This window comes from Paenibacillus sp. GCM10027627 (assembly GCF_042675505.1).
Taxonomy (GTDB): Bacteria; Bacillota; Bacilli; order Paenibacillales; family Paenibacillaceae; genus Pristimantibacillus.
Genome location: NZ_JBHTHB010000001.1, coordinates 1432356 through 1488121, shown reverse-complemented (window position 1 = coordinate 1488121; position 55766 = coordinate 1432356). Strand labels below are relative to the sequence as shown.

The following is a 55766-nucleotide window of genomic DNA, read 5'->3' as shown; positions in this document are numbered from 1 at the left end:
GACAATATTGGCCATTCTTTACCTCATTCCATGATTTTAAGAATTTTCCATGAATACTGCATTGGAATTCGTGTTTGCTAGTGGCTGTAACAAATATATCTGATACTACTTTTACGGATGGGCAGCGAGTAGATAAATACAACTTTATGTTTTCTACTGTGAAGGGATTATTTCGGAAGAATTTTGCTGGAGATGAGTTTCTTCTATTAATGACTCTCATATTTTCAATGGTCAGTGAATAAAGATATCCTTCCAAGTCCCTGTATTTGTTTTCAATATCATTCATTTTCAGTAGACCTAATTTAGTATGTAAATCATGCAATAGAATACACCTCCTTGTTCCTATCCAAATATTTTATTTTTCTCTTCTGCAAAATCTCTTAAATCGTAATGAGAGATTGTGGTAGCGATATTTTCGTGATGGGCTATATACTTTGAGACTATTTCAATCGGAACTTTCTTTACTTCCAAGAGATAAGTTATACATGAGGCTTTAAATAGATGAGGATTAATACGTCTACCTAAAATATCAGAAAGGACATTTGAACAAAAATCATCTGCCCAAGAAGGGGACATTGGTTGAACTGAGCCATTATATTTAATTGTAAAGATATGATCATTTTCATATCCTCTTTTTTCAGTCCAAATTCTCATATAATGAAGTGCATCCTGATTCACCATGTAAGCCTCTTGTTTTCCTTGTTCAGATCGTCCTTTTAGACGAATTATATGGCTCATGATATAATTTTGATCTTCAGGAATCGGATAGCTGAGTATTTCGGTTCGAAGTTGAGGTATCTCAGATCGACGTGCCCCAATATTGAAAGCTGTTGCCACCCACGCCATACCCAAATAGTTTTCGTCCTCTTCAAGTGTTTGCATCGTTAAGTCATATTCATCTTTTGTGATTTTTACTTTGTTGTAGACCTTGTTCTTTGGAATTGCTGGAAGGCCTCTTGTGAAATTCCTGAACATTTTAAATGTTTCATCGTCATCTGCAACGACATTTTCTATGTAATTATTTAGGCTTGATACAGCAGCCTTTTTCAATGCTAGAGCACTGGAGGACATGCCTCGATTAGACAAATAACTAATATATCTAAGGAAATCTCGCTTAGAAATCTTCTCAAGTGGTTTGTCATTTAATGCAATATGTACCCACCAGAAGAATTGACCTAGAGCTGAACGATATTGAGAGATAGATTGTTTGGATAGGGAACCAGAGCTAATCTCCAAGTACTCGTTCATTAATAACAAATGCTCAGATCGAATCTCCTTTAACATCTTATCAGTTACCTCTGGAAGCTTCAGTGCCCTGTCGCGTAACATATTCATATTTATTGATTTACTAATTTTCTTCACTTCCCACTATTCCTATTTATTTTACATCAAGCCCTCGTCTACTAAGCCCATTTCTCATTACTTCATTTAGAACACCAGTCTGCTGAAGCTCTTGTCTTGTATTTTCTGTAAAAGGACGTGGAACACCATTATAAAGGAAGTCATAAGTGTATCCCTGCCCACTTTCAACAATTTCAGCGACTTCACGATCACCATCAAAACGAATATTCTCAACATAGAGGGTGTTGTCATCAACCAGACCCACTTCAATACTGTCTTCATCAATCAAACCACCATTATATCCCTTACGTTCATACAGCACAGGATCATAAACATCATAAACGTCAGATTGAATATGCTGTTGCATTTTTTCAACTGTCTTCTTAGCAACTTCTTGTTTTAATACAGATTGTGCTTGTTGATCTAAGTAAGTAAACATGCTCTTTAAATCACTAAACTCTCTCTTCGCCAACTTCCTCACTCATTCCATCATTAAACATTGTTTTGAGTATCAATTCTTTATTTTCAAGATTCGAATTCAAAACATGCTCTTTTAACTTATTTTTCATTTCTGTACTCTCTTTAGATATCTGTTGAATTGCTTCAAATTTCTTCATCAGTCTATCCATAATTTTTGTGACTTCATTTTTATCAAATGACTCAGCTACCTTCTCAGCAATTTCACTGTTAAGAATTTGCTCAAAAATATCCAACTTCTCTTCAAATGATTCTGGGATGGACTTAACAAGTGTAGAAAAAAATAGAACAATAAACAACATCATATAATCTAGAGTTTGTTTTTCATTCATTTGCCCAATAGTAGCTTGATAATCATTTATGAATTTGGAAAAATTATCAAACATGATTTCAATACGGTTAGGGCTAAAATGTTTATATGTTTCTGTAAAACCAATTCCATCAATTGTTACTCGTTGAAGTTGCTCATATTTCTTGTTTTCATTGATGATATGTTGTAACCCTAGTTTGGTTTGATTGATTCTCTTTTGTCTTCCCAAAACACATCTCTCCCTAAATATTAATAAGCCAACTTTTCACAGAGTTAATGCAACCACTCTGAAAAATTGGCTTTCCTAAAACCTTTGTAAAATAAGACTTTTGAAAATTCAAATACCTAATAAAACTTTGATTTTATTAGAAATTAAAAAAAGAGGAACAAGAATTAATATTCTGTTCCTCTAGTTGTATTTTTATTAAGAAAGTAGTGTACCATCGTACAGTGTAATAGTGTACATATCATTGCTATTGCTTGGTTTCAATATTTCAATTGGCATAGTGTGTACCGATGGATCTCCGTCAGCAGCCATAGTCAGCGACCAGTTGTCCTCCATTTTCGCAGTTGGAATATTAATTTGAGCAAGATAATCTTTCTTATCGTATGGAGATTTAACAATCGCATCTAATACAAGGCCAAAAGAGCCAGCAAATTTATCAGAAGAAACTGTGATCGTCTTTGCTGTCTCATCAGTTTTAGTGTTATAGTAAACAATTACTTTCGAGCCAGCAGTGAGATCGCCAGCGAAGAAGGAAAGTACTTTTGCAGTTCTACTATACTGACCTGTTGCTAATGTAGTGGAAGTAAAGGTAAATTCTGTACCATGAGAACCATCAGGATTCTCTTTAAATACAGCAATAATTGCTCCAGTTCCATTTGAAGGTGTGAAGTTCAAAGTAGCTGAATTAGTGGAAACCGCTAGAACCTCACGTTGTTGGACTGTCTTTTCTCCAGTCCAAAGGGAATTACCTGTCATCATAGCTAGTGCAGAATTGTCGAATACAGCATTTTCAAGATTGACACGAGCCTCACGATTAGATGAGAAGCCAACAATTTTAGGATTGCCAGTACCACCCCGAGCATAAACAGTTTCAGCAGTATTTTCTAGACCGCTCGTTTTGAGATCTTGTAGCCAGAAATATGGTTTTCTTGTAACAACATCTACAAATGTTGCTTTTGGTACATCGCGAACTACCCATTGATTAGGTGCAGACATTCTATTAAACATCTCCTTTAATTCTTATCTATTATTTTTGTCCAATGAATTTTGTTGAAATTTATTTTTTTACTATCCACATTGCCAGAATAAATTCCAACAAGTGTATAGTGATAGTTTTCAATTACATCAAGTCGATGGAAACTATCATAAAGCTGATACAGTGAAAGTTGCCCAACATTAAAGTGATTGATGCTATTTGACTTACATGCTAATCCTGAAATGATGCTGTGAAGGTTAATTGTTGGTTTTGGTTTAGGTTTATTTTTTCTTCTTGCCAGCATTTCTTCAATAACTTTTCTTGTTTGTTCATCAGCAGGATTGTAATTTTCTTCTTCTTCATCTTGATGTTTCACTTGATTGGCAAGTCGAATCATTGCTTGAATGTATTCAATATTTTTACTTGTGATATATCGACCTTCAGTTATGTCTCCAAAATAAAAAAAGGCTTCATCTTCAGTGTGACCGAATTGAGCCTTCTCTTTAAACATTAACTCTATTGCTTTTAGAAACTTCTGCTCATAAGTGGGATCATGTACGCAAAGAGATAATATAATAGTGAATGTACTCACATCATCATCCTGAACCTTCTTTACTAAATTAGCCTTATCAACAAGAACACAAGAAAGTAATTCATTGTACTTTGAGTATCCTAATTCAATGATGTCCTTAACAAGAGGACTGTACAAATCACCAGTAGCGATAATCTCAATTGGTAGACCAGTCAGTAGTTTTAACTCAATATCATCCAATTCAATACTCATTTCATTCACCTAATTAAAGTCTACAGATCGATACATTAAATAAGCACCCATGTATTGATTGTTTATGATAAGTTCATCAAATTCGAAGAATTCTAATCCTCCTACACCAATACCTCTTTGACTATTGAAAAGCTCTTCAATTTTGTTGGTGATGTAGTCTATTCTTGTTACACCATAATCAGTTTTAAATAATTCCTTGTTCGTGAACACTTCCAAACGTAAGTGACCAACTTTGCAGGCAGGATTTTTTGTTGATTTCTTAAACTTTCTGCATGAAATTGTCAGGTATGTTGCTCTTTTTGTGCCAATTTCGGGAATGAATACATGAGGGAATATATTCTTATAAACAAGACTACTTGCATCGTCTAAGTCAGGTTGATCGAGAAAGTTTTCATGCTCGTAATTCAGAGCTTTGACTATTTCTTTCGATTCAAGCAGTCTTGAAATTACAGTGTTTTTATATTCGCTTATCTCGCTCAATTTACTCAAAGTATCACCTCACTTAGCGATGAAAGCATTCTTTTATTATGTTTCACTTTAATATAGGCCTTTAATTTTAATTTCTTTCACAACGAAAACTGTTGAATCATCAGCTAATGAAACTTTCAGTAAAACAGTCTTTCCAATAACTAATCCAGCATTAATAGTACACTGAGTTCCTGTTTGACTGGCTATTGTTCCATGCTCTGTTGCAGAAACACCGTCAACATCATACAATTGCCAAACTACAGTTTTATTTGTTACAGCAACACCATCAGCATAAACCACAACCGAATAGGTTTGATTCATGCCTTTCTTAATATTGTCTGAACCCACAATAGCTAAGGAATAGCCAATAGGTTCAGGTTCAACAGGGGGAGTGGATGGGGGGATGTAATCAGCAATTTCAAGCTCTAGATTATCTTTTGAGGGATCAATTTCAGATTCTTCTACAGTGATTAAAATCAAACCTTTAACTGAAATCATATCAAGCGCAGTAGTTTTCCAAGCTCTTGAATCAAAAATGAATCGCTTGCCTTTGATTATCTTTTTTGATTTTTCATCTGCTTTTATTAGAAGTGTTCTTCGTTCATTTCCAAGAACCATGATTCGTCCATCTTCAGTACCAAAGTTGGTAGCAGGGTCTGATTTAAAAGTGAAAGGATATGAGACAACTAGCTTATTTGAATCTTGCCAATTAAGGTTGCCATTACATCTACGAATAGTCCCACGATAATAAATATCAGACATATTATCTGTGAGAATATTGATCCAATTGTCATCTTGCCAATTGATTATGTCACCATTTTGAAGTCGATAGTCAAGGCTGATAGCTAATTTTTGGTCACGAACATTGCTGTCATCAATTAAATGTACACCATAATTATTAACAGAATCATTAATTAATACTTTGAAATAGGATGGGGACAAAGTGAATGAATCTTTAATTGTTTCCTTTTGGAAATTTAGAGTTGATTCTTGTTCATTTTCTCCATATCGTTCAAGTCGGAGTTTGTAATCGTCAAGATAACTCATTTAATCACCACTACTCAAACCACTAAAATCTGCTATGTTATAATATGTTCCCATTTTTCTATAGGAGTACTTCTTTTTGAGTGTGCTAATTTTCACTCTAAGTTTCGCTTGGTTTTCAGATAATGAGTCTAAATGATTTGCTTGAGAGGTGAATTGAAAATCCTTATTTGAAAAGCGTTGCTTAAACAAATTCAAGTTATAAATTTGACTATCCATCCATCTATCTATCATGAGATATGCTAAAATCTCTATCTCATCTACATTTAAAGTAGTATTAAAGATTTTTGAGACATCGTCTTTATCTCTAATATCGACTTTTGGATACTCAAATTCGATGATTGCAGAATTTAAAAGGTTTAGCAAATCATCTTCAAGCACATCTTGATTTAAATGCACATAGCTATAATCCGTAATTTTACTTAAATAAGAACTAAAGACTTTGGAGTAGGGGGTGCTCATAATCACACACTCTCCTTATCTAGTTTTTTTAGCAGTGCTTTTATCTTCTTTCTCTTTGGCTGCTTCTTTTTCTTCTTCTTTCTTTTCTTTGATGGCTGAATAAACATCGATACCAGTGTGTTCTTGAATTAGTTCCATTTTATCTGTGTCATTAATTTTTTGTTCAATAGCAACACTTGCAATCTTATCCTTAATACCTTCATTAGTGTTTTCTAGAATGGTCTGCAACTTATCTGCATCTTCTTCTTTTAATAGTTTTTGAACATCAGTTCCATCAAGCAAATGCTCGGGATCAGTAGGTAAGTTGAGTTCTTCTCGTATTGAGATATCTTTAATCAGCAGACATTCTAAAAGAAGCTTCTCACCACCGCGACTATTAATCAATTCTTTTAATTCACCCACTGTTACTTTCTTAACAGAGTTTGCTTTATCCCATTTTCTTTTACCTTTTCCTTCAGTTCTAAACGAGACTACACCACTTGTATTATTGTATACATCAACCAATGTAGCATCATTAATTTTTTTATTCATATTAAATTAATCTCTCCCTTTAGTGTTTTGGTAGGTTGGGGCAGTTTAGACTACCCCAATTTTTTTAAAGCGAAGTATTGCGATAAATGCTGTAGTAATTTGTGGAAAGTACTACAACACCAATTTTCTTATAGCTTTGGAATTCAATGGAAGAGTCGCTATTCTCAACTTCTTTAACAACCGACTGACCTTCAAGTGCAACTTTAACAATTTTCTCATCAGCAGTTCCACCTGTTGGAATAACAAAAGCATACTCTGGATCGAATACTTTAGTTTCATTAGAATCATCTTCAAAAGACTGTGGTAAAACAATTACATTTGCACCAGCAAAGCGACCTACATACCCTTGGTTACGGTAGTCTGCCTTATCAGCATCACCAATGAAATTAGGGGAAGCCATGATAGTCGCTGCGAATTCAGGTGTGGCAATAATATTGGCGTTACCACCATAGGCTTTGACAGTTGTAATTAGGCTTACCATTTCGTCAGCATCAAAACTTGCACCAGTGAATTTGTTTGCTGCTGGAAGGCTGGAGTAAGTGGAAATCAAAGCCACTCGAATTTCTTTGTAGATGGCAAGTTCAATACCATCAATAATCAGATCAATTAGTTCAGCCCATTCCATTTGTCCACTCAAGAAGTGCTCAAACTCAATATAAGCAGCGCCACCAATTGCATGTGTTTGAACATCAATAAAGTCTTGGTCAAGACGAACACGCTCATAAACTCCACCAAGACCTACTTTAGTAATGAAACGCTTAACATTCTTACGTCCCAATTTCTTGCGGAATCGAGGTTTGTCGCCTTGACCATATGTTTTAACTTCAGCAAATTGACCGATTGCTGCTTCGATTTTCTTAGGTGCTACTTCATCAACTACTTCTTGGATCAGTTCAAATAGTTCATATTTATTTTTGCGATAGGTGTTGAAGTCAGGAGCAAGTTCTCTTACTTTCTCACGTAGAGCGCCTTCCATATCAGTCAAAGAAAAGTTTAGAGCAGGGATTACTTCTTTTTTATAGACAGCAAGTGCCATTTGTTTTAGTGTTTGTTCCATAATATAAATATTCCTCCGATATTATAATTTAGTTTATTAAGCCTTAGCAACTACCCACTTAATTCCATTCTCACCATTTGGCAATACAACTGCTTCAACTGCTTTCAACTCTACTACTGCGGTAGGAGTGGTTGCTGCTTTAACATCGATGTAACCATTAGTGCCAGCAACTCCAAATACTGTTGTAGCATTGATTGCAGCTTTAATGGCAGCAAAATCTGCATAGACTGTATCATCATATTGGAAGGTATTGGTTTCAAAAACGTCCCCAACACTTAGAGTGTAAACACGAGGGTTAAAATCGCCAATTTTTACAGAAAAGTGTTTACGGCCTTTTTCGTTTTCATATATTTTTTCTACAGAACTATGCAAGCCCACCAATTGTGTAACCGCTGTGGCTTTTTTGATTTTCTTTGCAACATGGTCAATCACAAGAAGCATCCCATTTTCTGCTGGTGTGGTAACAAAGTCGGTACCATCCAATACATATTGTGTAAAATGTTGACCTGTCTTTACTGCTGCAACTTTATTGAGTTCACTAACGCCATATACAGACGTATTTTTCTTAATAGCCATTAATAATAGCCTCCTATAATTTATTGTTTTTGTTTTGATTTATATTGTTCTACAAATTCAGCCCACGCAGGAACATTGGAATTTGTAGACTTAATATTGTCATTCAATGCGAACATAAGATTCGACTCTTTGGTATCAGTGTTAGCGGAGAATTGAAGACCCTTTTTACCAACAAGAGCAAACAATTGTAATTCAAGTTCTTCAACAGTGAACTTATCAATTTGTTCTTTATATGGTTGAACATCTTCGTCATTAAGTTGAGTGAACTTTTCAATTACAGACAATTTTTCGTTTTTTTCTTTTTCAAGTTTGAAAGCTCTCAACGTTTCAACTTCTTGCTGCAATTGCTCAATGTTAGTCTCACTGAACTTTGTAAGTTTAGTCTGAATGGTTTCATTCACTTCTTTAAGAGTAGTGAATTCGGTTTGTAAATTACCAAGTTCAGTTTTACATGTTTCAATTTTTTCATTGAAATCGGTTTTTACTTTTTCAGTTTCAAATTCACTTCTCTCAAGGGACACGAATGAAGTTAATACTTCTTGTTCTCCTTCCATGTCTTGAGGAACGAATTTAATACGCTTTTTAGTTGTAAAATCAATTGTGATAAAATCGCCATTTACAGCGTAGTTGAGTCCAACTGGAGTGTACGAATTTTGTACATCTTCAGCGTAGACACGATTACTATCATGATCGATATAGTAAAAAGATCGAACAGAATCTCCCCATCTATCTGTGAATTTTTCACTAGAAAGCGTTTTGCGAATTTCTTGTTCCGTTTGTTGAGCAGTTAGTGTGAAGTTGCTAGGAGCATCTTCGCGCTCGTTATCTTCTTCGTTCTGTTTAAACTCAGATAATTCTTGTAGTTTTGTTTCTAACTCTTCAATAGAATAATTTTCAATATTTGCTTTTAATTCAGCAATATCTACTTCATTCAAAGTAGAGTACTTTGTGAACAATTCCAATTTCTCGTCCACATTGTCGCCTCCTTTATTTTCTACAACATCTTTTTCAGATAAAGCAGATGAATTATTTTCTTGATATTTAGCAAAATGAGCATTGAACTCAGTTAGCAATTCTGTAAACATGGTTGTTTGCGAAGTGTTTTTTGTGTATTGCTCAAGCAAACTTCCGACCATAGCAGGTGGAACATCCCTGCCTATTAAACATAGAGCTTCAAAAGCGAATTTTGAGAATTGAAATACCTTGTTCGAGTCAAATGACCCCTCTATAGATGGTGGATGCAACTCCATGGAATGATTAACAGTTCCATCTCTTTCGACGATTTCAATGCATTCTGGAAATTTTCTCCATAGAAGAACCTCAACTGTTAAGTAATCCCTTTCGACACCATTTGAATCTAGTTTAGTCTCGAATTGAGCGTTATTTGACTCAGGAACTAGACCATAAGGTCTTCCTATATATTCAATACGAACCCCGTTATCATCGATCACTAGTCGTTGCTCATGCCCTCGAAAGTCCAATTCATTCACATTATTGGCTTGAATAAACCCCACAATTGGAATATTAGCAAGGCTATGAACGGATGCTTCAATGACCGATTTTTCGAATGCAGATCTGTTAGGATTCAAGCCAGTATGCATTACCCATAATTTACCTTTAAGAAAGCGTGTATCCTCTATTTCATTATTCACTTCAAAGTGAACAGGGATACTAGAATTTACTTTTAACTCCAATCACGTCTCACCTCCTTTCAGGAGTAATAGATTTAAGTTGATCTATTTTGATTTGCATTAGTTTCTTTAGTAACTCTACCTTTGTCACTTAGGCTAGTTTCATCCACTTCTGGCCTGCCGCCAGAACCAGATAGTGTGTGTGAAGTTTGTAAAGGTTTCAAAAGTGTTTCTAATTTTAAATACTGATTCTCGAAGTTCGCTAGATTGATAAACGTGGATTGACGTATGCCCATAGCAGTAAGTGGAAGAAGCTTGGAATATCCTAATGTGGCTGCATCTTTGAACATGTCATACATTTCTTTACGATTGAAGATGCTTAACTTGGGGAATAGAATTTCAAAAGAATATGATTTATTCTTCACAACTGTTTTAAGTTTGTTGTCGCGCCATCTTTTAAATTGATCCAACAGAGGAAATAATAATGCTTCATCTGTTTTTATTGATTGAGAAAGCCCAATGCTACCGCCATCAGATCCACTACTGAATAATATTTTTGATGTGCCAATAGTGTCATATACATTTTTAGTGGCTCTTTCAATATTATCCTTCAGTGTAGATCCACGTTCTTGTAAATTGACAGATTGTACATCCAGAGGGGTGGTGATGACATCGATACCATCTTGAGAAATCATTTTCTTGGCATTACGGTGGAGTGCTTGACCTTCTTCAAGCTGTAATAGAGGCAGGCCTGAATCTTTATCAATGGGGAGTTTCTGTACGATTAATTTATACAAATTCAATTTACTTTGAGACTTGTCCATTTCTTTGTATTCTTTCAGATCAATAAGGTCAATGAATGAATCAGAGAGAAGGGGTCTAGCAACATCTTGAAATTTGTGACAACGTGCATATTTTGAGTCAAGTTGAACCCATTCCTTTGTTTCTCCTGATTTATACTTAAGGTACATTTCAAGAAACTCAGGAGGGAACATCTTAAACAACTCGATTTTTAAATCAGTATCTTTGTAAATATCGAAAAACCTTAAATTAAATTCAATTCCGTATACTCCATTAATCTTAAACTTAGACCTACAATAATGAGGTGGAAGCTGTTGTATCGAGATAATGTTGTCTAATTGACGTTCATAACCATAGAAAACTCCGTCAAGAAGCGTAATAAATGTAATGAAGCGTTCAGTCTCTTCAATGTACGAATTATCTGTGTAGTCAAGTACAGTTTGATAATCTCGCTCAAATTTATCTGAGTTAAACAATTCTGGTTTCTTCACTTTTGGAACAACAAGATAATCAAAAGTGAGCATAGTTGTGAAGTGTTGAATTAAACGCCTGTACTGTCCTGACGTAAAGAAGAAGTAGTTAGAGATTTCTCTAAGTTTTTCTTCGTTGTTGATTTCAAGTTGTTTGTTTATTTGTTCTTTCGTATATTTTATTTGAATATTGTTTGACTTATAAGAAAGAGCATACATGCCTTCAGACAATTTCTCATATTGGATCATTTCACGTTCATATGCTGGAAACGATATTTTTTCTTCTACTGGCTGGTTTATTTTTTCCACCTCCTATTGTAGATTGATTAGTTGTGGAACATATACTGCGATATATTAGGTCGATCTTTTTTCTTATTAACTATCGATCCACGACGAACCTGCTGTAGATACCATCCAAGCATAGCAAGACAGTACGCACGGTCATCATTCATTTTCCCAACCTTGTCCGTTGCGAGATCATAACGATAGTTATCATTAGTTCCTTTGTGTCGGTAGATATTAACAAGTTCCTCTTTTGCCAAATCTATATTTTTGAGTGCCATCTCCTCTTCGAAATCTAGTTTGACTTGCGCATAGGAGATTTCTTTTTCTTTCTGATTCTCTCCGTCGGCATTCTCAAATTCAATTTCTTTGCCAGTTTCTTTTGGCAACATCAGATGACCTTTATCATCGTATTCAGCAGTAAAGGAGATGAGATCGAGATTCATCATTTCAAGAAGAGCATCATACATTTCACGTTTGTATTTTTGTGGACTCATTAACTTCAACTTGTCGAGTGCGTTAGGAAAACGAGAAACATATTCTTTATTTTCTTCTTTATCGATAAGTCCTTTGTGGGTAATTCCCTCATCATCTACCCAATCTTCCATTAAGTAATCAGAATAAGTAGTGCCATGACCACCAGCACCAGAATCTATCATTAAACATTCAATGTTCTCATAGTCAGGACTTTTGTTACCATTGTAATCAAGAATCATCTTTTTCAGAGCTTTCATCTGCTCAGGAGTCCTCATGGGAGTTTTCTTTTTCTTGGCTATATCTACAAAACTCACACCATTTACAATCTCCATCCGAAATCCAACACGTTCATCATCAATAATTTCAGCAGCCAAACAAACCGAATTGTCGTAATGGTGAGCTGGATCATACGCTAGAATAAATCTACGTTTTCCTTGCGTGTCATTCTTGATGATAGGTAGGCGAACTTTTGAATTTCTGACAACAGTTGCTCTCTTAAATACTTGATTATCTCCACCATCAACAGAGAATTTATTATAGAATTCTCGCAATGCCTTCTCTTTGTTTTTTCTCATTTCTGCTTCAATTTCATTTCTCTCAATCAAAGAAACAGGGTAGAGTTTACCATTAAAGAAAGGTTTGATCATGATTTCACAGTTAATGTCGCAGACGAAGTAATCCTTATCACCAAGCATCATACGTTTAGAATAGTCCTTGTAAAGAGTATAGAAATAACTATCCGTGCTGGAAGCAGAAGAGATAAATAAACGTTGGTTTGGAACTTGTTTGGGGAAGGTATCTACATCCACATCTCCACCCATCCTGAATGTTGAGTTTTGAAGTAGGAAGGGGGTAGTGGCAACAACATATTCTTCATCTGTCCATCCTGATTCATCATAAACATTAAGGCTACTACGTTTACCCCTGTTGTTATTAATGTCACCACTCAAAGAAGTTACTGAGCTGCCATTATATAATTTATAGTTGAACCCTGACTGAGCATGGGTAAAGCCATCTGTATTCGCAGCAGATTTTACAAGCTCACCAATAAAGAAATCAGTTAGACCTGTAAAACTGTTGATTTCCTTTTTGGCAATTTTCTCTATCTTCATGAAAGTGTCCTGCGACTGTGCAGAGACGTTTGAAAGGATATAGGAGTTATGACCACTAAACAGAACGCCTTTGGTCATGATGAATGGAGCACTTAGGGTACTTTTTCCTCCGTTTCTTGTTATACACCAGAGATTATAAGGTCTAAGCCAAGTGTTCATAAATGCATATTTTTGTGCATCCAAAAACTCAATTCCAAAGAATCTCTCACAAAATTTAATTGGAGACTTGCTAACGCCCCCATTGAATAATTTCTGCTAACTTCAAATATCCTTCGATTTTTCGCTGAGATATTTGCAAATCGGTTTGTTTTATATAGATATCCATTGGGGGTCATCACCTCCAAGATTAGAGTAATTCAGTTATTGGAATTGAACTCTCTAACACTTTAATTTTTATTTTCAACTGCCTATTATCTTCTTCAAATATTTGTGATTTCTCTTCGAGTTTCTTAATCATATTTCTTTGTTCACTTAACATTTCTGCATAATCATTTTCATCAAAAACAAGCTGATCAAGAATACTTCTATGGCTAATGTCTGCGATTTGTTTCATGGCATCGCAGGTTTCAAGATCAAATAGATTCACAGTAGCTGCTTCAAGACCGATTTCATTGAGTTTCTTAACAATACCATTTAGAGTATTTCCACCTTTACTCTTGTTGTTATTATGGTTAACCGAGATACCATTGTCTTTAGCTAAAGCCAGAACAGTTTTGAGTACTTTTTCTTTAGTAGCGATAAGTGAACTTATACTACCTGTATTAATAGTCATTGATCTAGTATCTGAAAGCATCAAAGCCAATGCAGAATTCAGTTTATCTAACTGATTAAAAGCCTTCACAATTTCTATAACAACCGGTAGTTTAAAGCTATCCTCAAGTGTAGACTCATCAAGAAAATCAACTAAGCTATTATAGAGACCACGTTTATCGTTCTCATTTTCAAATAAAAAAGGATCGTAGCCAATCATTCGAATTACATCTACACGATTCTTTTCATCTTCAGAAGTATTTTCAACTATTCTGAGATCATTTGTAGAGCCAGTCTGAATAGCAACTGAACTGGTCTGTTTCGATTCATAATCACTTTCTAGCCATGTCAAATCTTTAGTTATTGCATTTAGTTGAATGGACTTTAGGTACAAACCGAAAGGTTCTTGCCCTTTCTTTTCACCTTCAATAATTGCACTGTCCCAGTAAGAAGTTAGAAATGGCCTGTTGAGATGTAAAAGCATCACCTTGACGGATTGCAGGTCGCTTGATTCGACATTTGCAGAAATACAAACTTTACACAATGAAACTCGCCCATCGACATGAAACTTGCTATTTGATTTATAGAAAAACTTTTCTAAGTTACGTTCCTCTTGACAATAAGTACATTTCTTTTTTTGTTGCTGCGGAGATATTTCTTCTGTTTCAACTTTTTTTGAGAACCTTTTTCTTTGAGTCATGTTTATCGACTCCCTTATTTGAATGCTTAATTTCTCCCTTAATATAGTTAGAAGGCAAGACAGCAACGATTGAGGGAGAATTACGTGCTGATTACGACCCTTTAACAGGTGTCAACTTGCCTATCTTTGCACGAATAAAAATGTGCAAACAAAAAGAACTGAGGTGATCAGTCTCAGTTCCAATGGTTCGAACACTTTTTGTTACAGTTCCCATACGGGATCAAATTTAACACCAAATAAAATTGGATTTTCATACCCTAGATAATATGATCAATTACTCCCCATTCAAGTGCTTGGGATGCTGTAAGCCACCACTCGCGATCTTTCATTAACTCATATTTTTCATCAGTTATCTTTGTATTGCGAATGATAAACTGTTTAATTTGCTCATCTTTTTCTTCTTGATATTTCACATGATCTTTTACTTTGTTGGTGGAACCGAATAATACAGTAGAACCATCATGGAATAGAACATTGGAAAATTCATAAGCACATCTTCGCTTGTGCTTTGCTCCTGCTACAAGTATAAGTGCTCCCATTGAAGCAGCATTTCCAATCACAGTAATTTTAATAGGTGTTTCAGATTTTTCAATTACTGAACAAATTGCAAGACCTACATCTACTGCGCCACCGGGACTATTTAGGATTATTTCAATTTCTTGCCTAGATTCAACAGGAATGCTTTGATCTTCTTTGTTCCATTTAATGATTTGAAGAGCTACACGTTCCACTAGATAATCATCTACTTCAGCATTAAGAATGAGTTGCCGATTTTTTAAAGATTCAAAGTAAGTGTATTCCTCAAAATCAATCATGGTATAAGGGGCTTTGCTGCATTTGTCTTTACAGTTTTCGCACATATTAAATTCCTCCAATATTTTAGTTTTAATTTGGAGGCATTGGCTTATCTAATTGGATAGGCTTGCCGTAGATTGTGAATTTAAACTAATACGCACTATTTTTTCAATATTGTTATAGTCCCAATAGGGAATTCGTACAAGTGTTATATTATTCAATCTACAATACTCATTTTTTATATGATCATTCTTTTTTGTTGTCTTAAATGATTCATCTCCACCAAACAATTCTATGGGTTCATAATGCTGCTTACCATCGAACTCAAAAATGATAATTAGATTTCCTCTGTTATCAAAAACAGCCTCATCAAACGGAAGTGGATAAATATTACGACACCCATCAATCCGAAATTGTGAGATATGAGAAACATTAAGTTCATCTAAAATGGCTTTGAGTTTTTCTTCTCCTCTTGATTTCTTGCACTCAGGACACCGATTTCCTTTACTAATAAACTTACTAGGGGCGACATAATATTCGTTGCCACATGTATTATGTCTGATTCTTATTTTTGTATTGCTGTTTACATATTCATTATCCATAATCGCGTACTCATTTTTAACTAATTCATATATTCTTTCTTTTAATGTTTCAATAGTGTAAGGTAGACTTTTTGCGCACTTTTGGCACCTATGTCCAGAATTAATAAAATGGTGGGGTTTGATAAAATATGTATGATTGCATATGTTGTGTTTTATTTTGAACTTTTTATTTTCATAACTCAACACAACATACTCAACTCCCACGATTTCAAAAATTTTATCTTGGAATAATTGTGGTGTCCAAAACAGTTTATTGCTATTACTGTCTTTTTGATTTCTCTTGCACTTAGGGCAATATAAACCATTCCTGAGTAGATATTTAGCTTTCTTAGTAAATTCGTGTCCGCAAATGTTGTGTTTTAATAATAAGTCAGTCTCGACATTTTTATAATCTTCACTTAATACACTATATTCAACACCTGATAATTCGAAGAATTTTTCTCTTATTGTTTCTATTGTATAAGCGAGATTGTTAGCACACTTAGGACATCTGCTTTGATGGTTTAAAAAATTATGCGGCAACACTTTCCACTCATAATTACACTTATTATGCCGAATAGAAATTTTAACTCCAGTTCCTTGATATTCTTCTAGGAATAAGTATTCATAGCCAACTAAATCGAAGACTTCTCTTTGGAATTGTTCATTTGTCTTTCTATTTTTACTTCTGTTCACTGAAAAATCCTCCTTAAATAATTAAAGACCATCCCTGTCTCACGACATTAATGATCTAAATAAGGAGATTGAGGATAGTGCATCACTGCATGACCTAACCTCATATTATTTTCTCAACTCTTGCAATATCTCGCAATTCTTCTGAATCTGCTTTTCTAAAATAAGCTCACCAGTTCGTATAGTTACATCCTCAAAAAACATGGACATACACTGATAAAAATCATTAGCTGTCTTACAAGTCTTCAGAATGTCTATGTAATCATCAATAATTTCTTCTTTGCTTTTAAGTTGACTTCCAAGAATTATAACATTGGCAGGAGAGGAGACTGGAAGGCGAAGGTTAGACATAATAAATACTTTCTAAATCAGTCTCAGTATATTCAAACAACATAAAACGTTTATGTGCGCCAACATATCCTTGATCTTTATGCCATTTATCAGTCTTATTTCTTGTCGCTAGTGTTCTAACCATCATACCGAAATAGTCTCTACCATCTTCTACATGCAGGTGGCCGATGTGGATTTCACGATTCTTTGCTCTAGCCCATTCCATTGGAAACTCAATAGGGAAGATGTTGTGAAGGTTTTTTCTGGCTTTATCTCCATGTGTAGTACCAATAAAGTTATCACCGAATACATGTGCCTTACGTTCAATGAATGAATCATCAATTTCAGCAGCAGGGTAGAGGCCTTTAAGAAGTTGTACAAATGCCCAGCTCATGGATTCGTCATGATTACCTTTTGAATACATTATTTTTACTTTATTAGAGTACTTAAACGCCGTATTGATTAGAGGTTGATAGAAGCTTAAGCAATCATTCCATGCTTTTTCCATGTCTACTGTTTCAATAGGTGTTCCACTGGATGTTCTACCTCTAAAATCATCATTGTGGAGCATGTCCTGTCCTACAATAAACAAAACTTGTTCCCACTGTCGATGTCTAATTTTGTTTGCTATTCGTTCTTGGGTTGGTTTGTAATAATCATAGTCAGAAACACCAAAATGAGGGTCAAAGAGGGGGATTTCAAGTAGTCGTTTATCTTCAATAAAATTTAGATTAGTTGTCAATTCAATTGGTTTTAAATTCTTCAATGATTCGATAAATCGATCAAAATTAAAGTGATTCTTGAGTGGGCGAACAGTAATTTTGCTTGCGCGTAATTCGAGAACACCTGCATCATTACTGAACGCATTCCAAATATTGCTCCTAGAAGAAATCAGATCCCATGTCGAAACATCATAACCATGAGCCTTTAGAAGATAAGCAGGATTTTTACTCTGCTCCAAAGACATTTCAATAAGTTTGTCACTAATTTGAGATCCGTCTTTATTTATTTCTATAGTCTCTTTGTAGTTTTTCTTATCATCAGTAGTAGAGATCTGTTTTGAGAGCTTGCTTTCTGATTTCAGTCGTGCTTTTACCCAACAACGAAATGATTCACCATTATCAAACAAGCCATCACTATATTTGTCAGCAAGCTCTTGCCAACTTGCATCAATTTCCTTGTTTTTCTTCTGAATTCCTATTTCAAGAAGTTTTTGATGATTCATCAATTCACTCCTTGTCATCTACTGAAACTACATATTTTTCTTTCAATGAAACATGGATTTTATCACCATCAACAGATACTGAGATAGAATCTGCATTTGGATATAAATTAAACAAATCTTCTTTGATCTTATTTAGTTCTTTCTGTTTATTGTCACTCACATAAATCTCTCCCTATTAGATTTTTGGTGTTACGGTAACAAAAAAGACAGGAGTGGTGTCCTGTCAATGAGTGGATATAGAAATTGAAGTATAAAAATGATTATAGGAAATCGGCTCTAGCTGCCATTTTTGAACGATGAACATAATTGAGTTGAACTTCTCCATAGAAATCTTGACCACGAAATACTTCAGAAACTCTTCTCATACCATTGTTATATCCAGCATAAGCTTCCATATCAACTTGTCCAGAATAATCACCATCAAGAATGATTTTGCAATCATCACCAACACGAGAAATACCAAGTTTCATTAATTCAACATCAAGGTTTTGACATTCAATAAACCAAATCAATGCCTTCATACCAGTGGTATCAAATCCACGAATATCAGAGAATGGGAGAAGAGCAAGCTTATTAGCTTCAATCTGCTTATAAACTTCAGATTCATCTCCAAACTTACTTGTAAGCATCGTGCCTGTTTGTGATTCCATCAACTTCTCTAAGCGAGTGCCTGGGTAGTATCCTAACTTGGCACTATTCTTTGAGGCAACAGGATTAGTGAAGATAATGAGTTTATCGTATTTGTTATTTTCAATCTCATTCCAAGCATAGTTTAATGTAATAATACTTTTACCACTACCAGCTTTACCTTTAATCATCGTCATCTGATTCGTTTGTAGACTGTCTAGAGCACAAACTTGGAATTCATCGAAAGCTTTAAAATTGCCAAACATGATTGTTTTAATGTCTTCAGGTTTACAACGTTGGAGTGAATTGCCGTTCCATTTGGCAATTTCAATAATCTCTTCAGATGCATCTTTAAGAATTACATATTGATTGATTTGAAATCCATGCTTATGTATATTGAAATGAAATGAGTCAATTTCATTTTCTTCAATTATAAATTCCCTGTAGCCAGTATAGTCATCATTTTGATTTCCAAGAGTATCAATCACATTGATATTTTCTGCTTTGGCTTTGATTTCTACAATGTAATCCCCTGTAACCAAAGATGCATTGTGTGTTTTAGCACATTCAATAATAACATCATCATTTTTCCCATACTTGCTATTATCAACAAGTTTATGATTTCGACTAAATACGGGATCGATATATAGATTAGACAGCTTCTTGATTTTGCGGACTGCTTCTCTTGCTCTGTAAGACTTTTCAGTAAATCCTGATTTAAGATTATCCAATTCATCAATTACGATTATAGGTATAATTATCTCATCATCATTATTTAGCAAATGTGAAAATGATAGTAATGCATTTGTATCAAAGACTATCTTCATGAGCAACATACCTTTCTCTAATAAGGTAGAGTGGGGAAGAAGTAGCTCTTCTTCAGAGCGCACTTCTTCATAGACGTTGTTTTGCTATTCGATATATTAAGAAATACTTACAAGTTTTTTTAGTTGTTTACTGGCTTTGAATGCAGGTACTTTTGTTTCAGCAATATCAATCTCTTCACCTGATTGCGGATTTCTACCTTTCCGTGCAGCACGTTCACGAACTTCAAAATTACCAAAACCTACAAGTTTAACATTTTCTCCAGATGCAAGTGTTTGTGCGATAACTTCAAAAACTGTTTCCACTACCTTCTCAGAATCTTTCTTAGAAATACCAGATTGTTCAGAAACTGTATTCACCAAATCATTCTTATTCATTTAATTTAATCTCCCTTATTTTTAAATTTTATATTGATAATGGGCGTTACCCTTACCATATGGCGCTAAAGATGATTTTAAAAAAAGACAGTCATACCAATGATTTGAGGGTGATTTTAAAAAGTAAATTATCAATAAATTAACGAAAAAGCGGTTAAAAACGTATGTTTTTGACTATTGTATAGTATACCCATAAGTCTTGCACCAAGCTTGACTTGCCTATTTTTTTGTGAAGATGTAGAAGAAATCTTAGATAGAAGTGAATACATTGTTTCGCTATTAATTTTTAATTTTTTGATAAAATAACTACAATACTTAATTGCATCATCAATTCGTCTTTCTTTTTCGTTTGTTGACAATGCATTATTTGCATATGTACTGTTAATTTTATTCACCATGGCTTCCACATAAAGAAGAATCTTTTGTTCCTGTTCATATGCACTACCTTTAGATCCAAAGGGCATCAGCAAGTCTTTTAAAGGAACATCTTTTCGATGATCTGCTGATTTAATATTCTCCATTTCTAAATATAAGAGATCCATTGGGCAATTATATTTCCCAGTTAAAATTTTCTCGTTTTGGCTAACATATCTCCAAAATAAAGGTTTGTTTTTCTTAAGGAGCTTGGTTTTACTAATAAAATCAATCTCTTTATTAATATTAATATCAAACATTTTTTTGGCAAGATCGATACATATTCCAGATAGAACTGTAACGACATCAATTTTCTTCATGAGATCATCTAAGTCTTCTATTGCATGACCAGAATGTATTAGATCCCAATATCGGGACATACATAACTGACCAATATTCACGGTTCGTCCAATGTATTTTTGGCTATTTGAAAGTTCACTATCAATGATTGCCATATCTTCATTGCATACTATGTAATCTCTTTTACTATTTTTAACTTGATTTATGCATACATCATATCTACCAAAAACTTTCTTTGTGATTGACAGAAGATGATTATCATCAGTTAATAGTACAGTGTCTGAATCATAATCTGCACCAGATAGAATATCTTGAAGAGGAAAGTCAATAGCATTAACACAAACTATATTTTCAGAGAGATTGAAATAAGTATTGATAATTTTTGAATTTATGTTCTTCACCAAAAGTACATTATTGGGACTAGTATGTGGGTTCCTAAAACCTGTTAATTCTGTCTCATTGAATAGAGATGTATGTACCTCATTTCCAATTAGAGATAATGATATAGGATTATCTCTATCTAGCTTTCCAATTGCATGGTATAAAAACTCAATTGGATTACCTAGCATTACGCAATAATCTCCTCTTAGACGAACCTTGCCATTTTTAATATGTGTAACATGACTGCTAATAATGTCCTTTCTAAACTTTCGAAAAACTTTTGTGTGAACAATTCTTGGACAAACATTATACAACTCAGCAAACATCTCATTGCAGTTAATATCGTTTGCATTTGTCTTAATATATTCAATAAAAAAGTTGTTGTCATTTTTAAGTTTAATAATAAACTTCTTTTCTAGTTTAGTGAAATTCTCTATGTCTTTTTTATTCATTGGTAAAGAGTTAAGCATTTGATAACTGGTTTGTTGCAATGAGTTTCCATTATCATCTACACCAAGTTTAGATCTTTTTTCACTTTTACATACTCCAAATTTACAACCATCTTGCTGAATTAATTTTTTCCAATACCTCCACATTTTTAGATCAGACCCTAGAATAGTGCTGAACTTTAAAGCTTTTAAACTGCTTGGAGTTGTAATTAAGTGAACATCCTTAGCATAAATGAATTCATTTTTGAACATGGTTGGAATCTTCCATTCGTCAAAGTCAATTCCTTGTGGACAATGATCCTTTAAGAATTTCTGAATATTACAATTGAAGGCAGCACTTTTAAACATATGATTTCTAAGGAGCATCATCGATTTATCTCCAGTAAAATAACTTGTGTCAAGAAGTGCTTCTCCATCAAATAAGTTATTCTTTATTTGCGCATTTTCTTTAAAACTATTTAAATAACCATTTTCATCAGTTTTAATTACGTTTGCTCTTCTTGTGAAAGTACTATGTACATCATCAACCATTAATATATTTTTTGGATCAATTGTAATAATGCTTTCAATTGAAGAGCCAACCAAACTTTCATAAGCAAGTAGGGAAGGGAAGTCAATTCCATCTTCTTTTGGTCTATTGTTAAAATCAATGTTCATTCTGCTCCATTTTATCATTGGCTTATGGAATTTCTTTTTGATGAAGAGGCATTGACCAATTCTAGACTTGGCACTAGAACGCTTGTAGACAACATAATGTGATCCATTTAAATAAAATCCATCAGCATACAACTGTTTACGTAATTGCTCAGTGGTGACTTCATTCCATTTCGCTTCATTTGATTCAAATTTTATTAAATCTATAAGATCATTTAATTTTTGAGCATATGTACTTTTATTGTCATCTAATTTTAAAATCTTCTCAGTTAATTTAGTGATTATGTCTATTCCTGAATTGACTTTTTGCTTAAACTTAACATTAATAATATCATCAGAAAGCATTTTATTATTTGTTTTTTTTGTTTTTGTTTTGAGTCCAATTGAAACTAGTTTATTTAACTCTAAACTTGAAGGGATCATGCCTATGTATTTAATATCAATTTCTCTACCTCTAAACATATGATTATATATGTCGCAACCTTCAATTGAAGGTATATATACAGGTTTACTCAATTCATTCAATATTCAAGCCCCTCCAAATTTTAAATGATAGTCGTATGGAACCCACTCTCTATCATCATCAATTCTAAATCTCAGACCTCTTGCTACCGAGGCTTCACTTTCGTAATCATCATTACACTCATCACAACCATATTCATTTTCGCAATTACACTCCCATTTTTCATCGCAAACAAAAAGGTGGTCACAAGTATTTGGATTATGTTTCATTATGAATAGTTCTCCATTACTATAATTTTCTTTTAATTTCCCCACGCAGCATTTTCAATTCCCATTCATCTTCATATTTATAATTCCTTTTAAAAACACTCTCATATGTATCCCATCCATCATCAACTCGTTTAAAAATTGTTTGAGTTTCCTCACAAAACATCTCATATCTTGGATCATAAAGTCCATCATAATATGCATCTTGCACTGTTAATCTTGAAAACTTCCCCATTCATTAATCACCTTTTTCATATTTTTATTTTATCACCCTCTCATAATGATTCGGTAAAGAGGAATCAAAACTCAAAATCAATTCCTATTTACGGTTCTAACTTAGCATGGTTACTTAGCAATTGTCAACAAAATAAAATATTAAAAACAACAAAATATTGACAAAGCATACCAACTATCATATGATGAATAAAAATAGTTGGGAAAGGATGATTACTTTGTCTACAGCAGCCAACATTCAGCGAATCGGTGTAGAATCTGCATTTATTGATATTGAATCATTTTTGAATCAATATGAAAGTAAAAACACAAGAACAGAATATAGACGTGATCTTTTGGAATACTTTCAATACATGCATGGAAAAGATTTATCAGATTTAGATAAAGATGATATTATTAAAACTAAGAACGGCGCTATTATTAATAAGACTCATGCAATAGAGTTTAGAAATTTCCTAATCAAAAAAGCAAAAGCAAAGAAGTCAGAGAATTATGAAGGTACAATTAACAGGAAAATGAGTACAGTCAAAGGGTTGCATAAGTTTTTTCAGAGTATTGGCTATGATGTGAATTACTTGAATTTTGATCTGAAACGACTTAAGTATGTTCCAAATAGTTTTGATCAACTTAGTAAAGATCAAGTTGTCCAATTAGCTGAACATGTTCTTCAATATACTTATGGAAATGAACTCAATGCTTTTATTTACCTATCCACACAAACAAGTTTTCGTGTTGAAGTACTTGTTAATTCAGAAAAAAAGAATATAAAAAAGTCTGAAAAGGATTCTCTTTACCTTATTACATTGATTGATAAGATGAAAGATAAAAGAACCATGGGATTCGAAAAATGGGTATATGATAAAATCGAGCAATGTATAACAGATGAAAAGCTATTTCCTAACTTAACAGTAGACAATGTTCATAATGCAATTACCAGAGCAGCTAAAGAGTTGGGATTTGAGGGAAGGGTCACAACGCATTCACTTAGAGGTACAGCATTAAACTATGAAATTGAAGTTACTGGCGATATTATTCAGGCAATGGAACAGTCAGGTCACAAGGATATTAAGACATTTAAAAATCATTATGTGAAAACTAAGAAGGATTTTAGGAACATGGCAGGGATTCGCATGTTTAGAGATATAAATGAGGAAGTATTTGATTTGGTTAATAAAGAGGAGTTATTGCAAATTCTCAAGGAGTGTAACAAATCAGCCTATGAACAATTAGCCTTGAGAATACAAGACATGATTGGGATATAAAATATTAAAATATATAAAAAATAAAAATTGACAGATTAACTGAAATGATGATACATTTGAAGCGTCCAATATGGACGTTTTTATTTTAATCTTATTAACTAATTGAATGGAGGATTGTAATTGTTATCTGGTAAGCAGTTAAAAATCTTGAGGATTAAAAAAGACATTGAAGCTCAAGAAATAGCCAAAAAATTAAATTTAAGTAAATCATACATATCAATAATGGAGCGAGAAAAACAGACAATACCCCAATCTGTTTACACAAGGTGGATCTTAATTCTAGAAGGAGAGGTTGAATGATATATAGAAAACATAAAGAATATGTTGGTGAGAAGTTTGGAAAGTTAGAAATTCTTGAATACCAATTTAAAGATAAAAAAGGGTATTTTTTGGTTAAGTGTGAATGCAGTGAAAATGAAAAATGGGTTAGGTCAGATGGAATATTAAGTAGTGGTCAAAAAAGTTGTGGATGTGAAAAGGGTTCTAGAACACATGGGATGACAAATACGAGATTGTTTACGATCTGGAACGGAATGAAAACGCGATGCAATGATAAAGATGATGCAGATTATGGAGGTCGTGGAATTACAGTTTTTGAACAATGGAAAAATGATTTCATGACTTTTTACGAATGGGCCACTAATAATGGATATTCTGATTATTTGACATTAGATCGTGTTGATGTAAACGGCAACTACGAACCTGACAACTGTAGATGGACAACAAGAATCGCACAATCCAACAATACGAGAAGCAATTATAATATAACAATCAATGGCGAAACAAAAACTGTCTCAGAGTGGTCAAGAATAAGTGGTATTTCTAGGCCTCAGATTAAAAATCGCTTTAAGAGTGGTGTTCCAGAAGATGAAATTCTAAAGCCAACAAATAAAGCAGTAAATCAGTCAGGAGTTAAAGGTGTTAAATGGGATAAATATAAACAACGATGGAAAGCAGAACACAGAGTAAAGGGGAACAAGGTCATACATATTGGATACTTCAAAGAGGTGGATGATGCGATTTCTGCTAAAGCTAAGTATCACCAATCATGACAAGTAGTTAAGTTTTGACGATGACTGTTCAGATTACCTTGACAAAATGCCTCATTTCGACCATGGCTCAAATTCAGTGATATCAAGGGTTTGAGCCACATTGTCTTGACAAAATCCTAAAAAGTAATTAAAACAGCTCAAATTCCTTGACAAAAAGGTTGATTTTGACGATGACAAACTCAAAAAACTTTGACAAACACCCTCAAAACGACCATATATAGAAAAACACGATTTTCTTGACAAAATTCCAAATTTGACGATGAAGTGAGTAGAATTCTGTGACAAAAGTGGCCAAAACGACTATATAATTAATATATTAATAATCTTATAATTAATTAATTAATATCTCCTGATCAAATCAAGATTTGCTCAGTGGATTTGACCCTTTGGGTTGGTTGATTAGTGAGATTTAGAGAAATTTGAGATATGTTCATTTCTTTTGTTGATAATTAGAATTAGTTTTAGAGGAAGGAGGTATCTATATAGAGTTTTCATTAAAACAGATTCATGTTAAATCGAAGTGGTTTGCTTATGGAAACAATAAGTTTAAACGTATAGGTAGTGAAGGGTTCTTTTGTTATCTGAATCTTTTTCGTTTTAGGATTCATAATCAAGAATCAGAGTATACATTTATTTGTTCTCTTGGACTGTTGAGAAAAGAGATGGGGTACTCATCACAGAAGATTGTGGAGTTGCTGAAGTTGCTTGTTAAGGAGAAGGTTATTAAGATTAATATCTCTAGGTGGGATAGATTATTTGATAAGGATAGGAAATTACAGGATGACAAATTGTTGATTATAGAGGCTACTGATAAGCCTTCTACATATAAAGATATTGCAGTGAATGGAAAAGAAATTGATGTTCCTTGTAATCCGAAAGAAGAAAACTATTACATAAGTTTAGACATGCCACTCATTCAGCATTACATTAATTTAGGTTTGAATGAACGGTTTCTGGGATTACATTGTCTGATTAGCAAATTGTCAAATGGTACTGAGGGTAAGAGCTGGATGTCTATTAACAATATGGCTGATGTATTGGGTTTTGGAGATAAGACAGTTAATGCAATGATTCATGAGATGAATAGAAAATGTCTGTTGTATAGTCGATATATGGTTAGCTCTCAAAAGAAAATAAGTAAGAATGGGAAGAGTGAAAATGGAAAGATGTTTGAACATCATTTGTTGGTGAATTTGAGTTATAAGGATGAATGGTTGGCTGCTTATAAAAGTGGAATTGATAAGAATATAAGAAATTGGGATGAGAATAGAAAGATTGCAGTTACCTAGTGGATGGGTAGCTGCTTTTTTGTGGGTTTATTGTTTGATGTTAATGTAGCCCCCTTGGAAAATAGTTGGTGTTACTTTTTAGTTATCGTGAGGTGAAATAATGAGTATCGTGAGAGGATGTTTAATTGAGTAGATGCGTAGGAGAAAAGTAGTAATATCAAGGCATAGGAGGTTTGGGGGATTGATTTAGTGGAGTGATTAGTGAGGTGCAATCGTGAAAAGTGAGTAATGGCAAGGGATTAAGAGTTATTGGATGAGAGAAATGGAGAGAATAGGGTGAAATTTGTGTAGAGAGTGGGTGGAAGAAATGTAGTAATGGTAAAGGATTTACGATAGCTTGACGATAGAGAATACGATAGAGATTAGGTTGATTTTTGGTGATGGGTGGATAAAAGGGATTAATCAGAGTTGAATAGACGGAATGAGAAAGTTCAAAAAATAGGTTGAGTGTGGAAGTTGAACAGATAGGCGTCCTTTACTATATTTTTGTAAGTGAATTGATGTAAACTATCCCCCCACCCTTGCTATTACTAGCTTTTTAGTCAACCAACTAATACCGAATAGTCGGGGAAAGAGGCTTAATTTGTGGATTGGCTATAATGCTGGTAACAATAGAGGGTGAGCAGCTGAAAAAGTTGAATGATTAGCTAGACCACTAAAAATAATACTATCAATATAATAATATTAAATATCGCCATTGTAACATGCTCCAAATTTTATAAGTATTGTCCACTCCCAAAATACAACTGTCCATGTCAAATGGACTACATTCAACAAAAGTAAATCATTCACTTTACTTTTTCATTCCATTCATGTTATAATGAATTATAAACTAAATTAATGAAAAGAGGTATTCACAGTGAGACATTTCACTATTTCCGCTAAAGGTCATAAAGGTTACAGATTTGCTGAAATGGGCTATATGTACCAACTTGACGTTGATATGTTCGGCAAAACTGAAGACTTTTACATTTACGCTGATAACCGCCAAGCAGCTATAAAAACAGGTGAAACAATTGTGTCAACTATTGCATTTGAATCCATAACTAAAGACGTTCAAAATGAAGTCAATAAGCAAAACGGTTTACAACAATTGAAAGTAGCATACAAAATGCTTGAAACTCATGAAGACAAGGAAAAGGTATTAAATTATATCCAACGTTTAAAATCTCATTTCAACATTGTCGATGAGGTAAAAGAAGAAGCACAGCAAATAGAAGAAGTTGTCATAATTGTTAAAGAGGAACACACAACTGAAGAAACTAATAATGTAAAAAATGAAACTCCATCACAAGAACAAAAACAACAAATTAATACATATACAGCCTTTAACCGCACATTCTCAACCTATAATGAAGCTTACACATACTGCATTCAATCGGACTTTGATCCATCCTATATCACAACTGAGGAACCTCGCAAGACTTCTCAGAACACCTTAAGACTCGACTTACAACTATTTTCATCAGACACAATAGAAGAGCCTACAAAGCCGTTCAAACAGCCATATGCAAGTTATAAGAATGGCGTGTCAAAATTTGGAATAGGGAAACATCTTGAATTGATCTATACACTCGAAACAACTGGCAAAGATCCGAACTATGATGAAATAAATTATTCTAACATTAAAAAGTACGAATTTGATAACCTAGAAAGCCTGCTTAAACGTTTCAACCTATTTCAACAACATGGATACCAAAACCTACAAATATGGATGGAAATCCGTTACAAAGACGAAACCATTATAGAAAACGGCACACATGGACAATTAGAGTTTATGGTTAATGATTCAAGGTTACAAAATGCAAACCAAACAACTAAAGAAAATGAGCGATTGAAAAATGAACTATCAATGTATAAAGCGTTTATTGAACATTATAAAGCACTATCAACATTTGAAAAGTTTATCAAAGAGCGTCAACAAGGTATTGACAAAAAAATAAAAAATTAAAAAATATAACTTTTAAATTATTCACAAAAGTAAAGCATATACTTGACATTTGCACTCCACTCATGATACACTAAATATATCAAATAAACCAAATTAACATTAAGGTGGTTTTTAAAATGGAAAACCAAACTTTTAAACGCAATGAAGTAGAAGCAATGAAAACCCAATACGACAAGGTTCTGGCTTGGGAAGTTGAGTTTGCGCAACAAATTGAAGAACTAAAGAAGCTCGACAACTCAATCATTGTTTATCATGGCACACACAATTCCAATGTTCAATTTAATAATGATCGAACTGTCACCAACTATAATACAATCGGAACTTGGTTCACATCCACACCAGAAGCTGCTAAAATATATGGGTCTCATGTTATGACTAAACAAATCACAATTAATAACCCTTTGCATGCTCACACTGACGACTTCGACAACTTTTTCCTCTGTTTTCCACTAGCTTTGAAGTATATTGGTAAAACAAATCCAAATAAAACAGAAATGACAAAACTACTTCTTGATTCTGGTTACATGACAGAATGGAAACAGATGATTGCTAATGCTGGATATGATACTATTGTATTCAAAAACTCTCGAATTGATTTAGACTCCTCAGATAATTTCACACATACAGTCTATATTGTCTTAGACACAAATAAAATTCAATAGAGAATGTATAAGTATTTTACTATTAAAATAAAATATTAAAATTAACAAATATAATTATTATGATTAAAAGTAAAGTGTATAATTGACTTATAGAAAAGAGATGTTATATAATGACTTTGTTAGTACCTTCACAAGTCTTGACAACTATTCATCAACTTGCATCACAAAACAAATATTCTCGCACTAAGCATGCTAAACTCCAACAAATTCAACGCAATCTATCTGACGAAGAAATTCACAACATTTTATTAAATGCTCATACAATCTTACGTACTGACACCAATAATATAGATGGTATCACCTCTTACAAAATCGAAGGTGGCTTAAACAATCATCGATTAGCAATCAAAATTCTACATACTGATAAATGGATTTCCATCATTACGGCTATGGATAATGAACAATAGTTCATAGCCTTTCCTAAACTCAACCAAACTCAACACAAAGGAGTGTTTAATAATGTCCATAATTAATACAATTCCATTTTGCTCTTCCTGTGGCTCTTCTAACCTTGCTCAGATCATTGATACAATCGAAACAATTATAGACAACAAAACTTTAGTAATTCCAAATATTCGGGCAACAAAATGCCTTGATTGTAATGAAATACATTATAGTAATATAACTTCCAAGTATATTGATAAACAAATATCCATTTTTAAAGCCGAAGGGTTTGAAAATAAATCGAAAGAAGTTTCCAAATCAAAAGGAGTTACTCAAGAAGAATTAGGAAACCGAATTGGAGTCACCAAACAAAGGATAAATCAAATTTTTAAAGATGATAATTTGGATGCTCAAACAATGATAAAGATAGCTAACGCTATACAGGAACCTATTCATAATGTATTTCAATTCAGACGAATTTCTGTAAAAGAAAATAAATACTATCTAGAATAAAGTAAAGTATATACTTGACAAAAACATATAATTTTGCTATTCTTAATATAAGAAATATGACAATTCACTTATCAAATATGCACCGCTTAGATGGCGCAGTATTAATCCCTAACTATACGACTCATGTCAATATATAGTTACATTAATACCCTAACCGTAGCTATGAGATATTTGGTTAATTTCCTAATTCACTAATCCTCAACCATTTCATGTTAAATCTTTAAGGAGGTATCTCAATTGTCAGAAACGTATACTCTTTACCACGCAACTTCAATTGAAAACTTCTTATCGATAGTCGAATCAAATGAACTCATACCACAATCAACTTCGATGTCCGATTGGGCAAACATAAATAATATTGACTATTATTTCAACAACAATGAATATAAATTTGAAAATCATCTCGAAAATTACATAGGATACACATTTTTTGCTACTAATCAATTTAGCTCACAAAGATATGGAATACGTGCTTCTGATAAATCGGCCTTTAATAATCTATATGTAATTCTAACTACTCAATTACCAGAAGATATTCTTTTACCTGACACAAACGATACAATTGATGCAAGAGCATGGGAAGATAGTGCGAAAGATGTAGGCCAAGTCAAAGTTTTAGGAAATGTAAAAATAAATTCTGATAGTGAAATCATAATTGTTGACAGATCCTTACATATTGTAATTAATACAACAATTGTTAACTGGAAGCGTGATCTGAAAAAGGAATTAGCAAAACAAGTCAAGTATGGTTATTATGACATTGATGAATGCTATGATCTCTGGTCAAAACTAGACATCCCTTTTGCAAACAAAGCATGATTAAAAGGGTTGAATGGTTCAATCACCAAACTTGTAAATCAATTTAATAATAAACTAAAAATATAAAAAACTTGATATTAAAATAAGTTTGATGTATAATAAAGGTAACAAAAACAACAGGCGCAACCTTAACCTAATGGAGGGATTTCTAATATGACACAAGACAGATTATCTTCTCTAGCAGAAAAAATTAAAAGGGCAGCACAAGAAAGAAAAGAAATGGAGAAATGCAGGAAATTCACAGAAGTTAAACTTGAAGGGAGTTCAGTTATTCAAACAGGTTTTACAAAACTAGGCAAACAAGTGACATTTGAATCTTGTATGGGGTTTTCATCTCAATCCAAGTATGGAGCAGGTACTCTAAGTGTAAAAGAAGAGAATGGAGAGTGGAAAGTAGTTTTTACAAAAGGTTATCCTTCTAAGGCTCTACAATGGATGTCAAAAAATTAATCGATTTCAAGGAGATGATAATATGAATATTAAAACTATTAAATTGAAAAATTGCAATTATGAACATAAAGGATATTTATTAAAAAAATATGAGAACCACATTGCAATAATGCTTAATGTTTATCCTTCTTCAAAGAATCCCTACGAAGAGTTTTTCATAAATCAGAATGAAATAGAATATATTATCTAATTTTCAGCGCTTATTAAATCATAAAAGGAGATAAATAGATGGTCATCTCTAAAGCTCAATACATATCACAACTTCCAGTCACAATTCAAACTAAAATAAAATCATTAGTCACTCACGCCTTATCCCAGTTAGACTTAACATCCGAAGAACAATCAGCTGCTCTAGATAATACACTAAACAGTAGATTATCCGATCTTGAAAATCTTATAGACATTAATCTATTTATCTAAAAAGGAGCGATTTGCATATGGTTATTAAAAACTTTGAAATTTATCATGACAGTGACTTTGATGGTTGGTACATTCTTAATACCACATCAAAAACGGAAATCGGCCCTTTTGAATCAGAAAAAGAAGCAACAGAACAAATGTTAACTAAAGCTTGGAACGGTGGATTCTAATTGTAACATTTAACTTTAAAAGAAGGGAATAAACAGATATGCTAGAAAAAATCAGAAAAGCCCTAGAAACTGCTGGTTACAATTCAGAGCCTACAACTGACAATTTAATTGATTGCTACCTAGATTATGTTAGTGCGTTTGGAGGATGCACTGAAGAAGCCCGAGAAGAGATTGAGGAAGGTAGTCTAACTTTAAATACAATGTGTAATAGATTAATTAGATGTAATTAATACTAGTAACAATACAGAAGGAGCTAAAGAAAATGCTTATTGATGACTCAATAAAAGAAACAATGGAAATGAAATTGGAATGCATGAAGAGGCCTATTTCCTTTCAAATTGATCAATTTGATAATGCATTTATAAGTGTCAATGACCTTAATCATATTGGAGGACATTCTAATTTAGAAAATTTTATGAAGAAGGTAAACTACATAGGAGCAATTAGCTTAGAAAAATATACAAACAATTCTGAAAATGACTATTTTAAAATTAACTATGAAAAAAATCTTTACGTCTATACACCAAAGGAATATCACATTGAAAAAGAACCCAAAGTCATAATTAACTGGTCAAAAGACACAATGGCATGTGCTAATTTAAAAGTTTTTGTACATGTCAAAGTAAATAAGATTGATTATTTTAAATTTATACGCAACCCTAAACTCCTAATAGATTTACTAATACAACATAATGTAATATTTAATTAACAGTTAAACTTCTTATTAAATAAAAAGAAAATAAAAAAGGAGAAATTAAAATGAATAAATTTATCAATCTAACTCCACATGCAATCAAACTATATGAGGGTGACAATATTATTCTCGAAGTACCAGTAACAAAAGATGAATCAGGCAACATTCAAACCGCTCGTGTATCTCAAACATATGAGCAACAACCATCTATAGCAAACTACCCTGTTTTTAAATCTACATATGGTGTAGTTGAGGGCTTGCTTGAGCCACAGCCAGACACATATTTCGTTGTCTCACTTTTGGTGGCTCAAGCTTTACAATTACAAAACATCAAACGTGACGACATCCTTGTACCAGACACAGGGGCAGGAGCAAAACGTAATGACACAGGACAAATTATTGGCACAACTCGATTCATGATAATTTAAAATAAATACTAAAAAAGGAGAATCAGAAAATGGCTACATGGGATGCATATGATTATTACAATTTATGTGAGGTTTGTAAAACAGCAACCTACGCTGAAACAGTTTGTTCAGAGAAGTGTGAAACCATTTACAATTCTCCAGACAATAAATTTACAAGAGAGCTTCAAATAGCTCTTATTACCGCTAAAAAGAATAAGCGAATTGCAAAACAAACTCAACGTATCTTAAAATTTGTTCAGACATATGCACCAGTCTATACGCCAACTGAAGACTCTGTTTGTTTTTATTGGGTCAACCATAAATCTCGTGGAGATAAAGAAGACTTTTTAGGTCGTTGGCAAAAAGGCAAATGCATGTGTTTTGGTCGTATCATTTATGCAAATTGTAATTGGGCAGAGTCGTTGCTCCAGTTGGAGCAATTGTATTTTGATAAAAAAGTGAATCTTGCCTACCACATAAGAGACCAGAATAACAACATATTGTCATGGTATGACTTTTTGTATCATGCAATAAAATCGTTAGCGCATAGTGATGAACAATTTCAACTTGACAAAGCAACTCCGGTTTTATTTGGTAAAATGCATCATTATAGATTTTCTTGGGGTTTGCAACCATAGTATTATCAATCTACTAAACTTACAGTTGATTTACCATCCAATAGTAATGTATTATTTAGATAAATTAGGGGAGTGTTGGCATGCAATGGTACATAATACTCATCATTATTCTAAGTATTAGCTTTATGGTTCAAACTCTATATTTTAGTTTGAAAATTAAAATGATGGAAGAAAAGCTAAAAGTACATTGGACTAGTATTACAGAATTGGGCTATGATAATTTCAAAAACAAACTTGAAAAGGGTGAGTACAATAAATAAAATGGATTTACATAATATCATCAGTCAACCAATCACAGATTTAAAGACACTAAAATCAGCCTTGGAGACAGAAGCTCAATTCAACCTTGAATCAATTCAACGACTCGCACTATCATCAAAGCCAGATGACAACTATGAGCGACTAAAATTGATTGGATCAAATGAAACTATTTTCAACTTGTTAAGCAAAATCAATAAAAATTAAAGAGCAAAGGAGAGGAGTTCCTCTCCTTATTTTGTTGTACTTATAAAAATGAAATACTAAAATACATTTGACATTAATGATTAAAATGTGTATAATAAAAGTAACAAATGAAACGGAGTTGAGGCCAAAATGAGCAAACGGCTATTCATTACTACACGCCAAAAAGAACAAGCAGAACGGATGGCAGCTAAATGGGAAGCAAGAGCAGAAGCATTTTATTCCAATGATGAGGGTTGGGGTTACACTACTAAAAATTTTTGCAAAACGGTTGAAGATGCTGACAAAGCAGAGAGTTATGCAAAATGTATCTATCAAGCAATAACTAATCTTCAAAATGGTGTTGGTGTTTGGGCTGATGTGCAGGTCATTCAAACAGCAGTATCTCAAAGAGATGCTTTAGACAATGGCCTAAACCTAATTCAAGAAAATATTAAATTCAAGGGAAGGTAACTTCCCTTGAAAGATTGATTTTATAACAAAAATGAAATGGAGAGTGGATATAATGAACGCAAGCTCAAAAGTTGTTGAGATTCTAAACAAGGATGAGAAGGCTAGAAAACTGATGCAGGAATTCAATGAAGCAGCAGAACGTACAGGATTGAGCAATGAGGAGTATGTAAAGGCTCGTGAAATAGTTTTGATGCTTTGTATGTATGGATGTAAAGAAGCAATGAACGTAATGAGCAATGAAGTATATGAAGCGTTGAATGCATAGGTAATCAAATTTTAATTTTATAAGGAGGGAACAATTCATGAGTTATGCTGACGTTGCTTTGTTACTTGAAAAAAGGGTTATCGAAACATTTCGAAAATATAATGAACTTATTTTATACAACAAATTAAAAGAAGCCGAACAAGCAAAACTCAACAATGAAGATTTTTATCAGCGCTGGCTAATCCAAGAAACAAAAGATGCGGAAACACTAAGATATATCAAACATAATATAACCAAATCTATTGAGTACATGAATCAGTATAGAGTAACAAAGTAAATGAAATGTTACTTTCATCAATACATAAAACGGAGGAATGGAAAATGAAAACTAAAGAACAGTTAATTGCTTATTATGAAAAGCAACTAGAAAAGGTAATTGATACCTACAAAAATGATCACAACAAAATAGAATATATTAAACATGCTGAAGAACAATTAGAGGCAGTTAAAAACGGCCGACAATGGTAATTTATATTAAATTGTTTTGGAGGAATGAAAGTAATGCACATTTATAGCCAATTGGAGTTAGTCAAAGGCAAAATTGAACAATGTACACGGTTCTTGTCTGGTATTGAATTGGGAGAGCATCCAGTGTTTTTAAAATTGGAGTCAGAGCAGGATTTGCGCTATTGGCAAAATGAATTATCCAAACTTAAGTAACAGAGGCCATAAAAATGAAAATTGAAATCATGCAAGATAAATCAACTTTTGGAAAACAAAAATCATACATAGCATCATTCACAGTATTCAGTGCATCAGGATCGACAAAGGAACAAGCAAAAGAAAATCTTTTGAATATCCTTCAATGGTCAAAAGAAAATGCAAGCCATCCACAAGCAGAAATTAGACAGTTGCCAGAAGTAAACCGTACAATTATCCTCTTGCGCTCTGATATCGGCTATACGGTCATTGTAAGCCATCATGATGAATCTAATGACAATGTATCTGTATACGGTTATATAGGCCATTCTGAGGCTTTACGGAGGCTAGAGCAGCATATTCAGAACTATGCAGAATAGGGTATAAAATTCGACTTATATGAGATGGTTATAAAAAACCAAATATTAAAAAAAGTTTACAAAATCTAATTACTGTGGTATTCTTTAATTAAGAAGTTAATACATAGGATGGTGCTTTTAAATGAAAACAACAAAAACCATACTCAATGAAATGGCAACAAAAATTATCAACAATGTTTCAAATTATGATTTTGATGAATCAGCAACAGTTCAATATGACAAAAGTGATGAATGGGAATCATTTTTTGTAGATATGGCACATAGTAGAGGGTGGACTAAAATTTTAAACGAAAGAGAGTTTGAAGACAGTGAAGAGGCTACAGATTATATGGTAATTATGTTGGATCGAACAATAGAAAAGTTAAAAGAAGCATAAACCCCATTAGTGAAAGGATTGGTGAAAAGTGCTATCATGGTTATTTGATTTGTTGAAAGGTAAAGAGTCCAAATATACAAAGGTGATGATTTGGAACCCAACAATAAAAGCTTATTTTCCTATTGATTATGACGATGTTCACTATGATGTTGACAAAGATGTGATATACATTCATCCAAAATAAAGCCTTTGGAATACTGTTTTAGGAATATGAAATATAACAAATTATTATTGATTAATCACATATTTTATATTATAATAAAAGTAACAAATAAGAAATACATAGGAGGCGATAACCTTGACGGCAAAGCTAGAAGCAGCCATTAAAAAAGTTAATCGCTATGAAGAAAAACTTAATAATCATATGAAATTGATTAATGATCTAGGTATTGATGCAGATGCGTTTTGGGCTTCTTTCCCTGCTGGATCTGAAGAAAGAAAAGCATTAACACAATTACTTAGAATAAACGAAGACTTGAGCAGAGCAAAAACCGAATTACTCAAGCGAGAAGCAATTGAAGAAAAGAAGACGAATAAAAAAGAAGTTTCAGCAACAATTAATATTAATCAACCTTTAAAATGGATGCAATCAAATACTGGAATGTGGCATATATTCGGATTTGAATTAAGCGGAGAAATGTATCCTTCCTGCCAAAGTTATAATCTTGATAGACCTAATGTGCTACACGGTGAATCATTGAATAATCCTCCAGAGGGCGCAAAGGTTTGTAAAAAGTGTCAAGGAAAAACTTCGGGCGAAAAATGGGCTATGATGGACTAAAGAGAAAATTTTTCTTTAGTCTTTTTTTCCATAAAATACTGTTTTTAAAGACTGTCATACTGTACAATTAAAGATGGATAGGAGGGAGAGAACATATGAAGATCATTCTTCCTGAATCGCAAATAGACCAAACTCCAACATGGATAGAAAATTGGCATAATGGTAATTATGGTTATTGTGTTCAGTTAATGACAGAAGAAGGGTTTCAAGTTGGTGATGCTTTCTACGGCTCCAAAGAAAGTGCATTGATGACAGAAAAGGATTGGGAAGGTCAATATAATATTGATCATACATACAGCATGAAGAAACGGAAAGAGTATAGGAAACGGATCAAATCAAAATGATTCCGTTTTTATTTGTGTCTAGGCCATGAAACAGCAGTTTTATGACGTATTTGTGTTTTTAAAACCCTTGATACATAAGGGTTTTTTTAAAACATAAATAATAAAAATAGTTTGACTTATGTATACATATTATTGTATAATAAAAGTAACAAAAAGAACAAAAGTGAGGTAATCAATTATGAGCTACCATAATAACCGTGAGGCTAAAGTAATGATTGCAGGAGCGCTAGTTGATAAGGGTTGGAAAATTTTTGGTTATAAATGCGATGAATCGGACAGTATGACAGACTACTGGTCTCCAGCTTCTTGGAATGGTATTGCTACGAAAAACGGTTTTGTACTTGTTATTGATCAACACTCTACATACTACAGTGGATATGAAGTTAAAAAATATAATTACAACAAAACTACATATAAAGCATCAGAACGAATTGCAAAACTTACTGCAATGATGAATGATGTAGCGTCAACAGAAAATGAAAAAGTTTCTTGTAAAGAGTTAATTAAGAGAGAGCAAGAAAAGCAAGGTATTGCACCAACTTATTCAATCATTGAAACATATCCAACTTTCACATATGGAAACCCAAAACATAACAATTGGCACATTGAAAAAGATGGTCAAATCATTGCTAAAGGTTCGGGAGCTTTTGCGGTTAACTCTTACGATTGGGAAAACGAAGAGAAAACAGCGACAGAGCAAAAGGCAGAAAAGCTTGCAAAGTTTATTGCTAAGATTGAAAAAATTTTGACCGATTCGGACGTATTGAAAGCTGAAGTTATTAAAGTGCCTGTTACCGTTGTTAAAGAAGTTGAGTTAGATATTAACACTCTAACAGAAACTGACATCAAAGAAGGCTTTACATTCATTATGAAAGTAGGCTACACAAACGGAAATTACAAAGGAACAAAATATCAATTTTCGTATAAATATGATGGGAAAAATTCATCGTGGTTCAACTTTGCTAAACTCGGTAAAAAAAATAAGCAATCTAAAGCAATGGGGAATACATGGAGAATTGATTTAAATAAGTTGAATCAGATGTTAGCAAAAGGACATATTGCAGTAATCGAATTCAAAGAGGTAACGGAGTACATAGAAAAAACTGTATTCAAGAAAACAAAACGCACTCACAAAGCCTCTGACGCTGTACAAATCGAATCTAACGAGCCAGTAGTAGAACAAACGGAAGAAGTAACAGAAGCTGTTAAAACTGAAACAGTGAACGCTAAGAATACAACAGAAGATCAAGCAACAAAGCGGCAATTGTGGGCTATACATTGTGCTACAAAACTGAACACCACTAACCTAGTTATCAGCAAACAAAAAGCCTCTGAGCTAATATCTAAATCTAAAGCAGGTAACAGTATCTTTAATGAGGTTAAAGCATTATTAGCAGATGAAACAACACCGCAAGAAAAATCAGAAAAAGAAGCAGCACAGGAAACTTTGTACAAGTTTGAACAATTAGAGGAGATGGTAGATGCTATCATTGAATATACAGCAGATTTAATGTTTAGTTATGATTATCCTAACACGCTTAGAAAACCAGAAGCAACAGAAGAAAAGAAAGAATTTGCAAACAATCTGCAATCCTATATGATTGAGCGCAACTATCCTATCAATGCTATAACAGACCATGTACAAACGAACTACGCTACTTATGATGTGTTAATTGAGGCGCTGGAATCTCTCAGCTCTTTAAGTAAAGCCTATAACAGCAAGCAACAAAAGATGTTGGATCAGTCACAGCATGTTGAAAAAATAGATTCACAAATAAACTCAGCACAAAAGAAACTCGATGCATTACATGGAAACCATTTAACAAATACTTGGAAACGTCAGCAAGTAGAAGTAGGAAGGGAAATGAAACGTGAATCACTTCGTTATGATATCGCTCTTCTTGAATATCTAAAATATAAAACTTCCAATAACAGCATGACAAATTTTGAGCAACATCTTTTGAATGGTGCATTCAGAGATCAGATTCACAACTATTCATTGCGTGATAAATTTGAATATCCTCAGATTTTTACTGAGTATGACAATGATCATTGGTATAACAAAGAGGTTCCCAAGAAGCAAAAGCGATTGAATAAGGCTGGAATATATAACACAGCACAACTAGCAGAAGTAGTTGAGGAATACAAAGCGATTAGAGATGAAGTGAAGAAGCCAGCAAGTCCAATTAAGCAAAAAATAAAAAAGTTAGAATCAGAGGTCAAATTCTCAAAAATTGCAGGCTATTTTCCTACTCCTAAAAAAGTAGTTGAAAGAATGCTAGATATTGCGAATATTGGAGATGGTGAAACGATTCTTGAGCCGTCAGCAGGTAATGGTAATATCTTAGATTGTATAACAGCGCACATTCAAGAAAATGGCATAACAGTGAGTGTAGATGCGGTAGAATGGAACTATAGTTTGCGTGAGATATTAGAACTAAAAAATTATAAATTAGTATCTAATGATTTTATGGAGTATGGAAAGTATAATCACTACGATAAAATAATTATGAATCCTCCATTTGAAAGAAATCAGGACATACAGCATGTACAACACGCTTATAAATGTCTTAATAGCAATGGCCGCATAGTCGCTATTATGTCTCCTCATTTTACCTTTGCAAGCGATGCTACAAGCGTTAATTTTCGTGAATGGTTAAATGGTAGGGGCTATTATGAGAAGTTGCCAGAAGGTTCTTTCAAAGAGTCTGGAACGAACGTGAACACGGTTCTAATCGTGATTGATAAAATTGAAGAAACAGCAGCGGAAGCTATGTAGGATATGTGTCAATCCTGTTTGAACAAATTTGAATTTTTACTATAACAGGATCGACTGTGTATTACTGGAATCGTGAAGAGTTTTAATTTTCTTTCCTATAACAGCCAACATTATAAATCACTAACTCATTTTGAGATAGTTTGAATTTCTCTATAACAGTGGAGCCTAAACATCATGGCTTGATCAGCAAATGAACCTAAGATTTCATATTCACAATAAAGAGTTAAAAATGAAAAAACAATTGACACTTTTAAAATCAAATATTATAATAAAAGTAACAAATGAGACGATTAAGTAATGAAATGACCATTTCAAGGGGGTATGAATTCCATGAACGAATATGAAAAAGCGTTGCTGGAGTTAAATGTACGAGAAAAACAAGGAGATATTTATCAGTATGAAGATGACATTATGGAATTGGCTAGAATGTACAATAAAGAACGAGACGAAGTATTTTATGATTGGATGGATTTACGTTTTGAAATCAGCAGAAACAAGAGTAAATAAAATAATTGTTTTAAAGGGGAGACAGATTAGAAAAAATAAAATAACACTTTTAAAATATAAAAAAAATTATACATAATGAGGTGTGAAAATTGAAAGGGAAGCTTATAAATAGAATACTTCATGTTAAAACAACAGGTGGAAATTGGGTTGACATAAAGTTGGCTCATCAAATATGGATAGAATATTGTGGAAAAAGTAGTCGGAAGTAGATTATAATAATAATAGGGAGAGTGTAAATGATGAATCAAAAAATGTCATTGCAGGAGCGTATTGAAGCTGAACGTATTGTAAAGGCAACTGCTAACCCAAGAAGCTTTAAACAACTAGGACGTAATCCACAATCGCTTAATTTTTCAATGGTGATTCAGAGAAATCACAGATGGACTGATATCCAAAAATCAGAACTAATTGAATCTGTTCTATTAGGGTATCCAATACCACCTATATATGCAGTGAAATCAGATGATAATATTACTTGGGTTTTAGATGGTAAACAAAGAGTTGAAGGGGCAATTATTCCATTCATGAATAATGAATATCCATTAGTAGGATTAACTCCAGTCTATGAAATTGATGTAAACGGAATGTATTTCAAGGATCTTCCTATAGAGTTTCAAGATATTCTTGAAGAAGAGCGTATTAATGTATACCAATTTGAAAAACTGTCTCCTGCTCAAAGAGATAAATTTTTCAGAAAATTAAACAGTGGAACACCTCTTACAAAAATTGAATTGATTAGAAGTATCTTGGGAGAAGATATTCTAACATGGATTGGAACAATTACAGCTAAACCTTTCTTTAATATAATCACAGAGAATGGAAGGGAAAAATTTTTAGATGTTGAAATGGTTTTGCAAATGTTAGCCATTCTACAAAAAGAATATGGAAAGATGGGCGGCACTGACTTAATTGACTTAGCACTTAAGTACAGGGTAAATAATATTGCTGAAGATTTGAAAGAGATGTTAAGTCAAACAATTGATTATCTCAATGATGGATTCAAGGAATATGAGGAGAAAGAAAAGAAAAAAATCCTTAAGAAAAATGATTGTATAGCATTAGTAGGAGCTGGCTATGTATCCACAACTAATGGAGTTGATCCAAAAGTTTTTGCTGGTCGTACAGGACTTGTTATTGTTAAACCAAGTGGTGATTACAAAAATACTAAAATAGGTGGAACTAGCAAACCTGACAAGGTGAAGAGACGTGTAGAACTACTAATTGCTTCAGTAGTTGATGAGTTTGAAAGCAAAAATCATGGACAAGAAGGACAAACAGTAATGAATATCTAAATTTAAAACAATTAAAACACCTTCAAGATCATCCTTTCATCTAATTAGAAGGATGATGTCACCTAAAGGTGTTTTAATTTTCTACATATAAAATGCAAAGCTGTAACAATATTCTTCTACAATTTTTTCAGAGTATCATATCCCAAGTGTGTTTTTTTGAGTGCATAAACGGAACATATATAAAACTTCACAAAATTCTCATTAAAGCTAAACCGCCATGGTACAAAACGAAAGCTCTCTGGTTTGAATCCTTCTGGAATATATCCGCCTGTAAGACGATGTTTTTCAATGCTTTTGTAGACATTAAAATCTTGCAAAGGTGTAGTGTCAAAAATATTTCCTCTTAGAGCAAGCATTATCTCTTCAAATCCATCACTGTATTTATCTCCTGATGTTTGATCATGCCATACTTCGAAAGTATCAGTTGAATGAAAAATAATGCCTTTCGGTGCTAAATGATTACCAATAAACAGAAATATACCTTCAATAATTTTTTTAACTAACCCCACTAATTCATTTGTTAACTTAGAAGTAGGATTAATATTGTGCTGGTACAGACTTTTTAAGAAAAAAGGAAAAACTAATTGTGAAGTATAATTGCAATTAATAATGCAATCATACTTAGCGCTACTCAATTCACTAAAGTCATGTTTAACTTGGATTTTTCTGATAAAAGTCTCGATTTGTGAAGCAGTTTTGTTTGAAAAGTCGTACATGTCAACTTGTGAAGTTACCCCACTTAAATCCATAAGTTTCTTTTTGAATTTTTCAGGGTACTTGACTTTTGAAAGTAAGTGATCCAATGCAGTTTCATCTATATCGACTATGGTAATTTTATTGAATATCTCTTCAAAAAAACTGATATCAATATCATTTCCGTTTCCTGCACCAAGTAATAATAAATGATTATAATCTAAGTTATTTCGATTAAGAACTCTTTTGTAAACTTCCTCTCGATTTAAGTCCCTAAATGGCTTCCAGAGATCAAAACAGTCTCTTGTGTCAGTGTTAAATAGTTGTTGTATTTCAAGCAAACTCATTCAAGCATCCTCCTTAGTGTATATAAATAATCTATCGGTTCAAATTCTGTAAAACTTTACATGTTTAAATAGTGTAAATGAAAGAACCGTTTCATGACTGTAAAACAAACATAAAGTAATAATTTAATTTTTAGAAAATCATTGACTCACGTATGCGTGAGTGGTATAATTGGATTAAGATAAAGAAACAAAGCAGGTGAACATAGATGGAACGAATCAACTTAGATGATTCTCGAATTATGAACTCGAAAGATGCAGCAAAGCGATGGGGGAAGGATGATTCCTCAATAAGATTTAGGAAAAATGACTTTCCATCAGGAACACTTCGTAAGATTGGGAGAGACTGGGTTGTAACTGAGGAAGGTATGGAAGCTGTTTTTGGAAAAGAGAATAACAATAGTTAAACAAGTAATATTTCATTCAAATCAAAATGGAGGGTTATAATATGGATATTAAAAAGATTGAAGAGCAAATTTTCCGAGTTACCAATTTTGGAACTCAAATTTCTAAAAAGCAAATAGCGTACTTGGATAATAATTTGATAGAATTGATGACATCGAAAGTATGATTTATTACATGAATGTAAATGAGTTAGTGGTATTGGCAAATGAAGAAACAATAAAAAAATTTTCAGGAATTGCTGGATTTGGTTAAACTCATAACAAAAATCAAAATTTAGTTATCTCAGGAGGATGAAAATGATTAATCAACAACAAAAGCATTATGTGACTATAGCAATTGGCAGTATAAAGGCAGCAGAGGTACTTAAAAAGCAAATTGAGGAACGGTTTCCATTGTTAGAAGGTAATATTAAAATAAGTTCAGAAGCTGAAATCACCTCTTTGGATAAGGTTATAGAAATTATAGAGAATAGTGATAAACCATCAGCAAATTAGCTACATAAAATTGAGATTTTAATTTGAAGGGATTGATTGTTAATGAAACTATTTTGGGCACATGATGAAAAATATCCAGAAGATATTGGATTTTATGCAGTTGAAAATGCAGATGATTTGATTAAACAACTTGCTCAAGAAAGGAAATTGACAATTGAACATGTAAGAGAGAAGTTTTTGTATGCTGAATTGAGTCAAGTTTATAATGAAAAGTTGAGCAAATATTTCAAAATAACTGTTGAGGAAATCAAGTAGTTCAATGGCTAACATGGAACCAATCTTTTAATGGCAAATACAAATTATTGGGAGAGATTAATAATGTATAAATTATTATTTACTGCCTATACAGAAGAAAGTGAATTAAGATCTTTGATAACAAATGATTTCAAAAAAATTGATCATAACTTCTATTTATTTAATTCGAAGAATGTAAATGTTTCTGACATCAAGTATAGTGTGTGGGACGTAGAATACTTTGCAGAAATGTCTTTTCAAACATATGATAAGGAAGAAGAAATGGAGCAATTTATTATTAACGAATTGACACAACAAAGATTGAAGGAAATATATTTTGCAGATGATCCATATAGTGAATTTCAGGCTGTTATTGAAAAGACATTTAAATTGGAAAATGCATAGTGGGATGTAAAACCTGTCTTTCATAAGGAGTCGATTAAAGGTGTTCAAATGGAAAAATCGAATTATGGCAATAAATAAGGCCTATAGAACAGTAAAAGAAACAGGAGTTAAACCTGAAAAGGCTTGTGACTATGTAATTACTCAAGATGATGAGTTCTGTGTGAACGTAGAGTCAATGACAAAGAGACAGTTTAACAGTTATGTGAAAGAAGTGTGTGATTTATTGGAAGTCGAAAAGTAATGACAGAAGGCAACGAAACAAGTATTTCAGTGGGAGGGTTATGAATTGAACAAACAGGAATTTTTAGAATCAATTTCTGAAGGAAAATGGTTCTCCATAAGTGGAAAGTACGGTGGAAAATATGCAGTGAAGATGGTAAAAAACAAACGTTATGACGGAGAGATACATGCATTATGGCTTTCTTTCAATGATCCTGAGTCAATGTGTATAGAGGATTACAGTAATAAAGATTGGAATTATTCAGATGGCAAGTTGGAAACACTTGCAGCAGGAGTGTATCATTTTGGTTCTGCTGAAGTCGCGGAGGATAGCATTTATGATGATGAGTATAAGATTGTTGAAGAAAAAATGTTCGATGTCATCCTTAAGAATACATTAGAATATTTAGTAACCAAAGAAGAGATAGAAAAAGTATGGGAACAGTTGAAATCAGATGAGCTCAATCTACCAGTTTTACAGATGTAGTAACCAATAAAAACGGCATTTCAATACATAAAACTAAACTAGGAGGGACTAACTTGAACTTGAAGAAGTTTAAAATTGTATTAACATTTAGTGGCTATGATGAATACGACACAACAATGATTGTTAAGTGCAAAAAGGCTTATGACGACAATGGATATTTAATGCTAGATGATGTCGCCATTGAAGTATGCGTAATCAAAGAAATAACAGAAGTCTAACATGACATTAAAAATTTAGATTTTAAGAGATGCTAAATCTCACTGGGAAAATGAACTAGATAGATTATTATTTGTGTAATTTTTTCGAAGGTCTCAACAATGAGGGGATTAAAAATTTAGAATAGATATGGAGTGAACAATATGATTTGTATAATAAGGGGTAGAAAATGGGTAGATGATGAGTGGAAACGTTTAATGATTAACAGGTTTGGAGTAGATAAAGGCAAAGTGAGGAAAGTTTATTATAAAGAAGAGGATGCTCTAGATGCTTTAGAGATTCTTGGGCATTATCAAGATCTTCCGAATATTCGCGAATCAAATTTAGAAAATGATATTCAATCTTTAATAAAAAATGAACCTTCGGTTATAGTTGTTTTTGAAGGGATTCTAACTGATAATGTCATTGAAGAGTTGACAGTTTTACAAAAGAATAATCTTGGATTCAATTTCATTGTAACAGGAATTGATTCTTCATTAACAGATGATAAGGTATCGATTGAAACAATCAATTCTTAACCAAAAAGGAGTTTTAATATGAGAAAAAGTTTAAAGGTTTTAGAGCATATGATTCAAACTAATAAAAATTATGATGGACTACCAACAGAACTTGAACCTTTTTATGTATACTTAACTGATTCTGGGCACTCTGTTATGGGAATAGTTGAATCACTTCTGGACAGCACTAAATATAATGCTGATGACTTATATAGTCTAGAGTCTGCTATTCCTGTAAAATATGTCTTAGAACATTCATACAAACTGTACCATGGTCATTTGTTGGTTAATGTGCCCCATCATAATTTTTTTGGGACTGATATTGAGGAAGAATACTATGAGTATTAGTTTGAAGTATTAAATTAATTATTTAAGGAGGACTATTAAATGAATCAAGTTGAGATTTATAGAAAAATGCGAACATGGGAACTATATTGTGAGTGTATTGTTAAACTCAAAAATGAATTGAAACTATATGAAAATGGCTTATCTGAGGTGATTGATCCAGATGTTTTCTCCCTTATACCAGAAACAGTAGAGACGAGATCGATTTCAATACTTAATAAGATAAAAGATTTTAAATTTATGAATCAAGAAATTGCTAAAGATTTATTTGATCAAGATATTGATGTTGAATATATTGTAAAAGAAGCTTATCCCAATCTTAAGCGTGTTGATAATATAAGAGACTGTTTTATTATTCAAAACAAAAAAGAGCTAGGAACTTATTTCTATTCTATTCGTTCACCCCATATGGATTCGCCTGATAAAGGGCATTATGAGACACTTTCTGATGTTGTAACAGAAGTACTTTCTAGTTATAGTTATCTTGGTGATGAAGTGGAGACAATTCAGTCTGCAATGGATAGACTGGAAAAGGTATTTGAAGAAGACATAAAAATGGATTAAATTATCAAGCTGTAGAAACATATAAAAAGGATATTTTAAGTTCAATAAAAGGGGATGCAAATGGAAATTAACTACAAACCTAAGCTATTTAAAAGAAAAATACTAGGCATTTTTCAAGAAACCCGAGGAGCGAGGATTCAATTTGAAAAAACAAGTGACAGTGGAGCATCGTACATTTTAGTTGACGAATCTACACAAAAGATTGTTGATAGGATGGATGATGTGATTCGTGGAAAACGAGATAAAGTTTATCTGAGTCGAGGCATGCGCAATATTGACATTGAATGCTTAACATCAGGCAAGTGGCAACTTTTTGATGAATTCGATATTTATCAATTTGATAAGCAATGACTGATTCAATCTAAAAGCCCTAAAGGAGTTTATGTCCTTTAGGGCTTTTAATTATGCAGTGCCAAGTTCTCTTGCTCTACTGAGTATATCCAAAAGGGTTCTATAATCATCAGACATTGTTAACTCAGATTTTCGAAGTGTTTCAATTTCTTGCTCCAATACAACAATTTGATTGTCTCTTTTAATAATCGCATTTTGTAACTGGTTGATTAATTCAATTATTTGTAAAATAGGCAGCAGTTCTGTTGTGTTTATTTTATGTTGTTCTACATGTACTACATCTACACTTACTTTTGTCTTGGTATAGTTTTGCTTTCTAAGTAACTTGGCCTGCTTAATAGATTCCTCACAAGTTTTTCGTACATTGTCATTCCATCTAAAGCCACAAGCAGCCGCTGTGCATCCAAGACGCTCTGAAGCTGCTTCAAAGGCCGCTAATTGTGTAGAGCCTTTCCGAATGTGATCTAGTGTTATTTCGGTTAGAATCAAGTCATCTGAGGGGTTCCAAGCATCTCTACGATTTTCTTTCATAAAATCTAACTCCTTTGTTTTTAGTCAATAGTATTAATCTTAGACATCGCACAAGGAAAATATACTTTAAAACATAGAAATGAATCTTTATCACATCTATCATATGTTGTCAAGGAATTTTTAAGCACTGAATAAAATACTTGACAGAACAAATGTTCCCTATTGTTTAAAGTGTCAGGTTCAGTATATAATCAATACTATAAAAACAAAATATCATAATTAACTAATAAGAAATGATGATGACACATACTATTAGGAGTGAAAACATGACAAACATTAGAAGAGGTGATATCTATCTGGCTGACTTGTCCCCTGTGACAGGATCTGAGCAAGGTGGTTTACGTCCAGTTCTAGTATTTCAAAATAATGTGGGAAATAAGTATAGTCCAACAGTTAAAGTGGCTATCATTACATCGCAAATTCAAAAGGCAAAGTTGCCAACTCATGTGATAATAACCGCTGATAAATATAAGATTGATCGTGACTCAGTAATTATGTGTGAACAAACTAGAACAGTAGATAAGGAACGCCTAGACTATGAAAATAAGATAGCAGTATTAGATTTTGAAGACATGTTAAAAGTAGATATAGCGCTCCTGATTTCTGATGGTCTATTAGATATTTTTAAATCGGAAGCAAAAGTTAATTACATAAAAAATATGATTGCTGAGGGGAAAATTAAATGAGTTATAAAATTTGGGGGAGTCGTGAAGGATTATTTAGTAAAGAGGGAATAATAGATTTTTTTCAAAAACTAGGTTTTAGTGATGCATTTTTAATTTTAACAGAAGCTGAAAGAACAAGAAAAGCAAGTGTTAAAATAGGGGATAAAAAAGTGATGTTGTTTAAAAGTTAATTAGCCAAGACTAGCAATTATATTGCTAGAGCTTGGTTTTTCTTTTATGTGCAAAATATAAAAAACCGTTTGACAATAGTTGGATTGGTGCTTATAATAAAAGTAACAAAAGAAACTGATGTGTTGAAACTATATTTTTATTAGGAGATGATGAAGGTTGAAATTAGAATTTTCAATTGAGAAACTTGAATCCTATGTTCTTAATAACCCAGGCACAGAGTTAGAAGAAATCTATCTTGAAATCCAAAGGGATTTTATGAAATTGAATGATGACTTTGTTAAAATCAAGGAAGAGAAAGAAACAATTGAGAAAGATTTAGATGAGTGTAAAAATATCTTGTGGAATGATCCTAAGTATAGAGAGAAATTGTTAAGCACAGTAAGGAATATAGTTTTCAGTTAAAATGATCCTTTTATTCAAAAAACACAATTGGAGGAATGTAAAATGTATGCCTACTTAACTTTCGTTGGCTATGGTAACAATGATGTAAAACTGGTAACTGAAAGAAACGATGAATTACATATGACTCGCAAAACTGAATTGTATGAAGTTGCAGAAAATAAAATTGAAAAGTTGACTAGCTTAAAGAAAGAAGGGAAGTCTCTAATTCCTTTCCTTCGAACTGAATGTAAGAGGATAAAATGAATATTTCAAAGGGGATATGAAAATATGTCAAAACAAATGCATACATTGAAAAACGGTAAGACAATTATTGTAGGCGCTCAAAACTTCATAAATGGAACTGTTCCAGTAGTTATTAATGGGAATATGAAAATGAATCATACTATAGTGCAAGATTCCAATGGAGATTTGGGATTTTGGTGTGATGGTGAACTTGTATACTTTAAAGATTTAAGCATTCAATGAAAAGATTATTTCAAGAGGTGATAGAGAAATGACGATCAAAGACATTTTTAAAAGATTACTTCGTTTGTTTAGGGAAGTGGATCAAGAACTGCTAGTTAATATAAATTACACAAAGAAAAAAATTCTAGAAGAACTTGGTGAAGATGAATACATTAGAATAACTGCCAACTCTGAGATCCTTAAACAAGCAACAGTACAGTTTTGGGAAGTAACAGGCAAGGACATTGTTGTTCGTTAAGGATTCTTTCATTGGGGCACAAACAAAAAAAAGGAGGATTAGAGAATGAATACAGCATTCGAGGTGGTTTATCAAGGATATAATGCTATTATTCAAAATGGTGTTGAATTTAAGATAGTGGGTGGGAATGGTGAGATTCTGAACATTAGAGAGCATGATGATTCAGAAGTCCTTTCTGTTAATGTTAGTCAGGTGCAAAAGTTTGTAACAGTGCTTTAGGTAATGTATGAAGTATTTCAAAGGGGGAGATGAAAAATGAGTAACGATTTTTGGTCAAAGCATAAAAAGTATATGGAGACAGGAATGGAGTTTGGGGAAGCACTTAAGCAAGTCGAATTAGATACTATTTGTGAGTATCATGATACACTACTTGAAGATGGTCGATTATATGAGTCTGATCCAGAGGACAAATATGAAATTAGAGATATTGAAGGGTAATAAAATAAGTCATTTATCCTAATAAATAACGAGGAGGCTTAAAATTGAGCATCTTAAAAAACCGAATGGAAGACTTGTATAATGAAGTTAAAAATGAAATTGAGTATAATAAATTAAAACTGTTGAGGAAGTTACCGAAGCTATTGTAAAAGGATCTGATGAACGATGTATTGTTTTTGGTGAAATGAAAGAAGCAGCGATGTTTCAAATGATGAGTGAAATTGATTCTGAATCGCTTTACCAGTTAGTTGAAAGCAAATAAATGAGCGATTTCAAAGGAGAATAATAAGATGTATGGAGAATGGATTACAATTAACTTGGGTGATGATATTGAATGTAGAGTATTTATAACATGTACCCCAAGCACATTGCCAGAAATAAAAGAAAGGCGCGCAATTCAAAAATTAATGAATGGAATACCAAACAATATGGATTCAGAGCCAACAATTTATGCAGAAGCACTACAGAAAATTGATGAATTTAACTACTCTCAAAATAAAGGAACGAGACCTGATCCTGAACAAATATTAAATGAATTGATTGCATTAATAAGTGGAAAATAAGAATACATTTTCACTTAGGGGGTAATGGAATGCGAAGGGAATACTTTCGAATTGAAGCAGATGCTGAATTTTCTCCATTCTGGTCTCATGAAATTAATAATTATAACAGTGTCTGTAGTTTGTATATGGCTTTGTTGGAAAATCCAAATTACACAAATGTTAAAGCAATACGAGTGACAGAAGAATGTGGGAAAGAGTCAATATTTGAATTACTTTACATCAGATAAAAGGCAGATTTCATGAGGAGGTTAAAAATGTTTGGGCTATTACATGAAAAGCGAATGGAGATAATTCAAACTAAAGAAGCGGAATTTTTAGCTAATGTGCTTTGTTATATCAGTGGTTTCATGGGAGATGATATTTCTTTTCAAATGGCTTTTGAAGATGCCATGGAAAACACTGTTTACTGTAAAGATAATAAAAAGTGAATTTGATGAGGTGAGAAAATGAAAAGATTATTCACTAATGGTTTTAATGACAAAGTGCTAATTACAGAACAAGAGGGAAATCATGAATTACATTCTTTGAATAAATACACAAACCAAGTTGATGTAACAGAAGACTTTTGTAGATGTATAGTCAGATACTGTTCTGAGGAAGTTGAATTTGTTGTAGATGGCATGAGATTTAGAGTAACGTGTGAGCGCATTGAATAATGTATATTCTGCATAACAGCAAACCTAAAATATCACTAGGAGATGATAGAAATGAATAATGGAATTTCAATTCGAAAACGTTTTGTAGAGCATGACTTCTTATTTACAAAAATAAGCAACGAGAACCCTTACATAACAATTGATGAAATTGTGAGCCTATTATCTGAACATGAAGGAAGCCTCTGTGATGTAACATTTATTTTTAGTCTTCATTCATCAGGATTTAAAACAAAGATCATTGATAATTTCACTGAGTATGAAATTATGCTTGATGATTTGACACCATTTGCAATGGACTTTTACTACAAACAAGTTACTAAATTGTCTGTTCAACAGCAGAAAGCTAAAACTTCTGATGACATGGCGTTATATTATATCCAAAAAATTAAAAACATGATTAATATGAATCACCAAGAATCTGTTCAATATAAAATGGCACAATAAAATAACATATAACAGCAAGGAGTTAATATCACCATGAGTCTAGTGGACTTTGCAAATAATGAATTGAGAGTAAAATTAAGCTTCTTTCAATTAGATGTATTAGAATTGCTGGAACGCGATCCAGATGCATGGCAACGAAAACTTAAGCCTACAACATTCGAAATCAAGCAAGTTATGGATATCTATAGCGAATGGGAAAATAGAAATTTAAATGCATTGAATTGTTAGAAAGGTGGAAGTTCGATGGGTTGGGTATTTATGTTATTGGGACTATCACTTTTAGTTTCAGTAGCAGTCATTAACACTAAACAAAAAAACAAAAGAAAAAATAAAAACAATGAAATTATTTAATCAATTTCACAAATCATTTTATTAATTGAAGAATAAAATAGTTCTTTTAACGGAAATTTACAAATACAAAGGAGCGGTAAAAAAAATGAATGAATACACAGTTGGAGCGTTAATCAAATTACTCAGTCAATTTGATCAAGATGCTAACATTGTAGCAGCTATTAGGACAGACGATGATTACCGAGCAATAGTAGATGCACAATACAATGAGCATGGCGAAGTTGAACTTATTTTTGAGTAAATGAAATCACTATTTCAAAGGGAGATAATTGAAAATGGGAGCAACACAGCATTTTTATAAACACTTGGACAATGATATCAATCACCGATTTAAAATTGATTTAGATATGAGGAGTTTAGTTGAACAAGTAGATAAAACCAATTATGGAATTCACAGATTTATTTCTGAATTAATTGATATCCGTAGACAAAGTAAATGGAAGCAAGACCATGAGTTTGCAGATGAGTTAGAGAAATTGTTATATAAAGGTTATTTTTAAGCGATAAAATTTGTGATTCATGAGGAGGAAGATACTTGTATTGAATAGTTGAAATGAATTCAAGTGGTCATATTAGACACATAGATTGTAATAAGAGGGAGGGTAATAAGATGAATTTTAACATTCATTATAGCAAAAATTTGCTTGATAAGTTTGATTCTGAAGAAGAAATCTCTGAAGTTTTACGAGAAAAAATGTCCAATTTTTGGGCATATGTAATTGTTGAAGCTGAGAATGAAGAGCAAGCTATTCGGACATTGATTAGTAAAGTTGGTGAAGAAAAGTTTAACTATGTATTGAGTGTGACACCTTATTAGCGTCGAGGATTATAGGCAATAAAGCTCGTCTTTCAATGGGAATGGAGGAGATAAATCATACTAGAACAATGGACTGGAAACTATGAAGGTTCTATTGTTGCACCTAAAGAAGATCGACAAGCTCTTATTGATATGGGAATTGTTGTTGGTATTTGGGATGAACAACAAGAAGAATTTACTAATTGTATTGTCTCAAGTGAAGCAATGGGAAAACTCGACCCTTATTGGAGTTATTATTATTGGTGGCTTCATAAGCAGGACAATTAAATTCGTGTTTGATGAGGAGTGGGAAACCTTTGATAAAACTAATACGTTATGCAAATGAAGGATTTTTTGGACATGATTATTATTCAGATGATGAAAATACTCCAAAGTTAGTGAATGAAAAAGAAAATCAAATTGAGGATTGGGTAACAGGTTGCTTTGTTTTTGTTGAAGAAGAAGACCCTGATGCATTGATAATGTTCAGAAAAGACAGGACTAATGAAAAAAGACATGAGCTTTTAGTTCCAGATGAAACGCTTATCTGGACTTGGAATGCTTGGCCTACATTTGAGATTGATGGCAAGTATGGTCATAATTATTACCGAAAACTAGAAGGGTTGCTGACATGGAATTCATGGATTAAACTGCCAGCTCTTGTGATTGCTGAAAGAGTGAAACTTGTAAAAAAACAATTGGGAGCTTCCAATTACCTATGGTCAGAAGGTATTTATGAATGTTATTAAAATTCGTATTTAATTGGAGGAAGATTTATAATGCATCTTAACACTGTTTATGGAGATTTTAAGTTTGCAGAATGGGAAGATTGTGATTGGAAGATGTTTCGAAATAAAGTGCAAGAATTACGTGACCTTGGCTATAGAAAAGTTGAACATTTCTATGATTTCTCAAATCATTACCAAATTTATAAAAAAAAGCGCTCAAAAAAGAAAGTTGTTTTAACTATGATGTGCCTTTAGAATTTGTATTTGATGAGGAGGAGTTATAATCAATTTACATACTAATGAGGATCAAACTGATTTAGAATATCTTTGTTTAGAATGCTGTGAAAACGAATGCACATGTCCTCACTGTAATAGATGTAAAGTAAATTTAATGATGTACAATGAGTGTTATTGCAAATAAAATCCGCATTTAGTGAGGTGAGAGCGTGATTGAGCGTATTAATGAGGAATTGGAATTGATTAAGAAATTGTATGTAAATAACGGTGAGTATCAATTTAGGGATGACAAAGATGCCAATAAATTTGCTGTAGACCTTTACTGGAACATTCATAATTTGTATAGTTCTAATGGATATTATCATAAGTTCGAAACGATTCTGGATTTTATTTATTCACATCATGCAGATAGTGAAGCCTATTGGTTTTACAAATTAGAGGAGTGAATCTAATGAAGAACATATTAAAATGTCCATCATGTAATTCACCATTATCTTTAACAGTAGCATTCAGTGGTTGCGATTGGAATTCTGAAGCTGGCGAAGGATCGGGTTACAATTATCCATTGATGCTAGACTGCATAGAATGCCCTAGAGTGTTCAATTTGGGATATCTGAATAGTGATAGAGCATTTAGTCCTGTGAAGAAACAAAAACCTTATCTAGAGGTTTCAGGATACGTAGTAAATAGCCGATGAAAGTCTTGTTTTAACAGAAGCTGTATAACTGAAAAGTGACTTTATACCAAAATTAAAAACCCTGCTGAAAAGCTCTGAGCAGGGTTTGAAGTGTTAAATATTCCATTCAAAGTGACAATCAGTTGCAATCAAGTAATGCACCTTATTATTATTGCTATAAATGTCAGCTTCCATTTTTATAATTTTTGAAGAATTGAAAATTGATTTAGCATACACATCTGCTGCTTTTTGCGATTCTGCTTTTACTTGGAACTCAAGAGGTAGTAGCATTCTCCCCTTTACTGTGTACATTCTGCTCACTATAATCATCTCCCCCTGTTGGTATAAACTATGGCGTTAAACGAAGTATAGCATGCCACATTCGCCAAACACAAACATTTGTTCTTATATTGAGGGTGAATTGATGAGAGAGAATAAAGGGTTTTAAATTTTGGAAGAAAGTGATATAATAAAGGAGACAAAAAGAAAGGTGATTGATATGAGTATGAGTTTAAAAGATGAATTGAATAAGATAATTGGATTATTGAAAACTGAACAAAATCTTGATGAGAACAAACTCGTTTTAATGCTTAATAAAACAGTTCATGATATAGATGTGTTAGAAAGCACAATGAAAGATAATCAAAAGCAAATAACAGAACTTGAGGAGTCAAATGATTTCTTAAGGCTGCTTTTGAAATATTCTTTGCAAGATGCTATAAACTATGATTTAAATGAAAGTACAATGGCAGAACGAATTAAATTAAAAAGACTAGGATTTAATATGTCGCCACGAGATTTTGCTGACTTTGCTGAAATGAGGTCTGCAACATATTACAAACTTGAATCTGGCGAATCTGTAAATCCAACACTAAAATCATTGATTAGTCTATGCACCACATTAAATTGCACAATTGACTGGCTAGTTTTTGGTGTTGATAATATTACAGCAAAATCATCGTTAAAGAATTTAATGTTTGGGCAACTGAAAATACAAAGTGATTACCCTGATGATGATGGCAAATATAAGTGTATTTGCAACTGTGAAAATG

83 protein-coding genes and 1 pseudogene (2 of these 84 cut by a window edge) are annotated in these 55766 nt (G+C 32.9%); 56 read left to right on the top strand and 28 right to left on the bottom strand.

Annotated features, from left to right (window positions below):
- The 25 genes from ACFQZE_RS07365 to ACFQZE_RS07245 all read right to left on the bottom strand — a co-directional run.
- Nucleotides 1–322, bottom strand: partial view of a hypothetical protein gene (locus ACFQZE_RS07365; RefSeq protein ID WP_379355181.1) — the beginning only. 788 nt of this gene lie to the left of the window's left edge; the window shows 322 of its 1110 coding nt (coding positions 1–322); it begins with the start codon at nt 320–322; its stop codon lies off the left edge, out of view.
- 20 nt (nt 323–342) lie between these two features.
- A complete protein-coding gene (locus ACFQZE_RS07360) occupies nt 343–1353 on the bottom strand; it encodes a tyrosine-type recombinase/integrase (RefSeq protein ID WP_379355546.1) in 1011 nt (336 codons plus the stop codon).
- Between the two features lie 25 nt (nt 1354–1378).
- Nucleotides 1379–1813: a hypothetical protein gene (locus ACFQZE_RS07355; protein ID WP_379355179.1), complete on the bottom strand. Its 435-nt coding sequence runs from the start codon at nt 1811–1813 to the stop codon at nt 1379–1381.
- The gene (locus ACFQZE_RS07350; RefSeq protein WP_379355177.1) at nt 1794–2357 is read right to left on the bottom strand and encodes a hypothetical protein; all 564 of its coding nucleotides are present in this window, start codon (nt 2355–2357) and stop codon (nt 1794–1796) included. Before ACFQZE_RS07350 ends, ACFQZE_RS07355 begins: the two co-directional genes overlap by 20 nt.
- Before the next feature lie 195 nt (nt 2358–2552).
- Nucleotides 2553–3350 carry a hypothetical protein gene (locus ACFQZE_RS07345; protein WP_379355175.1) on the bottom strand — a complete coding sequence of 266 codons (798 nt, stop codon included), beginning with the start codon at nt 3348–3350 and terminating at the stop codon, nt 2553–2555.
- A gap of 17 nt (nt 3351–3367) precedes the next feature.
- The gene (locus ACFQZE_RS07340; RefSeq protein ID WP_379355173.1) at nt 3368–4114 is read right to left on the bottom strand and encodes a hypothetical protein; all 747 of its coding nucleotides are present in this window, start codon (nt 4112–4114) and stop codon (nt 3368–3370) included.
- Nucleotides 4115–4123: 9 nt separating this feature from the next.
- Nucleotides 4124–4603, bottom strand: coding sequence for a hypothetical protein (locus ACFQZE_RS07335; protein WP_379355171.1), 480 nt, complete (start codon nt 4601–4603; stop codon nt 4124–4126).
- A 48-nt stretch (nt 4604–4651) separates the two neighbouring features.
- Entirely contained in the window at nt 4652–5629 is a 978-nt protein-coding gene (locus ACFQZE_RS07330) for a hypothetical protein (RefSeq protein ID WP_379355169.1), read from the bottom strand.
- On the bottom strand, nt 5630–6088 hold the full coding sequence (locus ACFQZE_RS07325; protein ID WP_379355167.1) for a hypothetical protein: 459 nt from the start codon (nt 6086–6088) through the stop codon (nt 5630–5632).
- 15 nt (nt 6089–6103) lie between these two features.
- Nucleotides 6104–6619 (bottom strand): hypothetical protein, encoded by a 516-nt coding sequence (locus ACFQZE_RS07320; protein ID WP_379355165.1) that lies wholly within the window; start codon nt 6617–6619, stop codon nt 6104–6106.
- A gap of 64 nt (nt 6620–6683) precedes the next feature.
- The gene (locus tag ACFQZE_RS07315) at nt 6684–7676 is read right to left on the bottom strand and encodes a hypothetical protein (protein ID WP_379355163.1); all 993 of its coding nucleotides are present in this window, start codon (nt 7674–7676) and stop codon (nt 6684–6686) included.
- A gap of 36 nt (nt 7677–7712) precedes the next feature.
- On the bottom strand, nt 7713–8252 hold the full coding sequence (locus ACFQZE_RS07310) for a hypothetical protein (protein ID WP_379355161.1): 540 nt from the start codon (nt 8250–8252) through the stop codon (nt 7713–7715).
- A 20-nt stretch (nt 8253–8272) separates the two neighbouring features.
- Nucleotides 8273–9946 carry a hypothetical protein gene (locus ACFQZE_RS07305; protein WP_379355159.1) on the bottom strand — a complete coding sequence of 558 codons (1674 nt, stop codon included), beginning with the start codon at nt 9944–9946 and terminating at the stop codon, nt 8273–8275.
- A gap of 32 nt (nt 9947–9978) precedes the next feature.
- On the bottom strand, nt 9979–11463 hold the full coding sequence (locus ACFQZE_RS07300) for a hypothetical protein (RefSeq protein WP_379355157.1): 1485 nt from the start codon (nt 11461–11463) through the stop codon (nt 9979–9981).
- A 17-nt stretch (nt 11464–11480) separates the two neighbouring features.
- Entirely contained in the window at nt 11481–13208 is a 1728-nt protein-coding gene (locus ACFQZE_RS07295) for a terminase (RefSeq protein WP_379355155.1), read from the bottom strand.
- 163 nt (nt 13209–13371) lie between these two features.
- Complete coding sequence (locus tag ACFQZE_RS07290) at nt 13372–14475, bottom strand: hypothetical protein (protein WP_379355153.1); 1104 nt, start codon at nt 14473–14475, stop codon at nt 13372–13374.
- Nucleotides 14476–14732: 257 nt separating this feature from the next.
- Entirely contained in the window at nt 14733–15335 is a 603-nt protein-coding gene (locus ACFQZE_RS07285) for a ClpP family protease (RefSeq protein ID WP_379355151.1), read from the bottom strand.
- Between the two features lie 48 nt (nt 15336–15383).
- Entirely contained in the window at nt 15384–16547 is a 1164-nt protein-coding gene (locus tag ACFQZE_RS07280; RefSeq protein WP_379355149.1) for a hypothetical protein, read from the bottom strand.
- A 340-nt stretch (nt 16548–16887) separates the two neighbouring features.
- Nucleotides 16888–18099: a hypothetical protein gene (locus ACFQZE_RS07275; protein WP_379355147.1), complete on the bottom strand. Its 1212-nt coding sequence runs from the start codon at nt 18097–18099 to the stop codon at nt 16888–16890.
- 4 nt (nt 18100–18103) lie between these two features.
- Nucleotides 18104–18259, bottom strand: coding sequence for a hypothetical protein (locus ACFQZE_RS07270; protein ID WP_379355145.1), 156 nt, complete (start codon nt 18257–18259; stop codon nt 18104–18106).
- A gap of 100 nt (nt 18260–18359) precedes the next feature.
- Nucleotides 18360–19553: a PhoH family protein gene (locus tag ACFQZE_RS07265; RefSeq protein ID WP_379355143.1), complete on the bottom strand. Its 1194-nt coding sequence runs from the start codon at nt 19551–19553 to the stop codon at nt 18360–18362.
- A gap of 96 nt (nt 19554–19649) precedes the next feature.
- Complete coding sequence (locus tag ACFQZE_RS07260; RefSeq protein ID WP_379355141.1) at nt 19650–19928, bottom strand: HU family DNA-binding protein; 279 nt, start codon at nt 19926–19928, stop codon at nt 19650–19652.
- A gap of 131 nt (nt 19929–20059) precedes the next feature.
- Nucleotides 20060–22651: a hypothetical protein gene (locus tag ACFQZE_RS07255; protein WP_379355139.1), complete on the bottom strand. Its 2592-nt coding sequence runs from the start codon at nt 22649–22651 to the stop codon at nt 20060–20062.
- A gap of 3 nt (nt 22652–22654) precedes the next feature.
- Nucleotides 22655–22858, bottom strand: coding sequence for a hypothetical protein (locus ACFQZE_RS07250; RefSeq protein ID WP_379355137.1), 204 nt, complete (start codon nt 22856–22858; stop codon nt 22655–22657).
- Nucleotides 22859–22877: 19 nt separating this feature from the next.
- Nucleotides 22878–23090 (bottom strand): hypothetical protein, encoded by a 213-nt coding sequence (locus tag ACFQZE_RS07245; RefSeq protein WP_379355135.1) that lies wholly within the window; start codon nt 23088–23090, stop codon nt 22878–22880.
- Nucleotides 23091–23307: 217 nt separating this feature from the next.
- Between ACFQZE_RS07245 and ACFQZE_RS07240 the strand changes: the two genes are divergently transcribed.
- The 25 genes from ACFQZE_RS07240 (at nt 23308) to ACFQZE_RS07120 (ending at nt 42078) form a co-directional block, all read left to right on the top strand.
- Nucleotides 23308–24351, top strand: a complete 1044-nt coding sequence (locus ACFQZE_RS07240) for a tyrosine-type recombinase/integrase (protein WP_379355133.1) — start codon at nt 23308–23310, stop codon at nt 24349–24351.
- A gap of 120 nt (nt 24352–24471) precedes the next feature.
- On the top strand, nt 24472–24651 hold the full coding sequence (locus ACFQZE_RS07235; protein WP_379355131.1) for a helix-turn-helix domain-containing protein: 180 nt from the start codon (nt 24472–24474) through the stop codon (nt 24649–24651).
- Entirely contained in the window at nt 24648–25403 is a 756-nt protein-coding gene (locus tag ACFQZE_RS07230) for a hypothetical protein (protein ID WP_379355129.1), read from the top strand. The genes ACFQZE_RS07235 and ACFQZE_RS07230 overlap by 4 nt, the downstream gene beginning before the upstream one ends.
- Nucleotides 25404–26095: 692 nt before the next feature.
- Nucleotides 26096–26692 carry a hypothetical protein gene (locus ACFQZE_RS07225; protein ID WP_379355127.1) on the top strand — a complete coding sequence of 199 codons (597 nt, stop codon included), beginning with the start codon at nt 26096–26098 and terminating at the stop codon, nt 26690–26692.
- Nucleotides 26693–27551: 859 nt separating this feature from the next.
- Nucleotides 27552–28643 (top strand): hypothetical protein, encoded by a 1092-nt coding sequence (locus ACFQZE_RS07220; protein WP_379355125.1) that lies wholly within the window; start codon nt 27552–27554, stop codon nt 28641–28643.
- A gap of 116 nt (nt 28644–28759) precedes the next feature.
- A complete protein-coding gene (locus ACFQZE_RS07215) occupies nt 28760–29305 on the top strand; it encodes an ADP-ribosyltransferase-containing protein (RefSeq protein ID WP_379355123.1) in 546 nt (181 codons plus the stop codon).
- Nucleotides 29306–29415: 110 nt separating this feature from the next.
- The gene (locus ACFQZE_RS07210) at nt 29416–29712 is read left to right on the top strand and encodes a hypothetical protein (protein WP_379355121.1); all 297 of its coding nucleotides are present in this window, start codon (nt 29416–29418) and stop codon (nt 29710–29712) included.
- A 52-nt stretch (nt 29713–29764) separates the two neighbouring features.
- Nucleotides 29765–30202: a helix-turn-helix domain-containing protein gene (locus ACFQZE_RS07205; RefSeq protein ID WP_379355119.1), complete on the top strand. Its 438-nt coding sequence runs from the start codon at nt 29765–29767 to the stop codon at nt 30200–30202.
- 237 nt (nt 30203–30439) lie between these two features.
- Complete coding sequence (locus ACFQZE_RS07200) at nt 30440–31021, top strand: hypothetical protein (RefSeq protein ID WP_379355117.1); 582 nt, start codon at nt 30440–30442, stop codon at nt 31019–31021.
- Nucleotides 31022–31174: 153 nt separating this feature from the next.
- The gene (locus ACFQZE_RS07195) at nt 31175–31471 is read left to right on the top strand and encodes a hypothetical protein (RefSeq protein WP_379355115.1); all 297 of its coding nucleotides are present in this window, start codon (nt 31175–31177) and stop codon (nt 31469–31471) included.
- A gap of 437 nt (nt 31472–31908) precedes the next feature.
- The gene (locus ACFQZE_RS07190) at nt 31909–32061 is read left to right on the top strand and encodes a hypothetical protein (RefSeq protein ID WP_379355113.1); all 153 of its coding nucleotides are present in this window, start codon (nt 31909–31911) and stop codon (nt 32059–32061) included.
- A gap of 262 nt (nt 32062–32323) precedes the next feature.
- Nucleotides 32324–32770, top strand: coding sequence for a hypothetical protein (locus ACFQZE_RS07185; protein WP_379355111.1), 447 nt, complete (start codon nt 32324–32326; stop codon nt 32768–32770).
- A 50-nt stretch (nt 32771–32820) separates the two neighbouring features.
- Nucleotides 32821–33183: a hypothetical protein gene (locus tag ACFQZE_RS07180; protein ID WP_379355109.1), complete on the top strand. Its 363-nt coding sequence runs from the start codon at nt 32821–32823 to the stop codon at nt 33181–33183.
- A 29-nt stretch (nt 33184–33212) separates the two neighbouring features.
- A complete protein-coding gene (locus tag ACFQZE_RS07175) occupies nt 33213–33800 on the top strand; it encodes a hypothetical protein (RefSeq protein WP_379355107.1) in 588 nt (195 codons plus the stop codon).
- 594 nt (nt 33801–34394) lie between these two features.
- Nucleotides 34395–34715: a hypothetical protein gene (locus ACFQZE_RS07170; protein WP_379355105.1), complete on the top strand. Its 321-nt coding sequence runs from the start codon at nt 34395–34397 to the stop codon at nt 34713–34715.
- A 52-nt stretch (nt 34716–34767) separates the two neighbouring features.
- Nucleotides 34768–34980 (top strand): hypothetical protein, encoded by a 213-nt coding sequence (locus tag ACFQZE_RS07165; protein WP_379355103.1) that lies wholly within the window; start codon nt 34768–34770, stop codon nt 34978–34980.
- 37 nt (nt 34981–35017) lie between these two features.
- A complete protein-coding gene (locus ACFQZE_RS07160; RefSeq protein WP_379355101.1) occupies nt 35018–35257 on the top strand; it encodes a hypothetical protein in 240 nt (79 codons plus the stop codon).
- Between the two features lie 44 nt (nt 35258–35301).
- Nucleotides 35302–35448, top strand: a complete 147-nt coding sequence (locus ACFQZE_RS07155) for a hypothetical protein (RefSeq protein ID WP_379355099.1) — start codon at nt 35302–35304, stop codon at nt 35446–35448.
- A gap of 206 nt (nt 35449–35654) precedes the next feature.
- Nucleotides 35655–35999 carry a hypothetical protein gene (locus tag ACFQZE_RS07150; protein ID WP_379355097.1) on the top strand — a complete coding sequence of 115 codons (345 nt, stop codon included), beginning with the start codon at nt 35655–35657 and terminating at the stop codon, nt 35997–35999.
- Between the two features lie 121 nt (nt 36000–36120).
- The gene (locus ACFQZE_RS07145) at nt 36121–36375 is read left to right on the top strand and encodes a hypothetical protein (protein ID WP_379355095.1); all 255 of its coding nucleotides are present in this window, start codon (nt 36121–36123) and stop codon (nt 36373–36375) included.
- Nucleotides 36376–36673: 298 nt separating this feature from the next.
- A complete protein-coding gene (locus tag ACFQZE_RS07140) occupies nt 36674–37156 on the top strand; it encodes a hypothetical protein (RefSeq protein ID WP_379355093.1) in 483 nt (160 codons plus the stop codon).
- A gap of 95 nt (nt 37157–37251) precedes the next feature.
- The gene (locus ACFQZE_RS07135) at nt 37252–37500 is read left to right on the top strand and encodes a hypothetical protein (protein ID WP_379355091.1); all 249 of its coding nucleotides are present in this window, start codon (nt 37252–37254) and stop codon (nt 37498–37500) included.
- 178 nt (nt 37501–37678) lie between these two features.
- A complete protein-coding gene (locus ACFQZE_RS07130; RefSeq protein ID WP_379355089.1) occupies nt 37679–40279 on the top strand; it encodes a methyltransferase in 2601 nt (866 codons plus the stop codon).
- Between the two features lie 330 nt (nt 40280–40609).
- Nucleotides 40610–40786: a hypothetical protein gene (locus tag ACFQZE_RS07125; protein ID WP_379355087.1), complete on the top strand. Its 177-nt coding sequence runs from the start codon at nt 40610–40612 to the stop codon at nt 40784–40786.
- 236 nt (nt 40787–41022) lie between these two features.
- Entirely contained in the window at nt 41023–42078 is a 1056-nt protein-coding gene (locus ACFQZE_RS07120; protein WP_379355085.1) for a GmrSD restriction endonuclease domain-containing protein, read from the top strand.
- A gap of 116 nt (nt 42079–42194) precedes the next feature.
- Here ACFQZE_RS07120 and ACFQZE_RS07115 read toward each other — a convergent pair whose 3' ends face one another.
- Entirely contained in the window at nt 42195–43118 is a 924-nt protein-coding gene (locus ACFQZE_RS07115) for a hypothetical protein (RefSeq protein WP_379355083.1), read from the bottom strand.
- Between the two features lie 206 nt (nt 43119–43324).
- Here ACFQZE_RS07115 and ACFQZE_RS07110 point away from each other — a divergent pair, with 206 nt between their 5' ends.
- The 11 genes from ACFQZE_RS07110 to ACFQZE_RS07060 all read left to right on the top strand — a co-directional run bounded on the left by ACFQZE_RS07110 (nt 43325) and on the right by ACFQZE_RS07060 (nt 47332).
- On the top strand, nt 43325–43522 hold the full coding sequence (locus tag ACFQZE_RS07110) for a helix-turn-helix domain-containing protein (protein ID WP_379355081.1): 198 nt from the start codon (nt 43325–43327) through the stop codon (nt 43520–43522).
- Between the two features lie 294 nt (nt 43523–43816).
- On the top strand, nt 43817–44014 hold the full coding sequence (locus ACFQZE_RS07105) for a hypothetical protein (RefSeq protein ID WP_379355080.1): 198 nt from the start codon (nt 43817–43819) through the stop codon (nt 44012–44014).
- Nucleotides 44015–44056: 42 nt separating this feature from the next.
- On the top strand, nt 44057–44269 hold the full coding sequence (locus ACFQZE_RS07100) for a hypothetical protein (RefSeq protein ID WP_379355079.1): 213 nt from the start codon (nt 44057–44059) through the stop codon (nt 44267–44269).
- A gap of 63 nt (nt 44270–44332) precedes the next feature.
- Entirely contained in the window at nt 44333–44653 is a 321-nt protein-coding gene (locus ACFQZE_RS07095) for a hypothetical protein (RefSeq protein WP_379355078.1), read from the top strand.
- 40 nt (nt 44654–44693) lie between these two features.
- Nucleotides 44694–44894, top strand: a complete 201-nt coding sequence (locus tag ACFQZE_RS07090) for a hypothetical protein (RefSeq protein WP_379355077.1) — start codon at nt 44694–44696, stop codon at nt 44892–44894.
- A gap of 45 nt (nt 44895–44939) precedes the next feature.
- Complete coding sequence (locus tag ACFQZE_RS07085) at nt 44940–45359, top strand: hypothetical protein (protein ID WP_379355076.1); 420 nt, start codon at nt 44940–44942, stop codon at nt 45357–45359.
- Between the two features lie 53 nt (nt 45360–45412).
- Nucleotides 45413–45577, top strand: a complete 165-nt coding sequence (locus ACFQZE_RS07080; RefSeq protein WP_379355074.1) for a hypothetical protein — start codon at nt 45413–45415, stop codon at nt 45575–45577.
- Between the two features lie 141 nt (nt 45578–45718).
- A complete protein-coding gene (locus tag ACFQZE_RS07075; RefSeq protein WP_379355072.1) occupies nt 45719–46093 on the top strand; it encodes a hypothetical protein in 375 nt (124 codons plus the stop codon).
- Between the two features lie 18 nt (nt 46094–46111).
- On the top strand, nt 46112–46420 hold the full coding sequence (locus ACFQZE_RS07070) for a hypothetical protein (RefSeq protein ID WP_379355071.1): 309 nt from the start codon (nt 46112–46114) through the stop codon (nt 46418–46420).
- A 39-nt stretch (nt 46421–46459) separates the two neighbouring features.
- On the top strand, nt 46460–46981 hold the full coding sequence (locus ACFQZE_RS07065; RefSeq protein ID WP_379355070.1) for a hypothetical protein: 522 nt from the start codon (nt 46460–46462) through the stop codon (nt 46979–46981).
- A gap of 60 nt (nt 46982–47041) precedes the next feature.
- Nucleotides 47042–47332: a hypothetical protein gene (locus ACFQZE_RS07060; RefSeq protein ID WP_379355068.1), complete on the top strand. Its 291-nt coding sequence runs from the start codon at nt 47042–47044 to the stop codon at nt 47330–47332.
- Nucleotides 47333–47383: 51 nt separating this feature from the next.
- On the opposite strand, the gene ACFQZE_RS07055 is transcribed toward ACFQZE_RS07060, so the two are convergent.
- On the bottom strand, nt 47384–47863 hold the full coding sequence (locus ACFQZE_RS07055) for an RsfA family transcriptional regulator (protein WP_379355066.1): 480 nt from the start codon (nt 47861–47863) through the stop codon (nt 47384–47386).
- Between the two features lie 266 nt (nt 47864–48129).
- On the opposite strand from ACFQZE_RS07055, the pseudogene ACFQZE_RS07050 reads away from it, so the two are divergent.
- The 19 genes and pseudogenes from ACFQZE_RS07050 to ACFQZE_RS06960 form a co-directional block, all read left to right on the top strand.
- Nucleotides 48130–48483 (top strand): annotated as a pseudogene (locus ACFQZE_RS07050) (type II toxin-antitoxin system PemK/MazF family toxin); the annotation flags it as partial.
- A 62-nt stretch (nt 48484–48545) separates the two neighbouring features.
- Entirely contained in the window at nt 48546–48719 is a 174-nt protein-coding gene (locus ACFQZE_RS07045; protein ID WP_379355064.1) for a hypothetical protein, read from the top strand.
- Between the two features lie 157 nt (nt 48720–48876).
- Complete coding sequence (locus tag ACFQZE_RS07040) at nt 48877–49122, top strand: hypothetical protein (protein WP_379355062.1); 246 nt, start codon at nt 48877–48879, stop codon at nt 49120–49122.
- Nucleotides 49123–49164: 42 nt separating this feature from the next.
- Complete coding sequence (locus tag ACFQZE_RS07035) at nt 49165–49365, top strand: hypothetical protein (protein WP_379355060.1); 201 nt, start codon at nt 49165–49167, stop codon at nt 49363–49365.
- A 24-nt stretch (nt 49366–49389) separates the two neighbouring features.
- Nucleotides 49390–49587, top strand: coding sequence for a hypothetical protein (locus ACFQZE_RS07030; RefSeq protein WP_379355058.1), 198 nt, complete (start codon nt 49390–49392; stop codon nt 49585–49587).
- Nucleotides 49588–49615: 28 nt separating this feature from the next.
- The gene (locus ACFQZE_RS07025) at nt 49616–49825 is read left to right on the top strand and encodes a hypothetical protein (RefSeq protein ID WP_379355056.1); all 210 of its coding nucleotides are present in this window, start codon (nt 49616–49618) and stop codon (nt 49823–49825) included.
- A 45-nt stretch (nt 49826–49870) separates the two neighbouring features.
- Nucleotides 49871–50044: a hypothetical protein gene (locus ACFQZE_RS07020; protein ID WP_379355054.1), complete on the top strand. Its 174-nt coding sequence runs from the start codon at nt 49871–49873 to the stop codon at nt 50042–50044.
- Nucleotides 50045–50080: 36 nt separating this feature from the next.
- Nucleotides 50081–50263, top strand: a complete 183-nt coding sequence (locus ACFQZE_RS07015) for a hypothetical protein (protein ID WP_379355052.1) — start codon at nt 50081–50083, stop codon at nt 50261–50263.
- Nucleotides 50264–50553: 290 nt separating this feature from the next.
- Complete coding sequence (locus ACFQZE_RS07010; protein WP_379355050.1) at nt 50554–50826, top strand: hypothetical protein; 273 nt, start codon at nt 50554–50556, stop codon at nt 50824–50826.
- Nucleotides 50827–51080: 254 nt separating this feature from the next.
- Nucleotides 51081–51254, top strand: coding sequence for a hypothetical protein (locus ACFQZE_RS07005; RefSeq protein WP_379355048.1), 174 nt, complete (start codon nt 51081–51083; stop codon nt 51252–51254).
- A gap of 18 nt (nt 51255–51272) precedes the next feature.
- A complete protein-coding gene (locus ACFQZE_RS07000) occupies nt 51273–51482 on the top strand; it encodes a hypothetical protein (RefSeq protein WP_379355046.1) in 210 nt (69 codons plus the stop codon).
- Between the two features lie 51 nt (nt 51483–51533).
- On the top strand, nt 51534–51926 hold the full coding sequence (locus ACFQZE_RS06995) for a hypothetical protein (RefSeq protein ID WP_379355044.1): 393 nt from the start codon (nt 51534–51536) through the stop codon (nt 51924–51926).
- A gap of 33 nt (nt 51927–51959) precedes the next feature.
- Nucleotides 51960–52154 carry a hypothetical protein gene (locus ACFQZE_RS06990; RefSeq protein ID WP_379355042.1) on the top strand — a complete coding sequence of 65 codons (195 nt, stop codon included), beginning with the start codon at nt 51960–51962 and terminating at the stop codon, nt 52152–52154.
- A gap of 208 nt (nt 52155–52362) precedes the next feature.
- On the top strand, nt 52363–52518 hold the full coding sequence (locus ACFQZE_RS06985; RefSeq protein WP_379355040.1) for a hypothetical protein: 156 nt from the start codon (nt 52363–52365) through the stop codon (nt 52516–52518).
- 34 nt (nt 52519–52552) lie between these two features.
- Complete coding sequence (locus tag ACFQZE_RS06980; protein WP_379355038.1) at nt 52553–52777, top strand: hypothetical protein; 225 nt, start codon at nt 52553–52555, stop codon at nt 52775–52777.
- Between the two features lie 110 nt (nt 52778–52887).
- Nucleotides 52888–53094 carry a hypothetical protein gene (locus ACFQZE_RS06975; RefSeq protein ID WP_379355036.1) on the top strand — a complete coding sequence of 69 codons (207 nt, stop codon included), beginning with the start codon at nt 52888–52890 and terminating at the stop codon, nt 53092–53094.
- Nucleotides 53095–53390: 296 nt separating this feature from the next.
- A complete protein-coding gene (locus ACFQZE_RS06970; protein ID WP_379355034.1) occupies nt 53391–53822 on the top strand; it encodes a hypothetical protein in 432 nt (143 codons plus the stop codon).
- Between the two features lie 30 nt (nt 53823–53852).
- The gene (locus ACFQZE_RS06965) at nt 53853–54056 is read left to right on the top strand and encodes a hypothetical protein (protein WP_379355032.1); all 204 of its coding nucleotides are present in this window, start codon (nt 53853–53855) and stop codon (nt 54054–54056) included.
- A 191-nt stretch (nt 54057–54247) separates the two neighbouring features.
- The gene (locus ACFQZE_RS06960; RefSeq protein ID WP_379355030.1) at nt 54248–54484 is read left to right on the top strand and encodes a hypothetical protein; all 237 of its coding nucleotides are present in this window, start codon (nt 54248–54250) and stop codon (nt 54482–54484) included.
- Between the two features lie 344 nt (nt 54485–54828).
- Here ACFQZE_RS06960 and ACFQZE_RS06955 read toward each other — a convergent pair whose 3' ends face one another.
- Complete coding sequence (locus ACFQZE_RS06955; RefSeq protein WP_379355028.1) at nt 54829–55035, bottom strand: hypothetical protein; 207 nt, start codon at nt 55033–55035, stop codon at nt 54829–54831.
- Between the two features lie 130 nt (nt 55036–55165).
- Between ACFQZE_RS06955 and ACFQZE_RS06950 the strand changes: the two genes are divergently transcribed.
- Nucleotides 55166–55766 carry the 5' portion of a helix-turn-helix domain-containing protein gene (locus ACFQZE_RS06950; RefSeq protein WP_379355026.1) on the top strand. It continues 332 nt past the right edge of the window, so 601 of the gene's 933 nt are visible here — the first part of the coding sequence; its start codon is at nt 55166–55168; its stop codon lies beyond the right edge, outside the window.

Coding starts and splice junctions, on each gene's coding strand:
- ACFQZE_RS07345 (WP_379355175.1), bottom strand. CDS start 3,350: ATGTCTGCACCTAATCAATGGGTAGTTCGCGATGTACCAAAAGCAACA.
- ACFQZE_RS07340 (WP_379355173.1), bottom strand. CDS start 4,114: ATGAGTATTGAATTGGATGATATTGAGTTAAAACTACTGACTGGTCTA.
- ACFQZE_RS07330 (WP_379355169.1), bottom strand. CDS start 5,629: ATGAGTTATCTTGACGATTACAAACTCCGACTTGAACGATATGGAGAA.
- ACFQZE_RS07325 (WP_379355167.1), bottom strand. CDS start 6,088: ATGAGCACCCCCTACTCCAAAGTCTTTAGTTCTTATTTAAGTAAAATT.
- ACFQZE_RS07320 (WP_379355165.1), bottom strand. CDS start 6,619: ATGAATAAAAAAATTAATGATGCTACATTGGTTGATGTATACAATAAT.
- ACFQZE_RS07315 (WP_379355163.1), bottom strand. CDS start 7,676: ATGGAACAAACACTAAAACAAATGGCACTTGCTGTCTATAAAAAAGAA.
- ACFQZE_RS07310 (WP_379355161.1), bottom strand. CDS start 8,252: ATGGCTATTAAGAAAAATACGTCTGTATATGGCGTTAGTGAACTCAAT.
- ACFQZE_RS07290 (WP_379355153.1), bottom strand. CDS start 14,475: ATGACTCAAAGAAAAAGGTTCTCAAAAAAAGTTGAAACAGAAGAAATA.
- ACFQZE_RS07285 (WP_379355151.1), bottom strand. CDS start 15,335: ATGTGCGAAAACTGTAAAGACAAATGCAGCAAAGCCCCTTATACCATG.
- ACFQZE_RS07275 (WP_379355147.1), bottom strand. CDS start 18,099: ATGAATCATCAAAAACTTCTTGAAATAGGAATTCAGAAGAAAAACAAG.
- ACFQZE_RS07265 (WP_379355143.1), bottom strand. CDS start 19,553: ATGAAGATAGTCTTTGATACAAATGCATTACTATCATTTTCACATTTG.
- ACFQZE_RS07260 (WP_379355141.1), bottom strand. CDS start 19,928: ATGAATAAGAATGATTTGGTGAATACAGTTTCTGAACAATCTGGTATT.
- ACFQZE_RS07250 (WP_379355137.1), bottom strand. CDS start 22,858: ATGAAACATAATCCAAATACTTGTGACCACCTTTTTGTTTGCGATGAA.
- ACFQZE_RS07245 (WP_379355135.1), bottom strand. CDS start 23,090: ATGGGGAAGTTTTCAAGATTAACAGTGCAAGATGCATATTATGATGGA.
- ACFQZE_RS07230 (WP_379355129.1), top strand. CDS start 24,648: ATGATATATAGAAAACATAAAGAATATGTTGGTGAGAAGTTTGGAAAG.
- ACFQZE_RS07215 (WP_379355123.1), top strand. CDS start 28,760: ATGGAAAACCAAACTTTTAAACGCAATGAAGTAGAAGCAATGAAAACC.
- ACFQZE_RS07210 (WP_379355121.1), top strand. CDS start 29,416: ATGACTTTGTTAGTACCTTCACAAGTCTTGACAACTATTCATCAACTT.
- ACFQZE_RS07205 (WP_379355119.1), top strand. CDS start 29,765: ATGTCCATAATTAATACAATTCCATTTTGCTCTTCCTGTGGCTCTTCT.
- ACFQZE_RS07195 (WP_379355115.1), top strand. CDS start 31,175: ATGACACAAGACAGATTATCTTCTCTAGCAGAAAAAATTAAAAGGGCA.
- ACFQZE_RS07190 (WP_379355113.1), top strand. CDS start 31,909: ATGGTTATTAAAAACTTTGAAATTTATCATGACAGTGACTTTGATGGT.
- ACFQZE_RS07185 (WP_379355111.1), top strand. CDS start 32,324: ATGCTTATTGATGACTCAATAAAAGAAACAATGGAAATGAAATTGGAA.
- ACFQZE_RS07180 (WP_379355109.1), top strand. CDS start 32,821: ATGAATAAATTTATCAATCTAACTCCACATGCAATCAAACTATATGAG.
- ACFQZE_RS07175 (WP_379355107.1), top strand. CDS start 33,213: ATGGCTACATGGGATGCATATGATTATTACAATTTATGTGAGGTTTGT.
- ACFQZE_RS07170 (WP_379355105.1), top strand. CDS start 34,395: ATGAGCAAACGGCTATTCATTACTACACGCCAAAAAGAACAAGCAGAA.
- ACFQZE_RS07165 (WP_379355103.1), top strand. CDS start 34,768: ATGAACGCAAGCTCAAAAGTTGTTGAGATTCTAAACAAGGATGAGAAG.
- ACFQZE_RS07160 (WP_379355101.1), top strand. CDS start 35,018: ATGAGTTATGCTGACGTTGCTTTGTTACTTGAAAAAAGGGTTATCGAA.
- ACFQZE_RS07155 (WP_379355099.1), top strand. CDS start 35,302: ATGAAAACTAAAGAACAGTTAATTGCTTATTATGAAAAGCAACTAGAA.
- ACFQZE_RS07150 (WP_379355097.1), top strand. CDS start 35,655: ATGAAAATTGAAATCATGCAAGATAAATCAACTTTTGGAAAACAAAAA.
- ACFQZE_RS07145 (WP_379355095.1), top strand. CDS start 36,121: ATGAAAACAACAAAAACCATACTCAATGAAATGGCAACAAAAATTATC.
- ACFQZE_RS07135 (WP_379355091.1), top strand. CDS start 37,252: ATGAAGATCATTCTTCCTGAATCGCAAATAGACCAAACTCCAACATGG.
- ACFQZE_RS07130 (WP_379355089.1), top strand. CDS start 37,679: ATGAGCTACCATAATAACCGTGAGGCTAAAGTAATGATTGCAGGAGCG.
- ACFQZE_RS07125 (WP_379355087.1), top strand. CDS start 40,610: ATGAACGAATATGAAAAAGCGTTGCTGGAGTTAAATGTACGAGAAAAA.
- ACFQZE_RS07120 (WP_379355085.1), top strand. CDS start 41,023: ATGATGAATCAAAAAATGTCATTGCAGGAGCGTATTGAAGCTGAACGT.
- ACFQZE_RS07115 (WP_379355083.1), bottom strand. CDS start 43,118: ATGAGTTTGCTTGAAATACAACAACTATTTAACACTGACACAAGAGAC.
- ACFQZE_RS07110 (WP_379355081.1), top strand. CDS start 43,325: ATGGAACGAATCAACTTAGATGATTCTCGAATTATGAACTCGAAAGAT.
- ACFQZE_RS07105 (WP_379355080.1), top strand. CDS start 43,817: ATGATTAATCAACAACAAAAGCATTATGTGACTATAGCAATTGGCAGT.
- ACFQZE_RS07100 (WP_379355079.1), top strand. CDS start 44,057: ATGAAACTATTTTGGGCACATGATGAAAAATATCCAGAAGATATTGGA.
- ACFQZE_RS07095 (WP_379355078.1), top strand. CDS start 44,333: ATGTATAAATTATTATTTACTGCCTATACAGAAGAAAGTGAATTAAGA.
- ACFQZE_RS07075 (WP_379355072.1), top strand. CDS start 45,719: ATGATTTGTATAATAAGGGGTAGAAAATGGGTAGATGATGAGTGGAAA.
- ACFQZE_RS07070 (WP_379355071.1), top strand. CDS start 46,112: ATGAGAAAAAGTTTAAAGGTTTTAGAGCATATGATTCAAACTAATAAA.
- ACFQZE_RS07065 (WP_379355070.1), top strand. CDS start 46,460: ATGAATCAAGTTGAGATTTATAGAAAAATGCGAACATGGGAACTATAT.
- ACFQZE_RS07060 (WP_379355068.1), top strand. CDS start 47,042: ATGGAAATTAACTACAAACCTAAGCTATTTAAAAGAAAAATACTAGGC.
- ACFQZE_RS07055 (WP_379355066.1), bottom strand. CDS start 47,863: ATGAAAGAAAATCGTAGAGATGCTTGGAACCCCTCAGATGACTTGATT.
- ACFQZE_RS07045 (WP_379355064.1), top strand. CDS start 48,546: ATGAGTTATAAAATTTGGGGGAGTCGTGAAGGATTATTTAGTAAAGAG.
- ACFQZE_RS07035 (WP_379355060.1), top strand. CDS start 49,165: ATGTATGCCTACTTAACTTTCGTTGGCTATGGTAACAATGATGTAAAA.
- ACFQZE_RS07030 (WP_379355058.1), top strand. CDS start 49,390: ATGTCAAAACAAATGCATACATTGAAAAACGGTAAGACAATTATTGTA.
- ACFQZE_RS07025 (WP_379355056.1), top strand. CDS start 49,616: ATGACGATCAAAGACATTTTTAAAAGATTACTTCGTTTGTTTAGGGAA.
- ACFQZE_RS07020 (WP_379355054.1), top strand. CDS start 49,871: ATGAATACAGCATTCGAGGTGGTTTATCAAGGATATAATGCTATTATT.
- ACFQZE_RS07015 (WP_379355052.1), top strand. CDS start 50,081: ATGAGTAACGATTTTTGGTCAAAGCATAAAAAGTATATGGAGACAGGA.
- ACFQZE_RS07010 (WP_379355050.1), top strand. CDS start 50,554: ATGTATGGAGAATGGATTACAATTAACTTGGGTGATGATATTGAATGT.
- ACFQZE_RS07005 (WP_379355048.1), top strand. CDS start 51,081: ATGTTTGGGCTATTACATGAAAAGCGAATGGAGATAATTCAAACTAAA.
- ACFQZE_RS07000 (WP_379355046.1), top strand. CDS start 51,273: ATGAAAAGATTATTCACTAATGGTTTTAATGACAAAGTGCTAATTACA.
- ACFQZE_RS06995 (WP_379355044.1), top strand. CDS start 51,534: ATGAATAATGGAATTTCAATTCGAAAACGTTTTGTAGAGCATGACTTC.
- ACFQZE_RS06990 (WP_379355042.1), top strand. CDS start 51,960: ATGAGTCTAGTGGACTTTGCAAATAATGAATTGAGAGTAAAATTAAGC.
- ACFQZE_RS06985 (WP_379355040.1), top strand. CDS start 52,363: ATGAATGAATACACAGTTGGAGCGTTAATCAAATTACTCAGTCAATTT.
- ACFQZE_RS06980 (WP_379355038.1), top strand. CDS start 52,553: ATGGGAGCAACACAGCATTTTTATAAACACTTGGACAATGATATCAAT.
- ACFQZE_RS06975 (WP_379355036.1), top strand. CDS start 52,888: ATGAATTTTAACATTCATTATAGCAAAAATTTGCTTGATAAGTTTGAT.
- ACFQZE_RS06965 (WP_379355032.1), top strand. CDS start 53,853: ATGCATCTTAACACTGTTTATGGAGATTTTAAGTTTGCAGAATGGGAA.